The organism is Psychrobacter sp. CX5, assembly GCF_057621535.2.
Genome location: NZ_CM177735.1, coordinates 1,787,817 through 1,845,487, shown reverse-complemented (window position 1 = coordinate 1,845,487; position 57,671 = coordinate 1,787,817). Strand labels below are relative to the sequence as shown.

At 40.7% G+C, this 57,671-nt stretch carries 39 protein-coding genes and 8 tRNA genes (1 of these 47 only partly in view); 8 read left to right on the top strand and 39 right to left on the bottom strand.

The window, feature by feature from the left end; all coding sequences use genetic code 11:
- The first annotated feature begins 333 nt into the window (after positions 1 to 333).
- The gene (locus AC21OG_RS07195) at positions 334 to 1,182 is read left to right on the top strand and encodes a DUF2382 domain-containing protein (protein ID WP_487378334.1); all 849 of its coding nucleotides are present in this window, start codon (positions 334 to 336) and stop codon (positions 1,180 to 1,182) included.
- Between the two features lie 519 nt (positions 1,183 to 1,701).
- Entirely contained in the window at positions 1,702 to 2,364 is a 663-nt protein-coding gene (locus AC21OG_RS07190) for a YsnF/AvaK domain-containing protein (RefSeq protein WP_487378333.1), read from the top strand.
- A gap of 158 nt (positions 2,365 to 2,522) precedes the next feature.
- On the opposite strand, the gene AC21OG_RS07185 is transcribed toward AC21OG_RS07190, so the two are convergent.
- Positions 2,523 to 2,888, bottom strand: coding sequence for a hypothetical protein (locus AC21OG_RS07185; RefSeq protein ID WP_487378332.1), 366 nt, complete (start codon positions 2,886 to 2,888; stop codon positions 2,523 to 2,525).
- A gap of 334 nt (positions 2,889 to 3,222) precedes the next feature.
- Positions 3,223 to 6,027, bottom strand: coding sequence for a preprotein translocase subunit SecA (gene secA, locus AC21OG_RS07180; RefSeq protein WP_487378331.1), 2,805 nt, complete (start codon positions 6,025 to 6,027; stop codon positions 3,223 to 3,225).
- 454 nt (positions 6,028 to 6,481) lie between these two features.
- Here secA and mutS point away from each other — a divergent pair, with 454 nt between their 5' ends.
- Positions 6,482 to 9,667 (top strand): DNA mismatch repair protein MutS, encoded by a 3,186-nt coding sequence (mutS, locus tag AC21OG_RS07175; protein ID WP_487378330.1) that lies wholly within the window; start codon positions 6,482 to 6,484, stop codon positions 9,665 to 9,667.
- A 230-nt stretch (positions 9,668 to 9,897) separates the two neighbouring features.
- A complete protein-coding gene (gene fdxA / locus AC21OG_RS07170) occupies positions 9,898 to 10,221 on the top strand; it encodes a ferredoxin FdxA (RefSeq protein ID WP_486547039.1) in 324 nt (107 codons plus the stop codon).
- A gap of 243 nt (positions 10,222 to 10,464) precedes the next feature.
- On the opposite strand, the gene AC21OG_RS07165 is transcribed toward fdxA, so the two are convergent.
- The 16 genes from AC21OG_RS07165 to AC21OG_RS07090 form a co-directional block, all read right to left on the bottom strand.
- Positions 10,465 to 10,887, bottom strand: a complete 423-nt coding sequence (locus tag AC21OG_RS07165; RefSeq protein ID WP_487378329.1) for a pilin — start codon at positions 10,885 to 10,887, stop codon at positions 10,465 to 10,467.
- A 200-nt stretch (positions 10,888 to 11,087) separates the two neighbouring features.
- Positions 11,088 to 11,738 (bottom strand): type IV pilin protein, encoded by a 651-nt coding sequence (locus AC21OG_RS07160; RefSeq protein WP_487378328.1) that lies wholly within the window; start codon positions 11,736 to 11,738, stop codon positions 11,088 to 11,090.
- 3 nt (positions 11,739 to 11,741) lie between these two features.
- Complete coding sequence (locus AC21OG_RS07155) at positions 11,742 to 12,581, bottom strand: pilus assembly PilX family protein (protein ID WP_487378327.1); 840 nt, start codon at positions 12,579 to 12,581, stop codon at positions 11,742 to 11,744.
- A 137-nt stretch (positions 12,582 to 12,718) separates the two neighbouring features.
- Positions 12,719 to 13,762: a PilW family protein gene (locus tag AC21OG_RS07150; protein ID WP_487378326.1), complete on the bottom strand. Its 1,044-nt coding sequence runs from the start codon at positions 13,760 to 13,762 to the stop codon at positions 12,719 to 12,721.
- Positions 13,759 to 14,322: a type IV pilus modification PilV family protein gene (locus tag AC21OG_RS07145; RefSeq protein ID WP_487378325.1), complete on the bottom strand. Its 564-nt coding sequence runs from the start codon at positions 14,320 to 14,322 to the stop codon at positions 13,759 to 13,761. Before AC21OG_RS07145 ends, AC21OG_RS07150 begins: the two co-directional genes overlap by 4 nt.
- Before the next feature lie 81 nt (positions 14,323 to 14,403).
- On the bottom strand, positions 14,404 to 14,937 hold the full coding sequence (locus tag AC21OG_RS07140; protein ID WP_487378324.1) for a type IV pilin protein: 534 nt from the start codon (positions 14,935 to 14,937) through the stop codon (positions 14,404 to 14,406).
- A gap of 129 nt (positions 14,938 to 15,066) precedes the next feature.
- Entirely contained in the window at positions 15,067 to 16,074 is a 1,008-nt protein-coding gene (locus tag AC21OG_RS07135; protein ID WP_487378323.1) for a ComF family protein, read from the bottom strand.
- Between the two features lie 144 nt (positions 16,075 to 16,218).
- Positions 16,219 to 17,544, bottom strand: a complete 1,326-nt coding sequence (locus AC21OG_RS07130) for a phospholipase A (protein WP_487378322.1) — start codon at positions 17,542 to 17,544, stop codon at positions 16,219 to 16,221.
- A gap of 169 nt (positions 17,545 to 17,713) precedes the next feature.
- Complete coding sequence (locus AC21OG_RS07125) at positions 17,714 to 18,301, bottom strand: DUF3465 domain-containing protein (RefSeq protein WP_487378321.1); 588 nt, start codon at positions 18,299 to 18,301, stop codon at positions 17,714 to 17,716.
- Positions 18,302 to 18,524: 223 nt separating this feature from the next.
- Complete coding sequence (locus AC21OG_RS07120) at positions 18,525 to 20,888, bottom strand: protein-disulfide reductase DsbD family protein (RefSeq protein WP_487378320.1); 2,364 nt, start codon at positions 20,886 to 20,888, stop codon at positions 18,525 to 18,527.
- Between the two features lie 97 nt (positions 20,889 to 20,985).
- Positions 20,986 to 22,035, bottom strand: coding sequence for a hypothetical protein (locus AC21OG_RS07115; RefSeq protein ID WP_487378319.1), 1,050 nt, complete (start codon positions 22,033 to 22,035; stop codon positions 20,986 to 20,988).
- Positions 22,036 to 22,431: 396 nt separating this feature from the next.
- Positions 22,432 to 22,507 (bottom strand) — tRNA-His (locus tag AC21OG_RS07110).
- Positions 22,508 to 22,582: 75 nt separating this feature from the next.
- Positions 22,583 to 22,659: transfer RNA gene (locus tag AC21OG_RS07105), tRNA-Arg, on the bottom strand.
- 94 nt (positions 22,660 to 22,753) lie between these two features.
- Positions 22,754 to 22,830 (bottom strand) — tRNA-Pro (locus tag AC21OG_RS07100).
- Between the two features lie 229 nt (positions 22,831 to 23,059).
- Positions 23,060 to 24,796: a 5-methylcytosine restriction system specificity protein McrC gene (locus AC21OG_RS07095; RefSeq protein ID WP_487378318.1), complete on the bottom strand. Its 1,737-nt coding sequence runs from the start codon at positions 24,794 to 24,796 to the stop codon at positions 23,060 to 23,062.
- 291 nt (positions 24,797 to 25,087) lie between these two features.
- Positions 25,088 to 26,539, bottom strand: coding sequence for an McrB family protein (locus tag AC21OG_RS07090; protein ID WP_487378317.1), 1,452 nt, complete (start codon positions 26,537 to 26,539; stop codon positions 25,088 to 25,090).
- 293 nt (positions 26,540 to 26,832) lie between these two features.
- On the opposite strand from AC21OG_RS07090, the gene AC21OG_RS07085 reads away from it, so the two are divergent.
- Positions 26,833 to 27,516, top strand: a complete 684-nt coding sequence (locus AC21OG_RS07085; protein WP_487378316.1) for a DUF4442 domain-containing protein — start codon at positions 26,833 to 26,835, stop codon at positions 27,514 to 27,516.
- A 54-nt stretch (positions 27,517 to 27,570) separates the two neighbouring features.
- On the opposite strand, the gene AC21OG_RS07080 is transcribed toward AC21OG_RS07085, so the two are convergent.
- The 19 genes from AC21OG_RS07080 to AC21OG_RS06990 form a co-directional block, all read right to left on the bottom strand.
- Positions 27,571 to 28,080 carry a DUF6586 family protein gene (locus AC21OG_RS07080; protein ID WP_487378315.1) on the bottom strand — a complete coding sequence of 170 codons (510 nt, stop codon included), beginning with the start codon at positions 28,078 to 28,080 and terminating at the stop codon, positions 27,571 to 27,573.
- 77 nt (positions 28,081 to 28,157) lie between these two features.
- Complete coding sequence (locus AC21OG_RS07075) at positions 28,158 to 29,024, bottom strand: hypothetical protein (protein ID WP_487378314.1); 867 nt, start codon at positions 29,022 to 29,024, stop codon at positions 28,158 to 28,160.
- Positions 29,025 to 29,489: 465 nt separating this feature from the next.
- Entirely contained in the window at positions 29,490 to 33,719 is a 4,230-nt protein-coding gene (rpoC, locus tag AC21OG_RS07070; RefSeq protein WP_486547528.1) for a DNA-directed RNA polymerase subunit beta', read from the bottom strand.
- 225 nt (positions 33,720 to 33,944) lie between these two features.
- Positions 33,945 to 38,063 (bottom strand): DNA-directed RNA polymerase subunit beta, encoded by a 4,119-nt coding sequence (rpoB, locus tag AC21OG_RS07065; protein WP_487378313.1) that lies wholly within the window; start codon positions 38,061 to 38,063, stop codon positions 33,945 to 33,947.
- A gap of 655 nt (positions 38,064 to 38,718) precedes the next feature.
- Positions 38,719 to 39,096, bottom strand: a complete 378-nt coding sequence (gene rplL / locus AC21OG_RS07060; RefSeq protein ID WP_486547530.1) for a 50S ribosomal protein L7/L12 — start codon at positions 39,094 to 39,096, stop codon at positions 38,719 to 38,721.
- A gap of 113 nt (positions 39,097 to 39,209) precedes the next feature.
- Positions 39,210 to 39,737: a 50S ribosomal protein L10 gene (gene rplJ, locus AC21OG_RS07055; protein ID WP_486547531.1), complete on the bottom strand. Its 528-nt coding sequence runs from the start codon at positions 39,735 to 39,737 to the stop codon at positions 39,210 to 39,212.
- 494 nt (positions 39,738 to 40,231) lie between these two features.
- Entirely contained in the window at positions 40,232 to 40,933 is a 702-nt protein-coding gene (rplA, locus tag AC21OG_RS07050; protein WP_486547532.1) for a 50S ribosomal protein L1, read from the bottom strand.
- The gene (rplK, locus tag AC21OG_RS07045) at positions 40,934 to 41,365 is read right to left on the bottom strand and encodes a 50S ribosomal protein L11 (protein ID WP_486547533.1); all 432 of its coding nucleotides are present in this window, start codon (positions 41,363 to 41,365) and stop codon (positions 40,934 to 40,936) included.
- A 133-nt stretch (positions 41,366 to 41,498) separates the two neighbouring features.
- Positions 41,499 to 42,029, bottom strand: a complete 531-nt coding sequence (nusG, locus tag AC21OG_RS07040; RefSeq protein ID WP_486547534.1) for a transcription termination/antitermination protein NusG — start codon at positions 42,027 to 42,029, stop codon at positions 41,499 to 41,501.
- 121 nt (positions 42,030 to 42,150) lie between these two features.
- Complete coding sequence (gene secE, locus AC21OG_RS07035) at positions 42,151 to 42,630, bottom strand: preprotein translocase subunit SecE (protein ID WP_487378312.1); 480 nt, start codon at positions 42,628 to 42,630, stop codon at positions 42,151 to 42,153.
- 97 nt (positions 42,631 to 42,727) lie between these two features.
- Positions 42,728 to 42,803 (bottom strand) — tRNA-Trp (locus AC21OG_RS07030).
- 296 nt (positions 42,804 to 43,099) lie between these two features.
- A complete protein-coding gene (gene tuf / locus AC21OG_RS07025; RefSeq protein ID WP_486546896.1) occupies positions 43,100 to 44,290 on the bottom strand; it encodes an elongation factor Tu in 1,191 nt (396 codons plus the stop codon).
- A gap of 435 nt (positions 44,291 to 44,725) precedes the next feature.
- A tRNA-Thr gene (locus AC21OG_RS07020) sits at positions 44,726 to 44,800 on the bottom strand.
- Positions 44,801 to 44,832: 32 nt separating this feature from the next.
- Positions 44,833 to 44,906 (bottom strand) — tRNA-Gly (locus AC21OG_RS07015).
- A gap of 117 nt (positions 44,907 to 45,023) precedes the next feature.
- Positions 45,024 to 45,107: transfer RNA gene (locus AC21OG_RS07010), tRNA-Tyr, on the bottom strand.
- A gap of 96 nt (positions 45,108 to 45,203) precedes the next feature.
- Positions 45,204 to 45,279, bottom strand: a tRNA-Thr gene (locus AC21OG_RS07005).
- A 102-nt stretch (positions 45,280 to 45,381) separates the two neighbouring features.
- Positions 45,382 to 46,329, bottom strand: coding sequence for an FHA domain-containing protein (locus tag AC21OG_RS07000; protein WP_487377945.1), 948 nt, complete (start codon positions 46,327 to 46,329; stop codon positions 45,382 to 45,384).
- A 465-nt stretch (positions 46,330 to 46,794) separates the two neighbouring features.
- Positions 46,795 to 48,390 (bottom strand): peptide chain release factor 3, encoded by a 1,596-nt coding sequence (locus AC21OG_RS06995; protein WP_487377946.1) that lies wholly within the window; start codon positions 48,388 to 48,390, stop codon positions 46,795 to 46,797.
- 432 nt (positions 48,391 to 48,822) lie between these two features.
- Positions 48,823 to 49,008 carry a hypothetical protein gene (locus AC21OG_RS06990; RefSeq protein ID WP_487377947.1) on the bottom strand — a complete coding sequence of 62 codons (186 nt, stop codon included), beginning with the start codon at positions 49,006 to 49,008 and terminating at the stop codon, positions 48,823 to 48,825.
- Positions 49,009 to 50,388: 1,380 nt separating this feature from the next.
- Between AC21OG_RS06990 and AC21OG_RS06985 the strand changes: the two genes are divergently transcribed.
- The 3 genes from AC21OG_RS06985 (at position 50,389) to polA (ending at position 55,403) form a co-directional block, all read left to right on the top strand.
- On the top strand, positions 50,389 to 51,189 hold the full coding sequence (locus AC21OG_RS06985) for a hypothetical protein (RefSeq protein WP_487377948.1): 801 nt from the start codon (positions 50,389 to 50,391) through the stop codon (positions 51,187 to 51,189).
- 243 nt (positions 51,190 to 51,432) lie between these two features.
- Positions 51,433 to 51,843 (top strand): Ohr family peroxiredoxin, encoded by a 411-nt coding sequence (locus AC21OG_RS06980; RefSeq protein WP_486547539.1) that lies wholly within the window; start codon positions 51,433 to 51,435, stop codon positions 51,841 to 51,843.
- Between the two features lie 386 nt (positions 51,844 to 52,229).
- Positions 52,230 to 55,403, top strand: a complete 3,174-nt coding sequence (gene polA / locus AC21OG_RS06975) for a DNA polymerase I (protein ID WP_487377949.1) — start codon at positions 52,230 to 52,232, stop codon at positions 55,401 to 55,403.
- Positions 55,404 to 55,761: 358 nt separating this feature from the next.
- On the opposite strand, the gene AC21OG_RS06970 is transcribed toward polA, so the two are convergent.
- Positions 55,762 to 56,823 carry an LPO_1073/Vpar_1526 family protein gene (locus tag AC21OG_RS06970; protein ID WP_487377950.1) on the bottom strand — a complete coding sequence of 354 codons (1,062 nt, stop codon included), beginning with the start codon at positions 56,821 to 56,823 and terminating at the stop codon, positions 55,762 to 55,764.
- 745 nt (positions 56,824 to 57,568) lie between these two features.
- Positions 57,569 to 57,671: the end of a peroxiredoxin gene (locus AC21OG_RS06965; RefSeq protein ID WP_486547543.1), read on the bottom strand. The gene runs 428 nt beyond the window's last position; only the last 103 of its 531 coding nucleotides appear in the window; its start codon lies off the right edge, out of view — the gene reads right to left on this strand; the stop codon is at positions 57,569 to 57,571.

Sequence of the window (57,671 nt, the reverse complement as noted above, 5' to 3'; positions counted from 1 at the left end):
TTGCTAATCATTATTTACCATCAATGATGTCCTCGATTTACTTACTAAGGAGTTTATAGCTAAATTCTATTAGGTATTAAAGTTTATGCTTAATATTTTCTAGTTTAAATGACAATTGGTTTAACCTAAAATTTTACTAATTCTCATATATTTAATACTTGAGATTTAGATAATGATATTTAGTGAATCATTAGGTTAGTTTAGAAATTTTAGCTTAATTTTTTCTACTATAAATAAATTTTTGGGTTAGACAATTTATTAATAAGATAGCTAGATTTTATTTTTTTTAATTTTTTCATAATTTAAATTCACACTAAAAGAAGGAAAATTATAATGAGTCAGTTAATTCGTTTAAAAGATATTCAAGAAACTCACCGTGATCTAATTGGTGACGACTATTATGACCCAACTGGTAAAACTGCTTACGGTGCCGGTGAAGAAAAAATTGGTAAAATTGAAGGCGCTTTGGTAGAAGATGTATCTGGTCGTATTCGTTATCTAATCGTTGATGCTGGCGGTTGGTTTAGCTCAAAAGAAGTATTAGTTCCAGCTGGTTTAGCACGTATCGTTGGTGATGATGTGTTCTTTGATAGCTTGACTAAGTCTCAAGTTGAAGCTATGGAAGAGTATGACAATGACTATCAGTACACTTATGAAGAGCAAACTAAGAAAGACCGTGCTGCTTTCGTAGCTGATACCGTTCCAACTGAAGAACGAGTAGAGCTTAAAGAAGATTATTACAATGCACCAAACACTCTTGAGCTACTAGAAGAGCGTTTAACCGTAAACAAAGATCGTATTGTTGCTGGTTTAGTAAAAGTAGGTAAGCACGTTGTCACTGAAGATCGCCAAGTCGATGTTAATCTTGAAGAAGAACATGCTCATATTGAACGTACTGAAGTGAACCGTCCAGCTAACCGTCGTATCGGTGATGATGCGGGCCAAGATTCTGTACAAGTTGAGCTTGAAGCTGAGCGTGCTAATGTCAATAAAGAGACCTATGTTACTGAAGAAGTAAACGTCGGTAAGACTACTCAAACACGTAAAGAAACCATCCATGACACTATCCAACGTGAAGAATTAGACGTTGACCGTGATGGTAATATTGTAGACCGTGAAGGCAAAATCGTAAATCGCGATGATATTACAGCGGATGATGTACGCGCCGTACGTGGCAAGTAAATCTACGCTTTTATTAAGCAGATTAATCGCTCTAAAAATGGATTATATATATTGAATTAAGGATTGATATAGATTAATTCGTCATTCCAAATTCAAAAGTTATTTATAATTCATATGAAAAGCCAGGGTTTATACTCTGGCTTTTTTAACGCTAGACAATACATAATGATACATAAAATATTGATACATATTAAAACTATTTATTTAAGGTTATTGGCTATTCTAAGAATTATTAAAGTACTACAATTAATCTACTACTAAAATCGGTTCAATATTGTGGTCAACACAGCGTTAAATAATAGCTTATTTTGTAATTATGAAAATAGGGTTACCGTTTAAGTAATTTTTTAATTGACAACTCTAGTTCGCCATTTGCTCTTTAATTTTGTGTGACTACGCTTATTATCGTAATAGATAATATACTTTAGCAGTCAAGCTACTAAATAGTTAACATTACTTATTACATTGATATCAACACATAGTTATTAACACATAGATATTTGCTTTAAAGGGACTCATATGAATCACTCAGATAATACAAATAATGAAAAACTGGACTTAACACAATCTAATACCGCTACCCCAAACTCTGCAGGTAAACAAAACTTAGATTCGAATAATAATGAACTGCCTAGTAAATCAGCGGTCATTGATAACTCTCTTAACAATTCTCTTGATGCCCCTAATGACTCTACCCTAGGTAATCGCAATCTCGTCGGTAAGTTAGAGCTTCTTGAAGAGCGTGCGGTCGTCAATAAAGAGCGTTTAGATATTGGTAAAATCAATGTTACTAAAAAAGTCCGCACCAAAACAGTTAACGTTCCCATTGAATTAGCGGAAGAGGTTTTGGTCATTGAAACTGAATATTTTGATCCAGATTCAAAAGAATTTTTAAACAGAGATGTTGGCACTAATGATATCGTTCGCCTCATTGAACCTACGCTTAATAACAAAGCCAGTATTAAAGTCAATGGCTCTGATATTTCATTAGAAGACGGACCCATCGAGCTAGTTATTTCACGTCAAGTCGCAGTCATTCAAAAAGAAACCTATACGGTACAAGATATTGCAATTGAAAAATCAACTCATATTCACAAAGATACTTTTAATGTTGAACTCCGTCATGAAGAGCTTGATGTGCAAGAAGAAGGGTTCTTAGATCATCAGAATTCAAAACGTTAGTTGTTTTAGGGTTAATACAGTACTTTCAAATCCACTACCTTCAGCGTCTTTAGAAGTGTAATAGTTGGAAAGCTTCTTATAGCATTGTTTTAATTAATCAAAACGTATTAAAGCCAGCATTTAGCTGGCTTTTTTGTTTGTATTTACTTTATTTAATACTAATTTGACTGAGTATTCGAATCTGAATTTAACTCAGCATCAGGGGGAGTCTCTAAGTTATCTGACTCTAAATTGTTATTTGGAGCTAAATCCACATTTGAGTCTAAGGAGCTATCCGAGTTTATATCACTATTGGTGGTAACAGCATCATCGGTCACGCTTTCTGATTGCGCATCGACAACATCAAGATCATCAGCCACAATAGCCGGATCATTGCCTTCAGCAGGTGCAGCAGACATCGCTACGTCAGCTTCTGGGTTTGTCTCGGGAGTGTCGTTGGTTTCTTTTTGACAAGCGTTAAGTGCCATAAGCGCAACAAGTAAAGACGTCCACAGGGTAACTTTTGCTGACTTGGTATTTATCATAACAGGTATCCTTATTGGTTAACGCATTCATAATATAGTCAGCGAACTACTAAACGGTTACAGTGTTAACCTCATTAAGCCTACTACAGTAGTACTTGCACTCGGTTGCCTTGTAACCACTTTAGACTTCTTTGACTATAGTAATGCTTAAATACCATTTTTACGTCATTTAAAAATGATTGGTTTATTATTAACCCTTGTATCATTTAACTCAAGCTTTAAACCGTTATGAATGATACCTAATAATAGTATTTATCGACTATTATTACCATATTTAGTCGGCATACTCAAATAAAGTCTGAAAACTTACTTTGAATGCTTAGCTTTGGTGGACTTAAATTTTACCGTGGCACTGTTTATAACGTAAGCCGGATCCACAAGGGCATGGCGCATTTCGACTGATATTCATATCTGCATAAGGATTTTCACCGTCTGTCTCTGGCCTTCTAGATGTAGCCGCTTGATTATTTAAATTTAAAGCTTGAGGAGTAACTTGATCCTGATTCTGGTTACGTGCTTCTACCTTAGGATCATTATGACGTTCACCCGTTAGGCTATCAATCTCATCATGTTCAAACATCATACGCTGACGTTCCGCTTGGGCTAAGCGTTCAGCTTCCATTGCCTCGAGCTCTTCTTTAGTTGGAATATGAACACGCGATAAATCCTGTACCGTATCTGATTTAATGGCACCAAGCATCATCTGAAATAATTCAAAAGATTCGCGCTTATATTCTTGTTCGGGATTTTTTTGTGCATATCCTCGCAAATGAATACCTTTACGTAACTGATCCATTTGCGTTAAATGTTCTTTCCAATGACGATCTAAGCTTTGAAGCATAAAGTGGCGCTCAAGCTGTGCCGCATTTTCAGGACTCATTTGCTCACGGCGATCGCGATAACGCGTAATGGCAGTCTGAATAATTTTCTCACGCAGACCTTCTTCGTCAAGACGACGGTCTTCATCCAGCCAGTCATTGATAGGCATAAAGTATTTAAATTCGCTTTCAAGCTCATCCTCTAAACCATCAATATTCCATTGATCATCGATAGATCCTGGCGGTACAAACTGACTAATCAGCGCATCATAAACATCATGATGCATCTCTTCAATCGCCTCTTTAAGATCAGCTTCTGCCAATAAATCATCACGCTGAGCGTAAATGACCTTACGTTGATCATTGGCAACATCATCATATTTTAGTAGGTTTTTACGGGCATCAAAGTCACGACTTTCAACTTTACCTTGGGCATTTTCAATAGAGCGAGACACCATTTTATGTTCGATGGCCTCATCTTCCTTAAGTCCCATGGCGCGCATCATATTGACCACTCGATCACCAGCAAAGATACGCATTAAGTCATCTTCAAGCGATAAGAAGAAACGAGATTGCCCTGGATCACCTTGACGGCCTGCACGACCTCGAAGCTGGTTATCGATACGGCGAGATTCATGACGCTCAGAGCCAATGATATGTAGACCACCCGCTGCAATCACCTCATCATGCTTTTTCTGCCATGAATCTCTTAAGCGCTGCATTTCTTCAGGATTAACATTCTCAGGATCGATAATCTGAGCTTGCCAGTTACCCCCTAAGATAATATCAGTACCACGACCTGCCATGTTAGTGGCGATAGTAACCGCTCTTGGGCTACCTGCCTGAGCGATAATTTCAGCTTCACGCTCGTGCTGCTTGGCATTTAACACATTGTGCTTAATACCTTCTTGATCTAACAAATAAGACAGCTCTTCACTGGCCTCAATGGTCGCCGTACCGACCAACACTGGGGCACCTTTTTCTTGAATGCCTTTAATCTCGCGAATAATACCTTTGTATTTACCTAACTTAGTTAAGAAAATTTGATCATCCAAGTCTATCCTTGCGATCGGTTTGTGCGTTGGGATCACCACCACATCAATATCATAGGTAGATTTAAATTCTGCCGCTTCGGTATCAGCAGTACCTGTCATACCAGATAGCTTGTCATACAGTCTGAAGTAGTTCTGGAAGGTGGTGGTTGCTAGCGTTTGGTTCTCCGCTTGAATCTCTACCCCTTCTTTTGCTTCCACTGCTTGATGCAAGCCATCTGACCAACGACGCCCTGGCATGGTACGGCCGGTATTTTCATCCACAATAATCACTTCACCATCATTGACGATGTAATGGACGTTTTTAACAAAAATATGATGGGCGCGGATGGCTGCCTGTACATGAGCCAATAAAGGCAACCTGGTTGGGCTATATAAACTTTCATTCTCACCAAGCTCGCCCACTTCAATTAAAAAGGACTCAATTTTTTCATAGCCTTTTTCGCTAATTTCGATTTGGCGGTTTTTTTCATCAATCCAAAAGTCGCCTTCTCTATTTTCTTTATTGGCCTCTTCATCTTTTGAACGTTGCAGGCGCGGAATAATATTATTAATTAAGGCATAAGTTCTTGATGAATCTTCAGCTTGTCCAGAGATAATTAAAGGCGTACGTGCCTCATCGATCAATATAGAGTCAATCTCATCAATAATACAAAAGTTTAATGCGCGCTGTTTTTTCTCAGCCAAGCTAAACACCATGTTGTCACGCAGATAATCAAATCCATACTCATTATTGGTACCATAAGTAATGTCTGCTTGATAAGCGGCAACTTTTTCTTGCGGCGGCTGTTGTGAGTAAATGACCCCAACCGTTAACCCTAAAAACTCAAATAATGGTCGGTTTAATTCTGCATCACGTGACGCCAAGTAATCATTGACCGTCACAATATGGACACCCTTGCCACTGATAGCATTGAGATAAATGGCCAAGGTTGCCATTAAGGTTTTACCCTCACCAGTGCGCATCTCAGCGATCTTACCTTCATGTAGCGTGATACCGCCGATAATCTGTACATCAAAATGTCGCATACCTAACACGCGCGTTGATGCTTCACGACATACCGCAAAGGCTTCGGGTAACAGAGAGTCAAGGTTTGCGCCTTCATCAAAACGGCGTTTAAACTCCGTCGTTTTATCCTTAAGCTGTTCATCTGTTAACGCAGAAACGGCTTCTTCATGAGCATTCACTTTAGCGACAATTTGACGCATTCGTTTTAGCTCGCGATCATTTTTTGTACCAATTACGCTTCCGATTATTTTTGACAACATAACTTTGTAGACCTATCTATCGACTTAGTCGTGCATATTCAGGTGCAGACTGAAAAAAAATTCTATTTATTATATATGGTAACAGTATTGATAGATACAAGGGCAATTGATTCTATATAGAGAAATTTTTATTCCTAACATCCAATAATTAGGGTCTGTTTTATTATTAATCACGTTAACCCACGTTAGTAGCCCAAGTTGGAGTATTCATGTAGTTCAAAAACCATCAAACGTTTCCGATATTGAGTCGCCATCCACATTTAAAGGGTTAAATTGACTTAACTGTCCTTATATATCAGCTTTTCTGTTCTTACCAAACTGTCATTTTAATCGGGCATTCCCATTGTCTAGTATGCTATCAATGAATAACAGAATAAATACCGTCGTCAATTAATGGTAAAATAGCCTTTCCATATCCTCTAGACCCTCGTTTTTATTGTGATTTACCCCTATTATGTCTGATATCGAAAGTAACGCTCAAATCCTGACTATTAATGGCACCCAGTATGATCTAAACAACCATACGCCCATGATGGTGCAATACCTGACCTTAAAAGCCCAATACCCGCATGCCCTACTACTATATCGTATGGGTGACTTCTATGAGCTTTTTTTTGAAGATGCTTACCGCGCTGCTGAAATTTTAGACATTACATTGACCCGTCGTGGTAATGATAAAGCGGGCAATAATATTGCGATGGCTGGTGTGCCCTTTCATGCTGCTGAAAGCTATATGGCAAGACTGATTGCCGCAGGCCAAACAGTGGTAATCTGTGAACAAGTAGAAGACACAGCCGAAGCAAGCTCAAATAATGATGCCTCTACCAACTCAGTGTCTGAAAAAACAGCCTCTGCAAAAGGTATCATGCGTCGCGAAGTGGTTAAGACACTGACTGCCGGCACCTTAACGGATGATGCGTTAATTGCCCCAAATCAAACGCCAAGCGTGGTCTCTATTGACTTGCATCTAGGCAAAAACATTCACAATCCTACCTTAAACCAAGCCAGTAAATGGCAAGTGGGTGTCAGTCAACTTGACTTAAATGCAGGCACCATTCGCACCCAAACTATCAATTTAGATACGGTTATTAAACAAGGCAATGTTGTTAAACAAGAAAATGAAGGCGATACTGTTCCGTCCCACTCTATCGATTACGAATCACTACTAAAACAACGTCTGATGACGGTACTTACCCGTTTTACGCCGAGTGAAGTCATTATCGCAGAAACAGTCTCAGACGACTGGAGGCATTGGCTACAAGATACCCTGTATTGCCCTGTTATTAGTGTTGCGGCCAGTGACTTTCATCCTCAACACGCTGCCACCACTTTGTGCCGACAGTTTAATGTCCAAACCTTAGAAGGTTTAGGTATTGCCGATAGCATTGTCTCTCAGACCAGTAGCGCCGCCTTGATTCATTATGCGCAGCAAACTCAGCAGCGTCATACGCCGCAATTGACAGAGTTAATTGTTGAGCGCGATGAAGACTACTTAATTATCGATGATATCAGTAGCCGTAACCTTGAGTTATTTAGCCCCGTTAGCGCTACCGGCACCAGCTTATTGAGCGTGGTCAATCAATGCCAAACCCCCATGGGCAAACGATTGCTGTCCAATCAACTAAAGCGGCCGCTGCGACTGATGTATGCCTGCGATACATTAAATGCACGATTAGATGCCACTCAATGGCTTATCGAGCAGCCTTTGCATTCTAATTTATCAGAACTCATGCAGGAGGCCTTGCAAGGCATCTCTGACATTGAGCGTATCAGTAGCCGCATCGGTCTCCACAGCGCTAAACCGCGTGATCTAAGACGGCTTGCAGACAGTATTCGCTGCAGTGAACAATTAGCGATTATTTTACAATCTCATGGACTTGACCCTGAAAGTTCGGGGCTTTTAGCACAGTTAACACGGCACTTGCCTGTGCATCTTGAACCGCTACTTGATATCGCCAAATTGATTGAGACCGCGATAGTGGCAGAGCCGCCCTCTCATATTCGCGAAGGCGGTATGATTGCCACCGGTTACGATGAAGCGTTCGATCGTCTCGTACACTTGCATGACAATATTCAAGAAACACTCGACAATATGGCAGAAGAGGCACGCCAAGAATATGGGTTGAACAGCCTTAAAGTCGGATTTAACAAAGTGAGTGGCTTTTATTTTGAGTTACCTAAAGGTCAGGCCAGCACAGCGCCCGATGTCTTTATCCGCAGGCAAACTTTAAAAAATAGCGAACGCTTTATTACTGAGCCTCTTAAAAACCTTGAAGTGGACTACTTACAAGCTCAAACCAACGCTCTGGCTCGTGAAAAGGCTTTGTATCAAGCGTTACTAGTGGCATTAAGCGAGAAGCTTAGCGATTTGCAACAGTTAAGCGCTGCCGTTGCCCAACTTGATGTCCTTTTAAACTGGGCGGTACTGGCGACAGAGAACCATTGGGTACGTCCTCATCTGGACCCTGATGCCAGCTATGTCGATATAAAAGACGGACGGCACTTGGTTGTTGAAGCGATGAGCCAGCCTAAAGCGAATAATAGCAAGCCTACTAATACGGTAACGTCTGTTCAACATTTCGTCGCCAATGATTGTCAATTAGGCACCCAAACACATCCTGAGCGTCTGCTGCTGATTACGGGTCCCAACATGGGCGGTAAATCGACCTATATGCGTCAAACTGCTTTAATTGTGTTGTTGGCCTGTTGCGGCAGCTTTGTACCTGCCAGCACAGCCCATATCGGTGATATAGACCGTATCTTTACCCGTATTGGGTCTGCAGATGATTTGGCGGGCGGTAAATCCACCTTTATGGTAGAGATGATTGAAACGGCTCAAATATTAAACTTAGCGACAAACCGCTCACTGGTATTGATGGATGAAGTCGGCCGCGGTACATCAACGACTGATGGTCTTGCTATTGCCCATGCTTGTGCGGTTCAACTTTGCAATATGGGCAGCTTAACGTTATTTGCAACCCACTACTTTGAGCTCACTGAGCTTAGCCGGCAAACACAGCTTTCCTCTAAACTTAGTAATGTCCACGTATCAGCGAGCAGAGTAGACGGTCAATTATTGCTACTTCACAAAATCAAACCGGGTGCGGCAAGCTCAAGCTTTGGACTACATGTGGCCAAAATGGCAGGTATTCCACAACCTGTATTACAAGCCGCGGAGCACTATTTAAGTCAACAAAAGCTGCTAAGCCAGTCTGCCCAGTCGCCACAAACGTCAGTCAATGACGGTCATGAATCATCCGAAACGGCTATTGATGACAGCAAATCTAATAGCGATAAGTTAAATAGCCATAAGTATAAAAATGATAAGTCTAATAAGGGTGAGACCGCTAAGTCCAATAATGCTAAATTAGATAAAGCTTATGCAAATGATGACCATAGTCAATATTTAACCCCTTCATCTGAGGTGCAGCAGTCCTCGCAGACCTACTTAAACGCCGAGCAATATTTGGATTTGATGGCAGATAATAGTAGCGATACACCCACTACCATTACGCCTAACCCACTCAATACTAAGGCTAAAGGGATTATTGATAGGCTCAATGAGGTACATCCAGATGAATTAACACCGAAACAAGCACTCGACTTAATCTATGAGCTCAAACAAAGTGTAAAAGACTGACTGAAGCGAATTTGTGAAATAAGTGTTAACAGGGTAAAATATCTCCCTCAAATAAATCTTATCCTTCATCTCAACTCTAACTTACTTATCTTGAATGAGCTTGCCATTTAGCCAATGCTAGTCGTTATACGGGTTTTGCTATAACGCCAACCAAAGGTTATGACAAATAAAACTAGCTCGCCAACATGGATAAACATGCCACAAGATAACTTTTATAAAGGTAGCTCGCTATGACATTTGTTGTCACTGAAAATTGCATCCGCTGCAAATACACCGATTGTGTTGAAGTCTGCCCTGTGGACTGCTTTTATGAAGGGCCTAACTTTTTGGTCATTCATCCTGATGAATGTATTGACTGTGCTTTGTGTGAGCCTGAGTGCCCAGCCAATGCAATTTTTTCTGAAGATGAGGTGCCGAAAGGGCAAGAGGAGTTTATCGAGCTAAATGCTGAGTTAGCAGAAGAATGGCCCAATATCACTGAAATGCACGATCAACTGCCTGATGCTGAGAAGTGGGATGGCGTTGAAGGTAAGATTCAATACTTAGAGCGTTAAGGTTATATTAGGCAACTTATTGCCAAATTCTATGATTGGATCTATCGTTTTCTTTGATAGTTTTATAATTTCGATAATATTAGTTATCTACAAGTTAGTTTCTAACAATCTGGTAAATAAAAAGCGACCTTTTGGTCGCTTTTTATGTGTTAACGCATCCTGACTGCGTAATTGTGTCTTACTTAAGCCACATTAGAACGGATAAAAGGTTCTAGAATTTTTTTCTAAAAAGTTTTAATACGATTAACTGATTGGCTTCGCCTCACAATTAAGAATATCGCCCATCGAACAAACAATACTTGCTCTACTGTCATTAACAGGTTTTTTAATAACCCCGATGATTGTTGACTCAATCGCCACTTCCGATGCTATATTGTCACTATTAGCTGCCACAGTCGTCGCGCCACTTGCATAGGACAACGTTTCACAAGCAGATGCAGCCCTATCTAATAAAGGCTGAACGGTTGTATCGTCAAATTGTAATGTCGTGTCATTGTTGTCCATAAACACTTTGTTACTAAATGCTTTAGTTTCAGCCATACAGGCCGCTTCTGAAGACTTTTTAGTATAGTCTTGATAAGCTGGTATCGCGATTAATGCCAATGTACCGATAATAGCAACCACAACCATCAACTCAATTAATGTAAAACCCTTTTGACTGTGCATAGCACATCCTTGTATGAAAATAAAAATAAAATAAAAAAATAACAATCCAAAAAAAGCCTATAGCTTAATAATTATAAGAATTGACTTTAGTTATAGTAAAAAAACATAAGGATAGTAACACTTTTTTAATTGTATAATGCAACAAAATAAAATTTACTGATTGAGTCCGTGTTTTTAGTGTTTATCTATACACACACCATTCACCATGTCAGATCTTTTAGGCAGTAAATATCACTATCTAAGTCTGGGACTGCACTACCACTGGGATATCGGCAACGCCGGCCCTGACTGTCTAAATAATAGCTATCTGCAAACTGTGTTAAGGTATTCTCAGAATTTGGTGTTATTAGCATCCGCCAACCATTGCCGTTGGCGTCTGAATGTATTAGCGAATAGTGACCGCTGGCATCTGATAAAGTTATGAGATAGCGATATTTTGATAAATTAGACGCATCGTTAAGCTTACTATTAGCACCTGTTTTAGCAATATTATTTGGTGTGTTAAATAAGATATCATTATTTACAGCACTTCCAATAGTCACCATTGGTTCTTGAGATAATAAATAATCATATCCTGCATATGTCAATCGTTTCGCCTTCCAACGTGACAGTTGACCACTAATCTGCAGCCCTTGCTGCTGCGCTTGGATTTGAATTTGGTTACGTGTATATTGCCGATAGCTGGGAATGGCAATCACTGTCAAAATGACCAATATTAGCGCTACTGTCATAAGTTCAATAAGGGTAAATCCTAATTGCAGAGAGGGTTGATACGCACAGTTATTTTGATCGATTACTCGGTAAGTTTTATGTTTATCATCATTAAGGAGTATTTGTGGTTGTTTACTCATCCTTTAACCACCTGATTGCATTAGCAAATCGTTACTCTTTGGCAATATAAACCAATAATCCTTTGCTTGCACATTGTATGGCGTATAACTGCTATCTAAGCACGCCAATTGACCCTGCGTTTCAATAGCGCCCTCCTTATTCATGCCTCCCAATTCATTCAATACTTGAGTCGTTGTTATGGCCTCTGAATTAGCATTATGTATGGGTAGCTGCATACAGGCATCAATTTCATTGACGGTGACATGGCTTAAGCTGGGAATAAATGAGGTAACGTATACTCGAATCAGAACAGGAAGCCTGTCATCAGTACTGGTTTGAAGCTCTAAACTTGCCAGTACTGAATTTGGTGGTGCTAAGCTTGACTGATCCAGTGTGAGTCGCACAAATGAGACTTGGGTGGCAACCACCTTACGATTACTAGTAAAGTGATTGATAGCGTTGTTTCTGATATTGCAATAGCCTTGACTATTTCTAACGCCCTTTGTTTGACTGATTATTCTGTGCACACCAGCACCGACATACAGACTCTTATGGACGGTTGGCTGGTAACAAATGACATATTCTGTTGTTGCTAATTCATCACCCTCTCTTACTAAATAACCTATTGGGCCATTTATGGATACCAGCCCTGCTAACTGGCTAGGGTCTTGTATCGCCTTCTCAAAGTGAGCCAGCGGCACATCAGAAGCTTGGAATAAAAGCTGATTCACTTGTAAGGCGGTAGTCATATCTCCTGAGACTTGGGCACTTTTGATCGTCATCATACTGACTATTGATAATAATAAAATCATAAACAGCACTATCACCATAACCGCTCCATTTTGCTGGGCAGGATATGTCATGAGTGGCACTACGCTACGCCGCGAGCTATGATCTAACGATTGGCTTTGTGGGTGTGATATTGTAGTGGCTAATAAGACCCGAGAGTTAGGGGTTTTTATACCCGTAGCGTTAACCTGTTTTCTGAAAGAAAGAGTTCTCAAAACACAGGTGCTCCATGTCTTAAATACACCACACTTTGTAAGGTACGCCGTACATAGCTGGGATGCTGCTGTTTTATAATGCGATCAGTACCATTCACTTTGAACACCGAGGAGTGATCTTGCTCAGACTTTATCGAGTGATGACCACGACCAATAATGCCTAATTGAATAGCTACAATAGGCCAGTCGCTGTCACTACCTGAGCTATTTGGACTGCCTGAACTGCTTGAGTTTTGCGAATACTTACTGGCAAGATAGCGTTCAATAGGTAAATAGGCCATACCATGATCACTGCGAACCCCTAATTTCACTTCAAAATAATCCACCCGATTTATAAGAATAACCCCATTATCCCCAAAGTTGCTAATCCGTATGTTCTCAGTTGTTACATTAGCGGTATCTGCCTCATCAGGCAGTACATATCGGCCGGCATCACAGGCCAACACGATAGCCAATGACTTAGTTTCGTTATCCGCTTTTTGTCGATCTGACCGCGTAAAAAAACGCTGTATCACCCTTTCACCCTGTTTGACCGTACGCCCTTCACAATCAAATCCATCGTCAGCAGCTTGGTACTGTATGGTGAGCTGATCACTTGTCATTGGAGTCAATACATTGCTTGGACCTGCTTGATTGCGAGTGAGAAGCTTTGCATCAATACCGCTGACACCTCTTAAATTACCTACCTTTACAAATTGTCCTGCTTCATTTATCTCTCCACTATTCTCAGATCCTGTCAACACAATGCCAGTCCATGCACTTTGTTGAGTCATAGCAAGTGATGACCCTTGATTGGCCAGTGCAATATCCTTATTAAGAGAAGCCAAATTGTATATGGCAGTTTCTTGTACCTCTAAGGTTGAAAGCTGAATACGCTGGATATCTATACTATGGGAAAATAACTTGAAGGCTGCCGCGCTAATAACCAAACCTAAGCTTAGCGAGAGCATCAATTCTGCTAAGGTGAAGCCTTGCTGTCTTGGTACTGGCTTACGATAATTCGTTGTAGCAATATTTGTTGTAGCAATTAAGGGGTTCAATAGGTTTCCCTATAGATACAATCTGCATCCTTTAGATAGGTGCCGTCCTGATAAAGGCACCCTAGATTTTCAGCTGTCGCGTCCGGCATCTCAGATGCAGTGGCATACCCTGCTAAGGTATTATTCCATGCAGCCACCAGACAACGGGTATTACCATAATTTGCAGTACCAGGACAGATGACCATACCCAACGTTATCCCTTGATTTTTAGCATATTGACGCAGCGCCACCACGTCATTTGTGACCGATTGAGCTGTGCTACACCCCCCTATTGCTTCACAATCAGTAATAGCCGGTAACGCTGATGCTGTCAAATGGGTTTGGTACTCACTCATATCTACCATATCATGATGCGCTCGCATCCGCTCTGCCGCTTCCTCTAGAATAAGTAAAGCGCTTATACGTAGGTTGGTATCATTCATTGCGTTGAGTGAGCGTGCTTGCAACGCTGAGTAGCCTAATGCTGCTGTGGAAAGTAACAATAAGGCTATTAACACTTCTACCAAGCTAACCCCATGTTGGTTAAAGGTTGGACCTGAGTTATTGACAACTTTTAACACTATTGAGGGTCCTTTATATGGGGGAGAGACTTGTGGGAAAGCTTGAACGATATTTATCCTGACGTGAAATCTTATACTAGCCTAATCACACTGGATACGATGACATTCTATACCGTTATAATCCAAACTTAACTCACCATCATGTTCCATAACCGTGTCTTTCAATGGGGTCGCAATGATCTTCCAATGCGCTGAACCAATATGTTTATGGTCTAAGCTTATGGGTAAAATAGACACCGTGTATAACGCGTGTTCGATATTTGGAAAGGGTATGTCTCGGTAAGTGCTCAGTGGGTTTATAAGGTCAGTATTCGGGTTTTCATGTGGTAATTTGTTTTGCGATTTAGGATGCGAACTAAGTCCAGTATCAGCATTAATGGCTATGGTATGTTTATCTTTGAAGATATCGCTTAACTTTATTGACTCATAAGTCCCATAAATTAAGCTTTTAGCATGAATTTGAGTGGCAAGGTTTTGCAACTCCACCCTCATTTCGACTCGCTTTGTTTTTATAGAATACGCTTGATAACTTGGATAAATAATCGAAGATAACACACCGATCAATATCAGAGTACACATCAGCTCTATCAAACCATAACCTTGAGAGTTTCGCATATTATACCTTTTCTATGAGAACCTATTCTTTTCAAGCTCGGTCAGGCTCACTAAACCTACTATTTATAGCATTTGTTTTTGTTGCGTTTGAACGTGCCTTTCTGTATAGGTTAATTTTAAGATTTGGTCTTATTTTCCATGCGTAATGCTAAAAGCAGAAACTTTAAGCTCAGGGTAGGCTTTAATTAACGTGCTGGCGAGTACATTTAAGGTGGCTCCGGTGGTCATGACATCATCGAATAACAGAATACGCTTTGATGGCGGTCGACAGCTAACAGTAAAGGCATTGACAATATTTTTTTGACGCTCATGACGATCTAGCCCTTGCTGACTTCTAGCAGCATCTACCCGACTGACTCCTTTCCATACCGGTATCTCCCAATGCAGTGATAAATAATGCGCCAGAATGGAGACGGGATCAAAGCCACGTGTAGAAAGCCGATGACTGGTGGTTGGCATAGGCGCTATGACACTGTTATTTGCATGGCATCCTTGGGGCCTAGGTAGCTGGCGTAGAGCATGCACTAACACCGGTAAAGCATTCAATTGTTCACGATACTTAAAGGCGATGATGGCATCCCGTAAGTAACTCGTGTGCGCTGCTATCGGTTGTATCGCCAAAATTGTGATGATACCCTTTCTAGTATTTAACCTATCTTTGTCAGGTTCATTGAGCCTACTAGTTGTAGCGTTTGCACTCATTTTACTTGATAGATTAATTTCTAGATTAGGGTTTATATTTGCCTGCGTTGTCGCAATCTTTGATGTATTACTAAGCGATGTTTTATTTAGTGATGTTTTATTTAGTGATGTTTTATTTAGTGATGGGTGCTCAAGTAAAGTTTGCTCAATTATTGAGGGTAACCATGTAATATCATCATGGCAGGCTTGGCACACGAAGGGCGAAAAAAAAGAGTACTCCGCATGAGAGTACTCTTTTTTAGGTATGGTTTTATTAATTAAGCCATTATCATATGATGTGCGATCAAGCAACGTATCGCTAGCCTTAATCGCACCCGTTCCAGTTGCATTAATCTGGCACACACAGCATCGTTTTTGTAAATACTGTACCCGCCACATGCCTAAATGATAAAAAGCGGGTACTAAATTTTGTACGCTCTGGCTAATAAGTTTCAATTAGATATCAAGTCCTTTTGTCTTTAGCGTCCTATTAACAGCCTATCAAGTCTCATTGACCGCCAAATTAAGTATTTTCCACAACAACCATCTGCGGTTTAAAGCTTAGTCTACTATGGCATTGATTATACGATAGAAAAAAGATTATAAACCTTTCCAGTCACTAAGAGACAAACCTACCCCCACTGCGGTCGTTTCATCATTATAGTCAATGATGGACTCTCCATAACCGTGGAAGATTTGAATAAAGGCTTCTAAGTCTCGGGTTAATGGATGTGTATAATCTAACTGAATAGCCCCTTTATCGGTGTCAAAATTATAACGACCCGTTGCTGATAAAGTCTCCCCTTTGCCAAAATTATACAAGGCGACTACCTCACCATGGCCATAATAGTCAGTGATATCTGGATTATCACTAGGGGTTGAATCCGATTCATTCTTAACATGAGTCCAAATTTTAGGAATAACTGATAATTTACCCCACTCAGCACCACCCATCAGGTAAATGCGGTTCCATGACCGCGACAAGGGATCTGATTGTCCATTTGAGTGGTGAACGGCACCCGCACCTAGCATACGCAAACGACCATTAAAGGGTAGTTTAGCGGTCACCGGCTGAGTAATAAATATCTCTGGCATGTAATCTGTCGCCCTAAAAGGACGAGAGTTGTCTTCGTTATAGACCTGCCAATGCATTTGTTGTGTATAACCAAACCAAACATCAGCATTGGTATCGAACAAGTCTTCAGCCACCTTGGTTTTTAAAGATATCTGAGCTTTCAGCTCTAATGGTTCATACTCTTCTTTGGTATAAGGGTATTCTTCTTGAGTCGGTGTATGAGGAGAACGATTTGGATCAAAATGAGCAAAGGCTGGCAGTAAATAGATAGGATTATGCGGCCTTACCGTCCATGTTCCCTGTTCGCTATTTTCATCAAGGTCATAAGCGAGGCTCAGGGTCGTATAAGGAGAAAAGTCCTCAACTGTGACACCAGCTTGAGCCAGTTTTTCGTTACCCGCTTCAGTAGGCGCACCAGGAGCCAATTGCTGCTGCTCAGTCAGATTTTCGGTATCATCAGCATATACTGCTGTAGGGCGTAGACCCGTGAATGATGCCTTGACAGATTTCGTAATATCTATCGGCGTTTTTTTGCGACCTACGGTCACCTCTTGACCAAGAGTGACTTTGTCATAACATGCCAAGCGTGCGGCACCGAGCTTCAGCTCAGTACATTTCATAAAATCATCAATAGCGGGAGCTGAAGGTAGTTGGTTATCCACTGCCGTCATTGAATCAACTGCTTCTGTAGTGTCCTCCGCATGAGCTGAGGTCGTCATCAGCACAGGTAGAGCACCTATTGAACTTACGGATAGAATTGAAGCTGCTAAAAAACTAATTTTAGAAGTCATCTTAGATGCGGTTTTATAAGGGACTTTAAGAAGATGTGTATGAGTCCGCAATATGGTCATGCCTATTCCTGATCTATTTTTAAAGACTTTATTATACTATTAAAAACGACTTAACGATAAGGATAATAGTTAAATAAAAACAAAAAAATGATTTCCCACGTTCATTGTAGTGTTTGGATAGTTCTAAGAGATAACGTAAACAGTCATGAATTGCCATTACCTGTCAGTTTTATCCAAATCGCTTACCCTTGTGCTCAAGCCAACCGTTTTGATGTCGAGCAGCTGGATCATGGTGCGTCCAATGTATGATACCGCCTTGGGGATTATATTCATACTCACCATAAAACAGCACCTGATCGCCTGTACGCAGGTCAAGAATTTTGGGAGCTAAGTCAATATTATGTGCAATAAGAACAGTATGCTCAGGTGTCGTACCGTCAAGTTGGACGATAAAGCGTTGATGGCGGCTGCCTTCATTATCATCTGCCAATACTACTTTTACTGTTCCACAGCCCTTCACCTGTACCGATGAGGACTGGGCTTGAAAGGCGTCAACTATCAGGCTATTACGACAGGAGATGGGTAGTGAGACTTTGCCTATGACGTCACTATCAGAATTCAGACTTGGGCTATCAGGTATATTTTGGCTATTAGGAATAATATCTTCAGAACTAATGACCGATGTTTTTGCCTCTATTTTTCCTAATACTGGGATTTCAGAGGACTGCTGTTCACAGCCTGTCATTATTAAGGCTAATGGCAAAGGAAGTAGTAAAGCAAGGGCTTTAACTTGATTACATATGCTTATAGAGCTCATGGCTATTTCTCAGTTTTATTAAATAGAAGCTGCCATACACCTCAGATTCGAATCAATAATATAGTGTAAAGCTATGTCATTATCAAGCAATATTCGACTTTTGTCACCTTTACTAGACTGCTGTCTCTATCAGCTATTATTCAAACTATACAGACAAATTAAAGAGTAAAGTAAAGCCCCTCCTTCTTTGAGGGCGAAAGATTAAACATACCCTACATTGATATTAAAGCCGTTCAAGAGTTTGCTCAAATTCACCACGCTCGATTGTCCCGACTTGCTGCAACACCAGTTTTCCATCCACAAAGTAAAGTAAAGCTGGAGGACCAAATAAATGTAACTCAGATAAGATACGTGCTGACGCTTCATTAGATTCTGTGACATCCAAACGTACGAATTGCCATTGTTGCATGTCTGCCGGACGGTTGCTAAATAACGTCTTATCCATGATACGACATTCAATACACCACTCTGCAGTAACATCCACCAATACTTTTTGATTATTTTCAATGATAGGTATCAAAGCATCCATCGTATTTATGTGGATATCTGAGGCTAAGGCACTCTCCTGATTGGTAGGATTAGAAGTAGCCGCTTGGTTAATATTTAAACCGTTTGGCTGATGGAAGACACGTAAAGGTTGCCAGGTATCTTCGCTTCCTGCAGCAGCACCGATCAAGGTAACCGTCGACCAAATCGCTAATACAACGGCGAATGGCTTTGTGAATAACTGACCCCGACCCAACCAATGCCAAGCCCATACTGCTACTACCATAAACCAAATTGACCACAGCATCAGCATCATAGGGCTGATGAGTACCCGTTCAACCAGTAATAAAGAGACGGCAAACAGCATTAACGCAAAGCCTTGTTTGACCCAGTTCATCCACTCGCCAGCTTTTGGCATTAAGTTGCCTTGACTAACACCTAGCAACATTAAAGGCGCGGATAATCCAAAGCCCAACATAAAGAGCGCTGCAAACCCCAATAAGGGGTTGCCAATGGTAGACACGGCTAATAACGCCCCGAATAAGGGAGCAGACACGCATGGTGACACCACTAACGCTGACAATAAGCCTGCAATAAAGCTACCTACTGTACTACCGAGATACCTATCCCCTGCCTGACTCATCTTACTGGTTCTTTGCTTGATTGCATTGGGCACCCCGACAGATATCACATCGAGCATATATAATGCTAATACCACAAATATGGCCGCAAAGCCCAGTAATATAATTGGGTTTTGTAACCAACCAATAATACCTAACTGCTGACCAAATACGGCAATAATGGCACCTAATATCCCGTAAGCAACTGCAACGCCTAGCGCATAACTGCCACTTAGCATCAACCCTTTTTTGGCCGTTGGGGTGTGTTGCCGCGCTACAATATTACTAACAATAGGTAGCATAGGCAGCACACAGGGGGTAAAAGCTAGCCCCAAGCCTGCCAAAAATAATAACGCTAAGGCAAGCCAAGGATGCTCTGCCAGACCAAAGGGATCTTGGTCGACAACCCCTTCAGAACTTAACGGCAAGCCAGCATTATTTTTAGCTGCTTGACTTGTACTCTGTGCTGAGCTTTGTTCAAAACGACCCTGATCAAAGCCTGACCCGTCATCAATACCTGTTAACCCTGAAGCATCAGCAGTTGTTGTTAATTCAGAATCACTGGTTGAATCAGTTGTCTCGGCAGTCGTTAGTGTCGTTTCATTGGCATTGTCGGTAGTATTGTTATTGGTATTTGTATTGTCATTAGTATTGGCTTTTGAATTGGAGTTATTCCCGCCTGCGATTGTACTGGCTGTACCCGTTTTTACCGTCTCTTCTGTTTTATTATTTTGAGATTGAGCGACGGTTTTTGGATTATTTTGGTTAATTTGTTGATTGCTTTGTTGATTACTGGATTGTTTGGTTTGTTGTTTGCTGGGCGTCGTTTCAGATTGGTTTTTCTTTTGGTCACCGGCTTTGGGGGTGTTAGCGGGAGCGAGTTGAATACTTAACACTTCTGTTTGTGGTGGATAACAGAGTCCTGCATCCGCACACCCTTGCCAAGAAACTGTGATATTTTGCTTTACGGGGACAGAAGTAGTATTGGTTAAAACCGCCGTTGCCGTCACATTCGGTTGTCTAAACACATTGACGGTACCAAAATTTGGATCATCAATTGTTTGAGCGGAATGAGAGAATTTTAAGGGGCTCGCTGTTACTCCATCGGGCAGCTTTAATTTTAATTTATCTTTATACAGATAATGCTTAGGCGTAATATTTAGCGAAATAGTCAGCTTATTTCCATTTTGAACAGGCTCAACTGAAAACGCTTGCTCTACTGGTAAGAATTTCTTTTGCCCAGACTGCTCGACACTGTCACCAAACAAATCACCGAGGCCTGCCGCATTAGCCTGATTGACACCGGCTATCTCTAATCCCACGCCTATACTTAAAGGGAGTGACAAAGAAAAAGACAATACTAGTGGCACTGCAAGTAGCTTTTGAGGGAGACGACGTTGACCGAAAGCTTTGAATTTTTGAACCACACGCGTGGTGGTTTTTTTATCCATCGGTTCTTGATTGTTATTTGCGTATTTCATCAAAACACTTCACAGAAAAATAACTAAGCCTTAGAAGGCAAAGTAAATTTAAAAACGTTTAAAGTTACCATATTCAACGGTAATATCAATCCAGATGCTAATCTTTTTTAGACCCGTCAGAGTTGCCAGCAACTTGGTTCAAATTTAGCATATCAGGCATTTCTGGCATTATACCGCGATTTAATAAGGCGTCTAGATGGGCTATCTGCTGCTTTTTATCAAACTCATTAACTTCAGCAATCAACATTTTTTCAATATATTTATCCAACTGATAACAGCTTAAACGCGCGCATAAGACGGCCAATTGGTATATACGACGTTTACAATGTACATCGACACTGTGTAGTAATCGCACCATTTTAGCCGTTTCTAAAGAGGCATAATTATAATTGGGAACTGTATTTTCTGGCAAAGGGGTGACCCCATACGAGATTGATAAATGCGCAAAGTAATAACAGCAAAATAGGTACCCCAACACATGACCAATAAAATAAGCCCGATCATAGGTATAGCTCATCACACCAAAGTGACCTAACACATAGCTGTTGAGACTGGCTTGATCAGCAATAGTATTTTTATCACGTAAGCGGCCGACCGTCGGTAATTTTAAGTGGTTTTTATTAACCGATGTCAATTGCCAACCCACAGGTTGCTGCGCTGGCATGTGACGCACTATATCTGAAATAAGATCATCAACGATATGAAGCTGTTGCCACATCCGCTCATTGTTATCCAAGTCAACAATGCCACGTTGATCTAATGCTCTTGCCATTTGAAACTGTTGATACTCAACAAACTGCGGCTTTAACGCTTGTACCATATACGTCGGTCGTAGCGCAGGCTTTACCGTATAAAATATCTCAGTTCTTGCTAACTGATCGTTATACAGCTCTAGCCTTTGCTGCGCCACTTTTTCAAGCTCTTTGCTATTCACTGAGTTGTTAATAGGCAACGGCTCGAACTGATATAACGCCATTAATTCCGCTTTCGTATGTGGCATTGGCGCAGGCGCCTTTAAAGTTTCTTCAGCGGCAGCAGTCGTTTCGTCATTATTTTGTTTGGAAACATCAGGCACATCAGTCGCTGCACTATCTGTATCAGGAGTTTGTCTTTTTTTGACTGTAATGCTTACCGAAGGGTTTGCCATAATAGAACTCTAACTGTTAGTAATTACTATTATCATAGCATTATTGCAACGCCTTAGCATTATTAGCAAATAACTATATAACGACCTTATAACGACAATGAAATAACAATAATGAAATGATAATTAATAATTAATGAAAACTAAATAACTTTACGCTATATCAGCAAGATCTTGAAAAAGAGGAGTCACTCATATCTATAGGAGCTATATTTAGAAGCTATATTCCTTGAAAAATATAATTTGTCATTCGGTATAGTTTTAGAAGATGAACAGAACAGAACAGAACAGAACAGAAGGTAGGATAAACAGAAGGTAGAAAGTAAAAAAACCAATCATGACAAACGTCAAAATTAGCAAAAAGATAAAGATTACAGATATTTTATAAAAAGGAGAAAATGGGGCGACTGATGGGACTTGAACCCACGACAACCGAGATCACAACCCGGGGCTCTACCAACTGAGCTACAGCCGCCATAATCAACATGAACATGTCAAAAGAGTACAGCGTCTTGACTTATGATGAGTCAAGTATTACGACAGGCGAAAGTGGTGCGCCTGGCAGGATTCGAACCTGCGACCACCTGCTTAGAAGGCAGATGCTCTATCCAACTGAGCTACAGGCGCTCATAGTGCTGACAATGACTTATTTAAACATAATAAGCAACAAATGTCTTATTTAAAGCATAAAAAAAAGCCTGTAAGGCTCCGATTTAAAAAATGGTCGGAGTGATAGGATTCGAACCTACGACCCTCTGGTCCCAAACCAGATGCGCTACCAAACTGCGCCACACTCCGATATTTTACTTCTTTACGGTTTTGATGATACTTGCTCGTTAAAAAAGCTAATTTAATAAACCAACCTTTTTAACAATTAAACTTTGATCAGTGCAATCAAACATTAATTACTTGAAGCGTCATCGCTATCGAGGTGCATATAATAGGATTAAAACCGAACCTTGTCAACACTTTTTTCATTTATTTAAAAAAGAATCGCGTTAAAATATTGAAACCTAATATATTTTCTTCAAATCAGTACATCTCCTGTCTCAATATCAAATGGAATAGCGCTTAGATACGTTGCACCCTGATACTGAGAACTTAGATTCTGAGAACTTAGATTCTGAGAAATTAAATGCTTGGAATTTAAATACTGAGCATCATACTGATTAGGCTGCCTATTTTCATCTAATTTAGGCAACACGTCAAGTCGTTGTTTGAAATTTGCTGTCTTCGGATAAATCAGCCAAGACTCCGAACAGTTCAAATGTTGTTGATATACAAATAACTGCTGCCAGTCAGCGCCACTGATATGATGCACACTCTCTATTGCCTTATATTTGATATCAATAACATGGGTAATAACTCCCTCGTTATCAAAGATACACGCGTCGGGAATAATCTTTTGAATGACATGTGTCGGTGTTACTTTATCTTTTAGAGGGTGATCATTGACGTTATTATTTGACATTGGGCTGTTAACCAACCAGTCCATGGTCGGCTGAATAATCAACTGACTATTGGGCAGTGTGTTAGACACCCACCGGATAAGCTTACCGAGCACCCAGCGCTCGAATGCATGGTTCATATTTATCATTAGTGCCGGTACCGGTGTTGTCATAGCACTATTTTGAGGGCTCTTATCGTTTTGAATGCTGGCTTGTTTTTGGTCCTTTGCATTGCCGTCTGTTTTGAAAGTCTCTTGGTTATCTAGGCTATGCGTCAGTAGCCACCAGCACCACTGTAGTGCCTCTATTAAGACGTCACGCTGAGAGACAGTATACTGAGCATACCAGTGCTTTTTGTTGTTAAGAATATCTCGATACGTTGTCTGCCAATCTCTTACTGGCAAAGGTTTAATAGATTGTAAGCCATGAGGCAGCCTCATACTATTGTCTTGCAATAGCTTTTGTAATTGCTGCAAACCCGTCACGATAAATCTTGCCAGCGCTTGGTCTATGCGAAATATTGACTGCTCACTATACAGATAATGTGGACGATGCCAGTTATTTTTTAACTGCGAACTTAGCTTGAGTTTACCCTGAGCCCTAGGTTGATTGTGCACTTGTGTTTGATAGTTATTTGGCAATAAGACAGTAGCTTGTTCTATCTTCTGTTTGGCAATCTTTAGTATCCCTTCGTACCAAGGTGAGCCAGTGCTGCTATCGTAGGTATTTTGTTGGGTCAGACTAGGGTGCGTGTTTTGCGTAGAGCCATACTGAATAGGGCGAGGTTTTATTCGAGGTAGAATGGATGGGTAATATTGAGGAAAGGTCGCCTCTTTTATCTGCTGCGATAGTAAAGGGCTTGTGGGTGCAGTCCCCATAGTTATAGCGGGTATGGGCTTGTGTAAGCCATCCTCTGCAATATCGGCGAGCATTTGTGCTACCCACTGCCGAGCTGTTTCAATCTGCTTAGCATGGGTTAATTGATGGTCTGCCAGAGCTATTTTGGGTAGTATTTCCAACGTAACACCACTTGGCAACACAATACTGGCTAAATAATGGCTAACATAGAGGTTTATCTGCCCTCGCTTAACCTCAATTTTAAAGCACGGTAATTCTTTGTTGATTAAGTAGTCAAAATCTTGTGGATCACCAAAGTCCTCTCGGTATAGTCTTTGATGTTCAAGACAACTCATGACCTGTCGATGTTGATTAAGTTGGCTTGGTATTGAGTTATGGACTGAATTATTGGAAGCGGGCATAGCAGCCTTGTAAAATAGTAGCCTTGTAAAATAGTAGCCTTGTAAAATAGTAGCCATCGAATCACTCTTTAATGTGTAGCAGCGTTCAGCTCACTAAGCCTAAGACTGCTCTACCGACACTCACGACTAACACTCGGTTGCCTTATAACACGTTGGAGACTGCTTAACGATATTGTCTAAAACAAGGCGTTCTTAAAGAGACGTTAATTCTCTAGATAATGTCAATCCTATCACTCTATAAGACTATCACTCTATAAGACTATCACTCTATAAGACTATCACTCTATAAGACTATCACTCTATAAGACTATCACTATTAAAAACAATCACTATTTATTCTTAATGATATTATTCAACTGAGGTTAATGCATACAGCTGCTGATAAGGCTTAGCAACAAGGTATTGAGCAGACCTTTGTTGTAGACCTTCCACTTCTGCCTCAGCTAAGATTTGAGTGTCCAATTGATCAAGCTGGCCATTAGCAACGGCTATAAACGCAGGAGTGTAATCAATACTAGTAGCTATACCCTGTTCAGTGTCAGGCTCCCTAGCTGAGTGAAGCACTTGAAACAGACATGCCTCTACTCTGCCCAATATCTTATCAGTAGAATGCCCATACAGCACTTGTATGAGTATATCTGTTACCTGAGCTGGCATCGCTGATAGCTTAATGTACTCTATTATCTGCGGAATAATTTGTCGATGAAGACGCTTTGCTAGATCTGCTACATCCTTTATTTGCATAAAATAGGCATGACCTAATTGTGCCTCTTCTCCTAGAAGTGACTGCAAACGATGATTGATAACCTGCATCAGTTGTCCCACATCAATCTTACTGCCTTCTATATCAGTGATGTGTGACACCAACGTACTATCTGGATAGCAGGTCACAAAATCAAATCGACGTCGAAAGGCCATATCAAGCGCAGCTAGAGAATGATCCTGAGTATTCATTGTCGCATAAATATCGACATTACTCGGCACCATAAACTGACGCCCCGAATAGGCTAGGCGTACACTCATAGGACTTGCCCCACCTGCCCGCTTAGTTGGCTCAATCACACTCATAAGCTCGCCAAATACTTGTGCGGTATTAGCACGGTTAATCTCATCGATCAACATCGCATAACGGTGCTCAGGATCATGACTGGCTTTAGCACACAGCTCTAAAAAAGCGCCTTGCTGGATCTCATACTGCATCTGACCAGTTTGTGGATTGATCCGAGGCCGAATTCCCTCCACAAACTCATCATACCCGTAAGATTGATGAAAGCTCACCAAACAGCTACGTCTCACGGTATGACTATTGGCGTACTGTTGTTCAGCGCGCTCATCATAAAAAGACAGCAAATCGGAGAGCGTTTGTGACAGAGTTAGCTTAACTTCATCTAATAAGAACCATTGGCTCGATTCGGTCTTATCAAAATAATAATTGGCCGAGCGTAGACTTGTATTGACAGTGGTCGATTCTGGATGCGCATGTTTATTTAACTGCACCCATAAGGTTTGACTGATATTTTCATTGCGCTTATTGGCAGCCGCTTTGTCTTTAATCAATTGGTGTTGCGTAATCTCTGGCACAGTCATCATTCTATCTTCTAACAACAATACGGCGCACACCACATCACACCACCCATAATGGCTTATTTGCTTAATTCGCCACGCCTGCCATGAGGTATCGATAGACTCATCATACCGCTTTTGAATGTCAAGCAGACGGTGGGTTTTGCCAGTCCCTGCCACTCCGGTAAAGATAATGTTGGTCGGTGTTGTCGGTAAATGTATTAAATCATTATCCAAAATATCTCTTCACTTATCTTAATATTCATTTATACCAAATCTACAAGTTAATCTATTGAGGAATGCGTGTGCTAACGCAACTAATCATACGCGACATCTAGTAAGGTCAGTGAGTCTGCCAAAGCAAGGTTATCTCATAAAAATGGTAATTGCATTGATATTCGACAAACAATCATTCAGTATAGGACAATCAGATCAATTGAATTCGGTCGACCTATTTTCCCTTTAAATTGGATTTACTTTGCTTTACTCTGCCTTTAGAATACTTTAGATTCTAACTCAAAGGATGCCCCATGACCCAACTACAAAGCTCAATGAAAACACCGCTTAAAAGAATAGTTAAAAAAGTAACCACTCAGACTAAAGCCGTCCTAAGTGATGCGTCTAAATTAAAAGCCTCTAGCAATAAAACCCTAAATCAAAAGGAAAAAGACAACACTTTAACGGTAAACAATGCCTTTACCAAAATCTTAAAAGCCGCTCAATTCCTACCCAAATCAACCCAATCCTTTGTGCTAACCAAAACCTTTAGTAAGATTGTGCCTTATGTGGGTACAACCGGCATAGTTTATGAACAGGTTACGCCCAATAAGCTGGTGGTAAGTCTCAATAATAAAAAAGGGGTTCAAAATCATATTGGTTCTATTCACGCGGTTGCCGTCACTTTATTAGCAGAAACCGCGACAGGGTTTATACTAGGTATCAATCTGCCATCAGATCGAATCTTATTGGTCAAATCATATCAAGTCAACTTCTATCGTCCACTTCAAAAAGGTCAGATAGCCGCAGTCGCTACATTGAGCGATGAGCAACGTCAGTATATTTTAGATAATCCAAAAGGCGACATGGTCATCCCTTGTATTATAGAGGATCGCAATTCAAATAGTGACCGTGACCCCATTACAGTAGAGATGACTTGGGCGTGGATTCCAAAGTCTGAACTTAAAGGGCGCCGAGAAGGGAAAAGCACATCATAAGAGTTATTAGGGCCCTCATTTTTTATTCAACGTCTTTTTAAATAACGATAAGCCTTAGTATTCAACCATCCCACCCCGCATCTCATCTACCAAAGTCATAAACTCTTGGCGCCACTCTCGGATGGTTTGCTCATCTGGCAGCCATTGATTAGATAAGGTAACGACGTTGACAATTAAGTCATGATCGGAAGGGGTTATGGTTGCGCTGTCTGGTGCTGGCGCATACTGACAGCGCTGATAGGCCATTTGAATATGTGCCAATACACCAGACTCTAGGGAAATTTTTAATCGTTGCAACTCAGGTGATATTAAGGTCTTTTGGGCCAACTGACTCTCTATATACTCGATAGTTGGTTCGGTCGTGTCAAGATTATAAAAGTGAGCAAGCTCTTGTAACAGTGCCCAGAACGCACCTTGTAAATGAAAAATTGCCGTCTCACAGTGTGCTTGATAAAGTTGTTTATCCGCCGTTTCACCCGCTTGCTTACAAGCAATTCTACAAAAATAAAACTTTTGATTGGTACGATCTGCTTGATAGCGTGCCACTCTACCTTTGTCTGCCATAGATGCTTAACCTATTTTATCGTTAAATTCCTAATGTAGCACAAAAAGGCAACTTAGTGATAAGGTTAGGCTCTATATTAAGAGGATTGTTGGGGAAAGTCATAATTTTTATAGATTTCTAATATTCCATTTTTTTTATCAATGAATATTCTTTCTATTCCAAACCCTCTGCTACCCATGTCCGGATTTTTATGAAAAATATCAATTTTATTAGCTGCTTTAAAGTCGGCACTATAATTACTAATCGTTTTTTGACGTAATAAGGGCTTCAGATCACTATCGTCAACTTTATAGCTAATGGTCGCAGCACTTGGTATAAAAGATTGTTTTAAACTCAGCTTTCTGCCTTCTGCCAATTTAGAATAGCCATCCGTTACCATTATTTTGCCTAAATCAATACTGTATTTGTCGACTTGGAATTCAGTTTTTACTTTCGGATTCTTATACCATCTATAGTTATATAGGTCTACGCCACGATTTAACTGCTTATGTAAATGATTCAAGATATCTTGATAACTGTCCGCCTTAATTTTCAAGGCGTTACCATCGTACTTCGCGGTAAAGTTGGGACAGGTTATCGCAAAGTCAGGGCTGCCACTTGAGGTCAAATCTCCCATACTTATTGTTTTTTTGGTGTTAGAGGTAGCATCATTGGATTGCCAGTTTGCATTGATCGCTAACTGATTTTTCAAGGACATCAGCATAATATTTAAGCTATCGCAATCTGGGCTAGTGGATTTACTCAGAACCGTTTTGTTTTGGGTCGCTTGTTCTGATTGAGCGCCGTTTGACTCAGCGCTTTTAGCTACCCCTTTACTAGACACCGTACTTTTATCGACACTGGTTGACGCGGCATAAGCACTCATACTAAATGGCATTATCACAAGCAAAGATGACAATACAATCTTCTGCATGATAGGTTTATTTTTGATTGAATTTTTCATAGTGGTTTATTTTAATAGTTTGTTTATGGAATAGGGTATAGCTTTATCTATAGTCAAAGAACTTTAAAGTAGTCACAAGGCAACCGAGTGCAAGTACTATTGGAGTAGGCTTAATGAGGTTAACGCCGTGGCTTTTTATAAGTTCGCCGACTATATAGAATAATCCATCTTGGTCAGCTACATTAAACCTCGTTATTATTTTGGGTTGGATTATTTGTGTTGGGTCTGTTGCGTCTAGACTTGCCTTACTTGATAGGCTAACTTCTTAATTTGATATTATTACGATGAATAGTATTTACTATGAACAGATTAAATTGAATTTATGATAGACATCAAACACTACAGACAAATTAATATAATCATTCTTTTTGTTACAAATTAAATTTTACAAAAACAAAAAGCCGGCAATTATGCCGGCTTTTTATCTTATCTCTTTACTAATGCTAATGGAGACTTAACGTCATCCTACTGACCCGGTTTATCTTGACTAAGCTCTTGAGCAAAGGCTTCATCAAAGCTTCTAAAGTCTTGAGCAGAACTATTAGCTTCCATATCGAAGGCTGCATCTAACGCGCTTTCAACATCATAGTTTTGAGTACCCTCTTTCGCTTTCTTACGCGCCGCATGATAAGCAAGACCAGTACCCGCTGGAATCAAACGTCCAACCACAACGTTTTCTTTAAGACCGCGTAGCTCATCGACTTTACCCTCAACTGCAGCCGCTGTTAAGACGCGAGTGGTTTCTTGGAAAGACGCCGCGGAGATAAAGCTTTCTGTGGCTAAGCTTGCTTTAGTAATACCCAATAATTGACGTTCAAACTTCACTGGGAACTTATCTTCAGCAATTAGCTTCTCATTGATTGCAATGACATCAGCATATTCAGCCTGATCGCCTTTGAAGTAATTTGAATCACCAGGCTCAGTAATTTCTACTTTACGTAGCATCTGACGAATAATGACCTCAATGTGTTTATCATTAATTTTCACACCTTGCAAACGGTAAACATCTTGTACTTCGTCAACAATATAGTTTGCCAACGCCGTTTCACCTTGCAGACGTAAAATATCATGAGGATTTAAAGGACCATCTGCAACCACTTCACCACGGGCAACTGTTTCGTTTTCAAAGACGTTAATTTGACGCCATTTTGGAATTAGCTCTTCATGCGTCTCACCCTCTTCATTGGTAATAATGAAGCGGTTCTTACCTTTCGTCGCGGTACCAAAGCTAACCACACCCGACATCTCTGCCATAATAGCGTGATCTTTTGGACGACGCGCTTCAAATAAGTCAGCAACACGTGGCAGACCACCGGTGATATCTTTCGTACCAGAAGTCGCTTGTGGTACACGGCCTAATACCGAACCTGCTGTGACGTCTTCACCGTCAGAAACACGAATGATAGTTTCTGCAGGTAAGAAGTAAACGACCTCTTTACCGCCAGTCGTATCAAGAATGATGGCCGGACGTAAATCTTTAGCATTAGATGGGCGATCTTTTGGACCTAGGATCTCAAACGAGCTCATACCAGTCGCGTCATCAATCTTCATAGTGGCAGTAGAGCCATCAATGATATCACTAAAGCGTGCTTTACCCGCAAATTCAGTGATGATAGGGTGAGTGTGTGGATCCCATTTTGCAACGGCTTGCCCACTTTCAACTTCGTCGCCATCTTTCACAAGTACACTAGAGCCATAAGGGACTTTATAACGCTCACGTTCACGGCCCACATCATCGGCAATACCGATCTCAGCAGAACGTGACACAATCACTAAATGACCATCGACATGTTCCACTGTTTTCATATTATGGAAACGGATGAAACCTTTATTACGCGCAGAGATACTATTGTCTACTGACGTCGAGCTTGCCGCACCACCAACGTGGAAGGTACGCATCGTTAACTGAGTACCAGGCTCACCAATGGATTGAGCTGCCATAACACCAACAGACTCACCAATATTTACTTTGTGACCACGGGCTAAGTCACGTCCATAACACTGAGCACACACCCCGTGTGGGACATCACAGGTAATAACCGAACGCACCCAAACTTCATCGATACCGTTGTCATCGATAACCGTAACACCATGCTCATCAATCAACGTACCGGCAGGTAATAACACTTCGTCATCACGGCTAATCACATCGCGAGCAACCACACGACCAAGGACACGATCACCGAGTTTCTCAATGATTTCACCACCTTGGATATGCGGTGTCATGTGCACACCTTTATCGGTACCACAATCATCTTCAGTGATGACTAAATCTTGAGCGACATCGACCAAACGACGCGTTAGATAACCCGAGTTCGCTGTTTTAAGAGCGGTATCTGCCAGACCTTTACGCGCACCGTGAGTTGAGATGAAGTACTGAAGTACTGACAAACCTTCGCGGAAGTTGGCTTTAATAGGGGTTTCAATGATTGAGCCATCTGGCTTAGCCATCAAACCACGCATACCTGCCAACTGTCGAATCTGAGCCGCACTACCACGAGCACCAGAGTCTGACATGATAAAGATTGAGTTAAACGACTTTTGCTCTTCTTTTTCACCTTTGGCATTGATAACGATATCTGTTGATAAGTTGTCCATCATCGCTTTTGCGACTTTATCGTTGGTACGCGACCAAATATCAACTACTTTGTTATAACGCTCACCAGCAGTAACGAAGCCTTGCTCAAACTGTTGTTCAATTTCACGAACTTCAGCGTCTGCTGCATCAAGTAATTCTTTTTTCACTGGTGGGATAACCATATCCTCAATACCAATTGAAACCCCTGATAGCGTCGCTTGAGCAAACCCTAAATACATTAATTGGTCCGCAAAAATAACACTGTCCTTCACACCACGGGTACGGTAGCAAGAGTTCATTAACTTAGAGATGTTCTTTTTGGTCATCTCTACGTTACACTCTTCAAACTTCATACCTTTTGGCATGATATTCCAGATAAGTAAACGACCCGCAACCGTCTCTTTTAAAGACGTGCTTTTGGTTTCGTTACCTTCTTCATCGATCTCAGTCTCTGTCACACGAACTTTAATCTTAGCGTTCACATGTAAGTCGTTAGAGCCAATTGCACGTAAGGCTTCGTTTACAGTGGCAAAGATCATGCCCTCGCCTTTGGCATTGATCGATGAGCGACTGATGTAATATAAACCCAATACAACGTCTTGTGACGGTACGATAATCGGATCACCGTTTGCAGGAGACAAGATATTATTGGTAGACATCATCAACGTACGTGCTTCAAGCTGAGCTTCCAACGTTAACGGTACGTGTACCGCCATTTGGTCACCATCGAAGTCGGCGTTAAAGGCAGTACATACCAAGGGATGCAGCTGAATTGCTTTACCTTCGATTAATACAGGCTCAAATGCTTGTAGTCCAAGTCTGTGAAGCGTCGGTGCACGGTTTAATAATACTGGATGCTCACGGATAACCATGGCCAGCATATCCCATACTTGTGGCTCTTCACGCTCTACCATCTTTTTAGCTTGCTTAATGGTCGTCGCCATGCCATGTGACAACAGTTTTGAATAGGTAAATGGCTTAAACAACTCAAGCGCCATTTTCTTCGGCAAACCACACTGATGTAGACGTAGGGTCGGACCAACTACGATGACTGAACGTCCTGAATAGTCAACACGTTTACCCAATAAGTTTTGACGGAAACGACCTTGCTTACCTTTAATCATATCGGCAAGTGACTTAAGCGGACGCTTGTTACTACCCGTGATGGCACGACCACGACGACCATTATCCAATAACGCATCAACGGACTCTTGAAGCATACGTTTTTCGTTACGTACGATAATATCGGGTGCATTTAATTCGAGTAGGCGTTTCAAACGGTTATTACGGTTAATCACACGGCGATATAGATCATTAAGATCTGACGTCGCAAAACGGCCACCTTCCAAAGGGACTAGCGGACGCAAATCTGGTGGTAAAACAGGTAATATAGTCATTACCATCCACTCAGGTTTGTTATTAGAATCACGGAAGGCTTCTAATAATTTTAGACGTTTAGACAGCTTTTTAAGCTTCGTTTCAGAGCCTGTGTTTGGAATCTCTTCACGTATCTCATCAATTTCTAAATCAATATCGATGTCTTTTAATAAGTCTTGAACCGCTTCAGCACCCATTTTAGCGATAAACTCATCACCAAACTCTTCTAGTGCTTTATAGTAGTCTTCATCATCTAATAGCTGATACTTCTCTAAAGACGTCATACCAGGATCAGTGACGACATAGCTTTCAAAATATAAGACACGCTCAATATCACGTAGCGTCATATCTAATAACAAACCAATGCGGCTTGGTAATGATTTTAAAAACCAAATATGAGCCACTGGACTGGCAAGGTCAATATGACCCATACGATCACGGCGAACTTTGGCGGTGGTGACTTCAACACCACATTTTTCACAAATGACACCTTGGAATTTGCGACGCTTGTACTTACCACATAGACACTCAAAGTCTTTTACTGGGCCAAAAATTTTGGCACAAAATAGACCATCACGCTCAGGCTTAAAAGTACGGTAGTTAATTGTTTCAGGTTTTTTTACTTCACCATGTGACCACGATTTGATGGTTTCAGGTGCCGCCAATGTAATTTGAATACTGTCAAATTCACGTTTGCCATTGTCGGCAGGGCTTTTCATAATATCGAGTAAATCTTTCAAGTTGCTTCTCCGTTATATGTGTTCACGGCATTTAGGTCGGTTTTACCAGTTTGACTGATAATGCTAAGCTACCGTTTGAAGGCAATGAATTAGGCTGAGTTAAAGGGAGGATAAAGGCTGTCAATATTAAACCTTTATCCAGACTAGCTTGGTAGAAATAGGGTTTAAACTAAGATCTTGTGCTTAAACCTACCCTGACACTACGTATCTTATCTACCATTTAGGCTAGTTACTCTCTTTTAGCTCAATATTAATACCCAGAGATTTAATCTCTTTGGTCAGTACATTAAATGACTCAGGCATACCTGGATCCATGTACTGTTCGCCGTCAACAATGTTTTTATACATACGCGTACGACCTTCAACATCATCTGACTTAACTGTCAGCATTTCTTGTAGCGTATACGTCGCACCATAAGCTTCCAGTGCCCATACTTCCATCTCACCGAAGCGCTGTCCACCGAACTGTGCTTTACCGCCTAAAGGCTGCTGGGTAACGAGTGAGTATGACCCTGTTGAGCGCGCATGCATTTTGTCATCAACCAAGTGGTTCAATTTCAGCATATACATATAGCCTACCGTCACAGGTCGATCAAATTTAACCCCAGTACGGCCATCATATAAGGTTTGCTGACCTGATTTTTGATAGCCTGCAAGCTCTAGTAACTCGTCGATTTGAACCTCACGTGCACCATCAAATACCGCAGTACCCATCGGTACACCATCACGTAAATTTTGTGCCAGTGCCATGATGTCATCATCGCTTAAGCTTTCAAGATCAACTTGCTCGCCGCCCACTTTGTTATAGATCTTATCTAAGAACTCACGTAGTTCAGTGACAGCCGCCTGTGCTTTTAGCATACCATTAATCTTATCACCCAAGCCTTTAGCCGCCATCCCTAGATGCGTCTCTAGAATCTGACCGATGTTCATACGTGAAGGAACACCTAATGGGTTCAATACGATATCAACTGGGTTACCGTTTTCATCATAAGGCATGTCTTCGACTGGCATAATACGTGACACGACCCCTTTGTTACCATGACGACCGGCCATCTTATCACCCGGTTGTATACGGCGTTTTACAGCTAAATAAACCTTAACAATTTTTTGTACGCCATGTTGCAGATCATCACCCGCCGTTAGCTTGCGTTTTTTATCAGCAAACTTAGTATCAATGTCTTTTTGCTTCTCAACCAAGTACTCTTGAATTTGCGTCATGCGCTCAGCGATGTCTTCTTCAACAGGCTGAATATCAAGCAAGGTTTCAAGTGACATTTCTAATAGTTCAGTCTCAGTTAAAACACTACCTGATTTAAGTCCTGCACCACCACTAATGGCTTGACCATCAAGTAAATGACTAATACGGCTACGAGCGGCTTCTTCAAAAATACGCAGCTCTTCTTTTAAATCTTTACGATAGTTATCAAGCTGTGACTTCTCAATTGCTTTCGCACGCTCATCTTTATCTACGCCATCACGGGTAAATACTTGTACATCGATGACCGTTCCTTTGGTAGAAGTAGGCACCCGTAAAGAAGTATCTTTAACGTCTGCCGCTTTCTCACCAAAGATGGCTCTGAGTAGTTTTTCTTCTGGCGTTAATTGTGTCTCACCTTTAGGTGTCACTTTACCGACTAGGATATCGCCTGCATCTACTTCAGCACCGATATAGACAATACCAGATTCATCAAGGCTTGATAGCGCTGCTTCACCAACGTTTGGAATATCTGCAGTGATCTCTTCAGTACCAAGTTTCGTATCACGCGCCACACAGGTTAATTCTTGAATATGAATGGTTGTGAAACGGTCTTCTTTTACAACACGCTCAGATAATAAAATTGAATCCTCAAAGTTATAACCGTTCCATGGCATGAATGCCACACGCATGTTCTGGCCTAGAGCCAATTCGCCCAAGTCAGTTGATGGGCCGTCCGCCAAGATATCTCCGCTAGCAATTTTATCGCCTTGGTTGACGATAATACGCTGGTTAATACAAGTGTTCTGGTTAGAACGGGTGTACTTAATCAAATTATAAATATCGATACCCGCTTCACCGGCACCCATTTCATCTTCATTGACTCGTACTACGATACGAGACGCGTCCACGTCTTCGATAACACCACCACGTTTGGCGATCACACACACCCCAGAATCACGAGCAACATGGCGCTCCATACCCGTACCGACTAATGGCTTATCCGCACGCAAGGTCGGAACCGCCTGACGTTGCATGTTAGAACCCATCAAGGCACGGTTAGCATCGTCATGCTCTAAGAATGGAATCAAACTTGCAGCGACAGACACAACCTGACTTGGCGAGACGTCCATATGCGTTACTTTTTCGCTTGGCATACGTACTGATTCACCGCCACTACGCACCATAACCATTTCTTCAGCTAGCGCACCGTTTTCATCTAACTCTGAGTCAGCCTGAGCGATAACGGTACCGGCCTCCTCAATAGCTGACAGATATTCGATATCATCGGTAACTTTACCATCAACAACTTTACGGTATGGGGTTTCAAGGAAGCCGAATTCATTAGTCTTAGCAAATGTCGCTAATGAGTTAATCAAACCAATGTTTGGACCTTCAGGTGTCTCAATAGGACAAACACGACCATAGTGAGTGTTATGAACGTCACGGACTTCAAAGCCTGCACGCTCACGAGTCAAACCGCCTGGACCTAAGGCTGAAATACGACGTTTATGAGTAATCTCAGACAATGGATTGTTCTGATCCATAAACTGTGACAACTGACTTGAGCCGAAGAATTCTTTAACCGCAGCGGCAACAGGCTTAGAGTTAATCAAATCTTGTGGCGATAGATTGTCTGATTCAGCAGAGCTCAAGCGTTCTTTAACCGCACGCTCAACACGAACCAGACCGACACGGAACTGGTTTTCCGCCATCTCGCCAACTGAACGAATACGACGGTTACCTAAGTGATCAATATCATCCACTTCACCAAGACCATTACGGATATTGATAAGCTCTTTTAGGACATCAATAATATCTTGTTTGGTTAATACACTTTGTTCACGTTTGATCTCAGGATCATCCGTATTTTCAAAGGTGCGACCAAGACGTCGGTTAAATTTCATACGACCGACATTCGATAAGTCATAACGATCTGGGTTAAAGAACATGCTCTCAAATAATTTTTCAGCCGTGTCAACCGTTGGTGGCTCACCTGGACGCATAACTTTATAAATTTCGATCAGGGCTTCTTCACGGCTACCTGTGCTATCGGCACGTAAGGTATCTGCAATGTAAGTACCATGATCAATATCATTGGTAAATAAAATCTTAAACTCTTTGATCGACTCACTCGCCTCAAACGCACTTAGCTTAACCAATAACTCATGATCAATAAGCGTATTTGCACGGGCAACCACTTCATCATTAACAACAATATCTTCAGCTAATATGCGCTCATAAAGATATTCATCAGGTACCGCAAGTTTCTTCATACCTGATTGTTCGATTTGACGAATTCGACGAGCATTGATGCGCTTACCTTGCTCAACCAATACCTCACCGTCTGGTGATACGATATCAAACTGAGCCATCTCGCCACGCAGGCGATCAGGGACTAGATCAATTTCGAATTGCTCTTCGCCTTTATATACCGTCACTTTTTCGAAGAAAGTCTCAAGTATTTCACTTGTTTCCATACCGAGTGCACGAAGAATGATCGTACCAAGCAGTTTACGACGACGGTCGATACGAGCAAAAACTAAATCTTTGGCATCAAATTCAAAGTCTAACCAAGAACCACGGTAAGGAATGATACGCGCGTTATAAAGGACCTTACCACTTGAGTGAGATTTACCTTTATCATGGTCAAAGAATACACCAGGCGATCGGTGTAACTGAGAAACAATAACACGCTCAGTACCATTAATAATAAAAGTACCGTTATTAGTCATTAATGGGATTTCACCCATGTAAACATTTTGCTCACGAATATCTTTAATAGCCGCTTTACTATTTTTATCTTTGCTATCTTTGTCTTTAATAACTAAGCGAATTTTTACGCGTAAGGGTGCTGCAAACGTTGAACCACGAGAAATACACTCGCGTTCATCGAACTCTGGTGCACCTAAATAGTACTCAACAAATTGAAGTTCAGCGTTGTTTGAATTACTTTCGATTGGGAAAATAGATGAAAATGCAGCTTGAAGGCCAGTATTCTCACGAGCTTTAGGCTTTTTATTTTCCTGCAAAAATTGCTCATAGGAATCCACTTGAATTGCCAACAGATAGGGAATATCCATTACATGTGGCAACTCGGCAAAACTTTTGCGAATACGTTTTTTTTCAGTATAGGAATATGCCATCGAGAGTCCTTACAGTAGACAGTAAAATAAAAATGATTCGTTCTAAAATTAAATAACAGTCATTGACTTTATGACTTCAATTTTAAAAAAGAATCATCAGATTGAAACAGTGAGAATGACCTTTGATAAATGCTTGTTAAACATACCTATCATACGTTCTTGACTCAATATTATTTTGACTGAATATTAGAGTCTCAACGCTGCCAAACCCATCATAAACGTTAATAGCTAATGGTTATAAAAGTGATATTAAATTAAATGTTATATTACAAAAAAAGCTGTTGAATTAGGTTAAAAAAGTACCAAATGACAGATGCAAAAAAACCCCAAGTACGGGCGTACCTAGGTTAAATAAAAAGGATAGAAGCTAACGATGTTTTAAACATGCAAATTGTCTGTCCCTTGGTCTGTATTAATCGCTAAACGTTCGTTGAGCTGATGTTGGTAAGATATTAACGTGACGCTTGCCAACCATTTAGGCTAATACAAAAGGTCAAGTGCGGAATTATACAATACGTTGGACCAAATATCAAGTCAAAAACGCTACCATTAAAAAAGCCAACAATGAACTTACCATTGTTGGCTTTTTAGCATTATAAGACAGCTATCAAAACAACTGCTTATAAAACCTATCAAGTATTAGATATAAAATCTATTACTTAAGTTCTACAGTAGCACCAGCTTCTTCAAGCTTTTTCTTAAGCTCTTCTGCTTCAGCTTTGTTAGCGCCTTCTTTAATTGGAGCTGGAGCGCCTTCAACGAGATCTTTAGCTTCTTTCAGACCAAGACCAGTCGCTTCACGAACGGCTTTAATAACAGCAACTTTCTTCTCGCCGAAGCTTGCTAAGATAACGTCAAACTCGTCTTTTTCTTCAGCAGCAGCAGCGCCACCAGCAGCGGCAGCAGGTGCAGCAGCAACAGCGGCAGCAGCAGTTACGCCGAATTTTTCTTCCATTTCGCTGATTAGTTCAACGATGTCCATTACTGACATTTCAGCGATTGCGTTTAACACATCTTCTCTAGATAGTGCCATGGGATTTCTCCATTTTCTGATAAATTTAAAATGATTAGTTAAGGTCAATACTGTCAAACTTTAAGCAACTAAGCGCATATTCAACCGTATCAACCGAAAACAGCTTAGTGTGATTAAGCAGCTTCTTTCGCGTCTTTTACTGCTGCAACTACCCGTACAAATTTGCTTGGAACTTCGTTTAAAGTTTGAGCAAGCTTTGTTACAGGTGCTTTCATTGTTGCCATCAAGATAGATAGTGCTTCGTCTCGTGTTGGAAGCTTAGCTACGCGCTCTAGTTCCTCAGGACCAAACAACTCACCACCAACTGAAACAAGCTTTGGTTCTAAAGCTTTATGTTCTTTACTGAACTCAAAAATAACTCGAGCAGCTGAACCTAAATCTTCAGTAGAAAAAGCAAGTAACAATGGACCGACCATCTTATCTGACATGCACTCAAAGTTAGTACCTTCAAAAGCACGCTTAGCTAGCGTGTTTTTAACGACTTTAAGTACAACACCTTTCTCACGGGCTTGGTTACGTAACGCAGTTAACTGTGCTACTTCAAGACCATGATAATCAGCAGCAACTGCTGAATAAGCATTTGCAGCAACTTCAGACACTTCAGCCACAACTTTTTGTTTCTGTTCTAGCGTTAATGCCATGAGTTGACTCCTTGATCTCATCAGCATTACCTAAGTAATGCTGAATTGACGTTTCTATTACTAAAGAGACAAATAAGATTTAAAATAATCGAATCAAACTGTCTACTTTAATAACGCTGAATACGGCACCTTTATCAGAATGAAGAGAAATTAAAAAGTACATAATTTCTAATATCAAACTTTATTGGTCACCGTCTGCGTAGGCCAACATCGAGGTTAAAACACATCTATTAAAAGGGATGATTAACATCGACATCAATTAACAGTACTGAGGGTCTAACACTACCCACAAGGCGTAGTATATAGACTTAGCACCTACCTACGGTCTTAGACAGCATAGCTTTGGCTAAGCTGACCTAATTTTTTAAAATTTTAAACCGAATAATATCTACAAAATAATTTGTGACGCTAGCGGCTGCTTTAACTAATTATTAAATGAGTCGCTTAGCATAATTATTTATCATAAATTACTTAGCTTAATTACTTATAAAAAGCTACTTAGCAACACGGTAAGGTATTGGATCTAATGTGATACCAGGACCCATAGTGGTTGATAGCGTAATTTTTTTGATATAAATACCTTTAGAGGTAGCAGGCTTTGCGCGTTTGATATCGCCTAGTAACGCATTTACGTTTTGTTCGAGCTGATCCACTGTGAAACCAACCTGTCCAATCGTTGTATGAATAATACCCGCTTTATCAACACGGTAAGTCGCCTGACCCGCTTTAGCATTTGCAACAGCTTCAGCGACATTGGGGGTAACCGTACCTACTTTAGGGTTAGGCATTAAACCACGTGGACCTAGAATAGTACCTAACTGACCCACGACACGCATCGCATCAGGTGCAGCGATAACGACATCAAAGTCTAGGTTGCCAGCTTTTACTTGTTCAGCTAGATCATCCATACCGACGACATCAGCACCCGCTTCTTTAGCAGCATCAGCAGCAGCGCCTTGGGCGAATACAGCGACACGCTTAGTTTTACCAGTACCCGCAGGTAAGTTAGTCGCACCGCGAACTACTTGATCAGATTTACGGGGATCGACACCAAGATTGATAGCGATATCAACAGACTCTTTAAACTTTAGAGGAGGAAGATCGTTAATAATATTGACAGCTTCTTCTAGAGTGTATAGTTTTTCATTTTCTACACGCTCAGCAATCAACTTTTGACGTTTAGTAAGTTTACTCATTTACACACCCTCCACTTCGATACCCATTGAACGCGCAGTACCAGCGATGGTACGTACAGCAGCATCCATATCGGCAGCAGTTAAATCAGCTTGTTTGGTTTGAACGATTTCTTCAAGCTGTGCACGAGTAACTTTACCTACTTTAGTCACATTAGGTACACCAGAACCTTTTGCAATACCAGCTGCTTTACGCAGTAAGAATGCAGCAGGCGGTGACTTCATGATAAATGTAAATGATTTATCAGCATATACTGTGATTTCAGTAGGAATAGGCAGACCTGGTTCCATGCTAGCAGTCGCTGCATTGAACTCTTTACAGAATGCCATAATGTTCACACCTTTTTGACCCAATGCAGGACCAATTGGTGGTGAAGGGTTTGCTTTGCCAGCAGGCACTTGCAGTTTGATGTAGCCATCAATCTTTTTAGCCATGAGTTTTCTCCTTTACGGGTAATAGCGCTTGTTGCTAGTTGTTTATAACCTTCTTAGCGTTGCCAATCTAACGGCATGCCTTGAACAGTTACTGAAAACAACCCGCCGTCTGCTCCCCGGGGGTAGTCAATATTTAGCTTAGTTTTTCAACTTTGCTAAACTCTAGTTCGACCTGAGTCGGTCTGTTAAACACATTAACGGTTAACTGTAATTTTGATTTTTCGTAATCAACTTTTTCAACCAGTCCTTTAAAGTCGGTAAAGGGTCCATCAATAACCAGAACTTCTTCACCGGGCTCAAATAATGTTTTAGGACGTGGTGCTTCTTCAGTTTGTTTTAAACGGTTTAATATACGGTCTGCTTCGACTTGGGTAATGGGTGCTGGATTTTCAGGAGTACCACCAATAAATCCAGTAATACGTGGACAATCATTCACGATATGCCAAGTATCATCATTCATTTCCATTTCAATTAATACATATCCTGGAAAGAACTTACGCTCACTCTTGCGTTTTTTGCCGTCTTTCATTTCAACGACTTCTTCGGTAGGGACTAATACTTCACCGAATTTATCTGCGAAGTCGCTGCGATTGATACGATCCGTCAAGTAGCGTTGGACTTGCTTTTCATATCCTGAAAATGCTTGCACGATATACCAGCGCATATATTTCTCCATGACGTCAATCAAACGATTACTAAAAAAAATACTGATTAAAAAAACAGGCTGTTATGCTTATCTATTAATATAAGCACAGCCCGAATAATTTAAACTTATACTGATAGACTTAACCGATAAATATACCGACTAGTCTATTAAATAAATTATCTAATAGCCATACAATAACGGCCACAATACCGATGACTAATAATGTTTGCCATGTATACTGAATGGTTTCGTTTTTGCTTGGCCAGGTTACTCTTCGTAGCTCAATACTGGCATCTTTTAGCAATATCTTAAAGCTACGACCTTGATTGGTTAATGCCAAACAAATTATAGCGAAAACCACCAATGAAGCAATTATTCCAATGCGTACCCAGATATCATTAGCAGGCTGCCAAATACCCGGTAATTTATAATTTACTAAAGTGGCACTTATTAAAGCAACAAAAGCTAAAAACCATAACACAATATCTTTTGGTGATCGAGTTTTAGCAACTTCCACAGCACTTTTACTTTTACTAGGAATAACTTTACCCAGCGTTTTATGAGCGCTCTGCTTCGCGTCAGATAACGTGTTATCTTGGTTATCTTGTTGATTGCTCATAATTGAATTGCCTTACGACTTAGACGATAGTATTAAAACCGCCTATCTGTATGGTAAAAGAAGAGTGCTTTCTAGTAAGCTTAGACAGTTAATTAAGTGGCAGGCGATGAGGGACTCGAACCCCCAACCCTCGGTTTTGGAAACCGATGCTCTACCAATTGAGCCAATCGCCTTTAGTTAAGGTTGACTATTATACAATCTTTTTTTGGGAATGCAAGCGTTGTTATTGATGTAAATAGGGATTATTAAAGACATACCCTGTATCTCGCTTTCAAACACTTGTTATCCAAATAGAAGTGGTTGTATAAGACGTTACAGGAAACTTTTTTATCCTAAATACATAATGAAAAGCTTTTCTATATAAAACTCAAACTAAAAGCCCCTCTCAAATGAGAGGGGCTTTCTTAGTATTGATTAGCAAGGTATTGCTTAGCGAGTTATTAACAAATAACTCGTTTTATAACAACAATTAGTCTTTAACTGTTGCAACAACACCAGCGCCTACCGTACGGCCACCTTCACGAATCGCAAAACGTAAGCCTTTGTCCATAGCGATTGGGTGGATTAGCTCTACGCTCATCTCAACGTTATCACCTGGCATAACCATTTCTGTACCGTCTTGTAAGGTGATTGCACCTGTGACGTCAGTGGTACGGAAGTAGAACTGTGGACGATAGCCGTTTAGGAATGGCGTGTGACGACCACCTTCTTCTTTTGATAGTACGTATACTTCGGCGTCAAACTTGGTATGCGGTGTGATTGAACCAGGTGCAGCAAGTACTTGACCACGTTGTACGTCTTCACGTTTTGTACCACGTAATAGTACACCACAGTTCTCACCAGCACGACCTTCGTCTAGTAGCTTACGGAACATCTCAATACCGGTACAGGTGGTTTTTTGAGTGTCACGGATACCAACGATTTCAATCTCGTCACCTACTTTGATGATACCTGATTCTACACGACCAGTTACTACGGTACCACGACCTGAGATTGAGAATACGTCTTCGATAGGCATTAGGAATGGCTTATCAACGTCACGCTCAGGCTCTGGGATGTAGGTGTCTAGGGTTTCAAGGAGTTCAATTACTGCAGGCTCACCATATTTGCCATCGTTACCGTTTAGGGCTTCTAAAGCAGAACCTTTGATGATTGGGGTGTCATCGCCTGGGAAGTCGTAGTCTGATAGTAATTCACGTACTTCCATTTCGACTAGTTCTAGTAGCTCTTCGTCATCTACCATGTCACATTTGTTCATGAATACGATGATGTATGGTACGCCTACCTGACGTGATAACAAGATGTGCTCACGTGTTTGTGGCATTGGGCCGTCAGTTGCTGATACAACTAGGATAGCGCCGTCCATCTGTGCAGCACCGGTGATCATGTTTTTAACATAGTCAGCGTGACCTGGGCAGTCTACGTGTGCGTAGTGACGAGCTTCTGTGTCATATTCGATGTGTGAGGTGTTGATGGTGATACCACGTGCTTTTTCTTCTGGTGCTGAGTCAATAGACGCGTAGTCTTTGGCTTCGCCGCCTGACGTTTTTGCTGCTACGGTTGCGATAGCGGCAGTTAGGGTGGTTTTACCGTGGTCAACGTGACCGATTGTTCCGACGTTGACGTGTGGCTTGTTTCTTTCAAACTTGGCCTTTGCCATGAGTGTATCCTCTTAAGTTTTGTTAAGTTACAGGTTATTTTAGGGTTATCATTAAGTTTTATTCATACTTACAATAAGAACTTGCACAATAAAAAAGTACTCGATAAGTAGTGCTTGCAAGTTATAACAGGTGATAATGTCTTATTATAAAACTTTATTGAGATTATTATTTAGTCATTTACAACACTAAAAGGCAACACTAAGTGCTGCCTATCAAATAATTATCTAACTGCGTAATCTAATTGGTGCAAGGTCATTGGTTGCCCTTGTAAATACTTAAACCTATTTAAAAGCTTCTCTAGACCAAGCTTTAACAGTTACGATGCTATGCTTGCTTAGCTAATTATTGCTCTTAAATCTATAATGGGTATTCAGTGTGAACCTTGTTAGTCAAATTGACTATTCTTATGCTTATATTATTAGTTATATAAATAGTGGAGCTCATATCGAGAATTGAACTCGAGACCTCTCCCTTACCAAGGGAGTGCTCTACCGCTGAGCTATATGAGCATTACGAGCTATTTAATGATTAAATTATATATTGGAGCGGGTGGCGGGAATCGAACCCGCGCCATCAGCTTGGAAGGCTGAGGTTCTACCATTAAACCACACCCGCAATGTCACAGCTATTTTAGCTACACTATCAATAGGTACTGGCAGTGCATGCTGTTATTGGTAGATTGTTACTGAACAATGTGTTGCTTGAACAAGTTTTGAAAATACAACTAGAAAATGGTGGTGGGGGAAGGATTCGAACCTTCGAAGCTTTCGCGACAGATTTACAGTCTGTTGGGTTTGACCGCTCCCCAACCCCACCTAAGGCGTAAAACTAATATAGACAATAGTTTTACTGATTTGCGACTAAGCAAATCTGTTTAAAGCATGATAGCTTAAAACATAATACTCTGAAGAATGGTGCCGACTGCCGGGATCGAACTGGCGACCTACTGATTACAAGTCAGTTGCTCTACCAACTGAGCTAAGTCGGCTTGTTCCTTCAAAGTGGGGAGTATTCTAGCAAATATTTTATAAAACACAACCCCTAAAACTACTTTTTTTTAAAATAATTCAATATTTTTGAATATTAGTGCTTACATACCTCCGTTATAAAGCCATAATGCGATGGCTAAAGCCACTAAAATCAAGATTAACCACAAAAATCCCTTTCCTTTTCCAGCATTTACATTTTTTGCAGGCTGTTGCGTATTTGTTATGTGAGCAACTTTATGATCTTTTTGCTCCCCGACTGTATTAAAAGACTGGGTTGGTTTTTCAGTCGCTTGACGCTCTTTAACAGGTTTGGAGTTAACAGGTTTTGAGGAATCCGTTGATACTTCCTGCACATCTTCGCGAATATTTGTGGTGGCAGATAATTGAGATGCTGCGGCTTGCTTGGCTTTATGAACTTCTGGATCAGCCTCAGCAGCAAGCTCTTCAAAGTGCTCAGTGCTATCGGTATGTAGATGATTTTTCTTCGGGTTGCCGTATGCTATCGGCTCTTCTAATTCCGCTTCAAGCTTCTCTTCAAGCTCAGCGTTACTCATGTCCTCTAGCCCAACTTTATCGACTGCTTCTTGGTTTTCTTTTGCGTGCTTCCGCGCATCAGCAGTTTCTAATGAGTCAGGCTTATCAGCGAAGTTAGATTTAGGATCGGTATCGACAGGTTGTGATGACCCTAACCCAGACTGTACTACTTCGGTTTGACCCACTTGAAAGCTAAATGCAGCAAAAGTGACTACGTCATTTAATTTTAATGTCGTTGCTTGATTCGGTACAAGCTTCACATCATTGACCAAGGTTCCATTAGATGAGCCTAGATCTTGAATGAGAAGATCGTTATCACGCACACTTAATTGAGCATGTTGACGAGACACCTGTTTGCTACCTAGCACCACGTCATTGTCTTTACCACGCCCCACACTTAGTTTATCTTCAATGGTGAGCTTCAGATCACCTAAGGCCTCAGTTAAGGCGGTTAGCTGCCATTGTCTATTGTCACTGTGGTTGTGATTGTCACTGTTATTTTCTGGTATAGTCATTAAAGACCTCCCTATCAATGTGTTCATTTAATATGTAAATTAATACTAGATGTTACCTGTTTTTTTATATCTTACAACATTCTGATAGACTTCACTTACTGTCTTTTCAAGATTTGTACTTAAAATCATCGGCTAAGTCGTGATTATGTCGTGGTCATATTGTTTTCAAGTGATGGAAAAAGAGGATGGTCTTAGAGTTTCAATAAATAGACCCTATTTAGATAGGGCGTGTTGATAATCACCTTTATCACCATAATCTCTCGTTTAATGACGTCTTTAATTAAACGTGGCACGCTTATCTGGAGCTAGACCCAATTTCTAACCTCTCTAATATACAAGCGCGCATGATTGACAAGACACTGCTTAAAAAAACGCCCTTACTTTCAACAGGTAAAGGCGTTTAATAGTAATGCTAAAGGCGATTAGATACACCCAGTGTAATGATAACTAAGACTTAATACACGATTAATGCTCGCGAGTACTGCTAAAGGTAATCTCTGGATAGCGGTCTTGCATCAATTGTAAATTAACGCGACTGGGCGCAAGATAGGTCAGATGACCACCACCATCTAGCGACAATTGATCGTGTGCTTTTTTCTTAAACTTCGCCAGTACGGCTTCATCATCACAGTGGATCCAGCGGACGGTAGCAATCGACACAGGCTCAAAGGTACACTGAACTTTGTACTCTTCTTTTAAGCGATGTGCGACTACTTCAAACTGAAGAACACCGACTGCTCCTAGTATCAAATCGTTATTAATCTGTGGCATAAATACTTGAGTGGCGCCCTCTTCTGAGAGCTGTTGCAGACCTTTTTGTAAGGCTTTAGATTTTAACGGATCTTTTAGGACCACACGGCGAAATAACTCAGGCGCAAAGTGAGGAATACCGGTGAAATTCAATTCTTCACCTTCTGTAAAGCTGTCACCAATACTGATCGTGCCATGATTATGCAGACCAATAATATCACCTGGATAAGCCTCTTCTAGAGCCTCGCGATCGCCTGCTAAGAAGGTCAGTGCGTCTGAGATGCGTACCTCTTTACCCAAGCGGACATGATTCATCTTCATACCCTTCTCATACTTACCTGAGCACACCCGCAAGAAGGCTATACGGTCACGATGACGTGGGTCCATATTGGCCTGAATTTTAAACACAAATCCACTAAAGATCGGCTCGTCAGCATCAACCACACGCTCATTGGCCGGATGACTTTTGGGTGGCGGTGCGTACTCAATAAGCGTATCCAGTACCATATTCACCCCAAAGTTACCCAAAGCCGTACCAAATAATACAGGGGTCATATCGCCCTTTAAAAACGCCTCAACATCGAAGTCTTCAAGTGCCATTTGCACCAGCTCTAATGACTCTTCAAAGGCAGCAAACGCAAGATCCCCTAGTCGCTCACGAATATCGGGGTAATCATAGCCATCACGAGTCTCAATCTCGGTAATTTCACCACCATGACCCTTTTTATAGAGATAAGTCTTATCTTCAGTTAAGTGATATACGCCAACGAAGTCTTGCCCCATACCGATGGGCCAAGTCACAGGCACACATTTGATTTTTAACACCGTTTCAATTTCATCTAACAACTCAAGCGGGTCTCGTACCTGACGATCTAGTTTATTCACAAATGAGATGATCGGTGTATCGCGCATTCGGCACACCTCCATCAGCTTGATAGTCCGTTCCTCGACACCTTTCGCCCCATCGACCATCATTAACGCGCTATCCACCGCTGTTAGCGTACGGTAAGTGTCCTCACTAAAGTCAGCGTGACCTGGGGTATCGAGCAGGTTTACGATATGATCTTTATAGGGAAACTGCATCACTGATGTGGTGATCGAAATCCCCCGCTCCTGCTCCATGCTCATCCAATCAGAGGTGGCATGACGGTCTGATTTTCGGCCTTTGATTTCGCCCGTCACCTGAATGGCTTTACCCCATAACAATAATTTTTCAGTCATGGTGGTTTTACCCGCATCGGGGTGAGAAATAATAGCAAAAGTACGACGCTGGGTAACTTCTTTGGCTAATGTCTTTGGATCTACGCTCATAATAGGGTTTCAGCTTACAATATTGTGATATTAATAGTGATGAGAAATTATTGAGCGTATTGTAGCGGATTTTAGGGAATGATGCAGATAGAATAGTCAAAAACGCTTTAGCAATTAACCAAGGCCTTAAACAATCGTTAATCCATAAGAATATCAATAGTATATGAAGCTATTCCTGCTATTCGCTTGTAGTTGGTTGCCTGTGGGGCACAGCACTTAAACACAAGCGTGTTCCATTATTCAAGCGACCACTCTTGTGTAAAGTGCTGTATGCCCCACAACCCACCAAGCTACCGCTTCTATCAGGGCTAGCGGTCACATCGTATTCTTACAAATATTTGTTGTGGTTAAGAACCGTGAGTTACGGATAGGTTATAGGTAGGACTACCTCCCCCAAGAAACATCAATAAGCAATGAAGTTATTTTAAAAAACTATTTCAATCTATCCAGATTTTTATTTATATCTTGTAATATTGCTTGTTTTCGTTTTTCTTCTGCTTGTTTTCGTTTTTCTTCTGCTTGTTTTCGTTTTTCTTCTGCTTGTTTTAGTTTTTCTTCTGCTTGTTTTAATTTTTCTTCTGCTATTTCATTATCTAGCTTCTCAATTTCATTTTGCATATGAGTATCAAGTCATGCAGAAAGCTTAGCCAATCCATCTTGTCCATCTTTATTAATGGCATCAAGAGTGTTAACTTTCAAAAACTTATCCATAAAAGCTTTTCATACCCTATTAGTCCTACCCTCTAGTTCACCCGTGATAGCTCAAGCTAACATATTGACTACTTTTTTGTAGGTAGTTAACTCAGGGTATCCAGCAAACATATTAGTATATGATTCTTTTATCATAGCTTCAGCTAGTTCAGGATAGTTTTCATAAAAATACATAAATCCTAACTCATCTGTTCATACATCTATCAAATCTCTTAGCTCCTGTATTCTTTCTGGAGAGCCTGCAGCAAATTGACTTTGTAAAACAGTTCCCTCACTACCCTTAGTAGGGTTGTGACTAACATTTGTATTTTGGTTAGTATCAGTAGCTTGTGCTGTCATCATAAAGCCAGTTATGGCGACAATACTTACAACACCTACTAGCGTAGCTCAAGACGCTAAGTTAATAGTTTTGCGTATGCTACATTTCCTGTTTGAGTGTGTTTTTTTCATGTTATTTATACAGAGTTTAGTCTAACGGGTCGGCTTGATAGAGCCTATTTTATAGTTGGATCATGTGCCTTATGCTGCTTAAGTTTGTGGCTTAAGTGATTTGGGTTGGGATAAGGTTTACTCCAGCTCATCTTGCCAGCTTAGATGCCATCATGCGCCCGCTTATTTGCGGTAATGGGGTTCGTCTGACACTATGGGTGGCAATATTCCACCGCTTGCAATCCATGATTTACCAATTATGTTGATGAAGGTTCATTTATACTTTAGTTAAGTAATGAAGCTTCACAATAGGGTATCGGCTTAAGGGTTAGGTTATGGTCTGTAGTTCCATGGTTGTTGGTTTATCTCATTTTGCTGAAGTTAATAAACAATGTCAAAGATTATTTAACAGAAGTGTTATCATTTTTTTCCTCTATCACCTTATATCTCAACACGCTCTACGGTCTGTTATAAAAAATAATATTACTTGTTTTATTTTCTACACCTAGCTGATATTATCAAATTTATTAAAATTCTTTCACGCGGACGTAGTGTAAAGGTAGCACGCAGGTTTTCAATGCCTGAAATGAGGGTTGCCCCCCTCGGGTGAGGGTTCGAGTCCCTTCGTCCGCTCCATATTAGCTTACTAAAATAATATCAGTGCAGGTAAGATGTTATATCTAATTAAGCGACTGGTTAAAATTTTAAATCACCTTTGCTCTACCATCAGACGATGCAAAAATGATTACCAGTCATCAAGCTATTAGTTATGCGTTATTTTAGTTACTAAAATGATGTCGGTATTCTTTTGTATTTTATCTATCTGTTTTATTTTAACTAACTGGGCACTCAGCCAATATGGCAAAGCATCTGTATCAGCTAACCAATAATTTAAAAGGTTATTTAAGTCGTCATAGCACTCTATTTAAGTCCCATATCAAATCCCATGCTAACGCCAATGCACAATTACAGAGTGACTATAGTTTTCCTGATGCGTTGCAGCTTGCCATGCTAAGAGGCGAGGCTGTTTTACGCCTACAAGTTTTTGACTGGCTACATCAAAAGGGCTATGACGATGCAACGAGCTATCAGCTATATAGCAAACTGTTTGCAGGCAGTGCTGCATTAACCGACTTTTGCCAACATATCGGACTAGTAGAATCGGCTGAAAACTATATCCGTCAAGGAGTGGGAAAACAAAATACAGAATTTAATAGTGTTTGCTGGCAGTTGTACTGCATTTTGATTGACTGCTTACGGCAAGATAATAAAATACAGTTATTACACGATGCGACTATTGGCTTTACCCAGCATTATTTACCCCAGTATTTTTCTAAAGCTGAAAATATTAAGCTTAGCCTTGAGCAACTTAAAAAAGAATGTACTTTAGGATTACGTCAGCATTTTCATGCGCCTGTTGCGCTTAAAGAGTCTTTTACTTGTGGTAAAAAAGGTGAACCCAATAGTGTCAACTTTACTTTAGTCGCCCATTTGCCCAATTGCTATCCTTGCGAGGTGGTAAGAGTGACCGCTCATCGCACTCGTAGTGCTAGATATCAAGCGTATCATCAACTTTTAGCATTGATAAAAGACAACGATTTGACTGCTGAACCAATCACCAAACCTAGCAAAAAAAACAAACCGATGCGATCTCATTAGTTCTAGTATTAAGATAGTAACTGCACAACTCATCTTCAAAAATTTTACCCATACTGTATTTATGAATATTAGCTAATAATCAATAATGCACTGATACTTAGATTTAAATCAATTTACAAACTGCTAGCAAACACTTACAACCGACAACCATTCATAGCAGTCATTTTTGTTAATGTAGTTGTTAATCTAGTGCGGCTAGAAAAAACAAAAATCATTTTATATCACAAACCAAAAGGAATAATTATGAAAACTTTATATTCAACTAAATCTTCAGTCTCTGGCGGACGTATGGGTTCAGCCAAGGTTAGTGACAGTGACTTAGTAATTAATATGACACCGCCAGGCACAGGCGATGGCAACAACCCTGAACAGCTTTTTGCAATGGGTTATGGCGCTTGTTTTGACAGCGCATTGGGCGTGGTTAAAAGAATGCAAGGTGTTGAGTTTGATTCGACCACAGAAGTGGAAGTCGACTTACTCCAAAGCGAAAACCATCAATACAGCTTAGCTGCTAAAATTCATGTTATCGCCAGCAATACTGACCTTAGTGCTGATGATGTGCAAAAGGCAGTTGAAAAAGCGCATGAAGTTTGCCCTTATTCTAAAGCCACTCGTGGTAATATCGATGTCGAAGTGACGTCAGAAGTAAAATAAAAGTTTAAACTGTAAATTAAGTCATTCATTTATTGAGAGAATAAGCTTTTTAACGTGGCTTATTGATTTTAAAATATCGAAACCCAAGTCTCCTTAGTGTGATTTGGGTTTTTTGTTTGTAAAACCATTCTGCAATCTCCCCTATCGAGATAGTCATAGGAAACTAAATAAGATACAGTCAATGAAGTCTAAAATGGTTACAAGGCAACCGAGTGCAAGTAGCAATATGATACGGGAGTAGGCTTAGTGAGGTTAACGCTGTCGCTCTTTAGTTTACCGACGACTATAGTTGTTTTTTTCGTTATAATGAAACATTATTAACCCCATAACCTCTTCTAAATGACCCCTCTCAACACGACATATAAAAACTAATTAAGTGACATTTTATGACCGATAATACTTCTGAAAATAACCCTACCAATACTGAAACGCCAGAGACAACCACTGACACCTCACATGATGCAATTGACCCCAACGTATTGCCAACATTTGATGATATGCCCAATGTGGCAATGATGGATACTCGTCATATCAATAAAGACGAACCACCGTTTATCTTAGTTGACGGCTCGTATTACTTGTTCCGTACCTATCATGCACTCCCTAAAACCATGATGAACACCCAAGGTCTTATGACCAATGCCATCCGTGGTACGCTCAATGCGCTTTTGAAACTGATGCGTCGCTATCACCCTACTCATATGGCAGTGTGTTTTGATACCAAATCGCCGACGTTTCGTCATGCCATGTCAGAAGATTACAAGGCAAATCGTCCTAAGATGGATGCCGAATTGGCAGAACAGATTCCCTATATCCATCGGTTGGTACGGGCGTTGGGTATTCCTTTATTACGCATTGAAGGGGCGGAAGCGGATGACATCATTGGTACGCTGACGCATCGTGCGGTGCAAGAAGGGCACCACGTGGTGATATCTAGTGGTGATAAAGACATGATGCAGTTGATTAACGACTGTGTGTTATTAGAAGACAGCTTCTCAGGTAAGATTACCGATGTACAAGGTGTGGAAGATAAATACGGCATTAAGCCCAATCAAATGATTGATCTATTAACGCTGATGGGTGACACCTCAGACGGCATCAAGGGTATTCCAAGTGTTGGAGAGAAAACAGCCGTTAAATGGCTGCAAAAATACGACACGGTGGATAACATCCTCGCTCATGCCAGCGACATCAAAGGTAAAGTCGGGGAAAAACTGGTCGAGTTTGCCGATAATATCCCTCGGGATAGACAGCTTGCGACCATTATTACCAACTTAGACATCGGTCAAGACTGGGAAGACTTACGTATTAATACTGATCCAAGTGCATTTGTTGAGGAATTGCGCGACTTATATAGCGAGCTTGAATTCAAAAATGAATTAGCCTCGCTGGATCATCCCAATCACCCTGCTAATTCAAGCAGTGACAGTGTGTCTGATAGTAAGGCCAATGCGGAATCACAAGCGCAAGTGGCGAAAACCCTGCAAACTCAAAAGCAGGCGTCAATCATTGAGCATATCAAAAACAGTAAAGCCCATGACAAATCTTGGCACACTGTGCTCGATGAAAACATGTTAGATACTTTATTCCACAAGTTACAAAGCGCTCCCTACTTTGCGGTCGATACTGAAACTACCAGTATTGATTGGCGAGAAGCGGAGATTGTTGGACTATCCTTCTCATTGCAGGCACATGAGGCTTATTATTTGCCGCTAGCACATGTCGATTATAATGAGCCTATGAAAAAGGCTAAAAACAAGAAGGAAGAGGCGGAACAAGCTGCTCTAATAGCAGATGCCGAAGTTGATCCATTAATAGCCAAACAGCTAGATCGAGATACGGTGCTTGCCAAACTCAAACCTATTTTAGAAAACCCAGAAATCGGCAAAATTGGTCAACATTTAAAATATGATGCCCATGTACTCTCGAAATATGGCATAAATTTAAATCTCGACCTACCGTTTCCAGATAGTGTTCTATCGAGGCAGACGAGCGAAGATAGTACGCCTAGTACAGCAAGCGAGTCTAACAAAGAGAGGGCATTATCTGGGAATGGTATGAATTGGTTGATGGATACTATGCTGGCTAGCTACGTTCTAAACGCTGCTGCTACCCGACATAGTATGGACGACCTAGCCCGCCACTATCTACACACTCAAACCATTAGTTTTGAAGACGTTGCTGGTAAAGGCGCTAAGCAAGTGACCTTCGATAAAGTAGCGATTGACATTGCCAGTGATTACGCGTGTGAAGATGCCGATATCACCTATCAATTGTTTGAGCTGTTCTCTGATAAGCTTAAAGACGATGCCGTTAACCAGCGTCTATTACATGAGCTGGAAATCCCTGTGGCGCAGATATTGTGTCAAATGGAAGCGGCAGGCATTATGATTAAACGGTCATTCTTAAATGAGCTATCCGAGCGCTTCGATGAAGAGATTGTTGAGTTAGAGACTCAAGCTTACAATGAGGCGGGTGAAGAGTTTAATCTTGGCTCACCCAAGCAATTGGGCGAAGTGTTGTTCGATAAATTAGGCGTGATTGGTGGTAAAAAGACCAAATCAGGGCAATACTCAACGGGCGAAGCCGTATTGTCGAAGATTGACCATCCTCTTGCCGAGATTGCACTAGAGTATCGTAGCCTTGCTAAGCTTAAAAACACCTATACCGATGCGCTTGATGCAGTGGCTGACAAAGATACCGATCGTGTACACACCAGCTATCATCAAGCCTTGACCAGTACAGGGCGTTTGTCTTCGACTGATCCTAACTTGCAAAATATCCCGATTCGCACCAAAACGGGTCGCCTAATTCGTCAAGCCTTTATCGCGCCTAAAGGTCGTGTGCTATTAGCAGCGGATTACTCACAGATTGAGCTACGTCTAATGGCGCACTTCTCTGGCGATAAAAACCTCACTCGTGCTTTTAAAGAGGGGCTGGACATTCACACCGCCACTGCCGCTGAAGTATTGGGCAAAACGGTTGATGAGGTTACCCCGACTGAGCGTCGTAACGCTAAGGCGATCAACTTTGGACTGCTATATGGCATGAGTGCGTTTGGTTTGGCCAAGCAATTACAGATGAGCCGAGGTGAGGCGCAAGACTATATCAATCAATACTTTGAGCGTTACCCTGGTGTTAAACAGTATATGCAAGATACTCGAAACAGTGCGGTTGAAAAAGGCTATATCGAGACTATTCTAGGTCGTAAACTCTACACGCCCGATATCAATCATAGCAATCAAATGGTACGCCGTGGTGCTGAACGTGCCGCCATTAACGCCCCGCTTCAAGGCAGCGCCGCTGATATTATTAAGCTGGCGATGATAGCCGTGGACAAGGTATTACCCAAAGATAACGCCACAATGCTATTGCAAGTGCATGATGAATTGGTGTTTGAAGTGGATAGCGATAAAGCTTATGAGATTGGCGAATTGATTAAACATGCTATGCAAGATGTGCTTAGCGATACGGCTAAGCAATTGGGCTGGGATATTGATTTTGCCGTGCCGTTATTGGTTGAAACTGGGGTTGGTGAGAATTGGGATGAGGCGCATTAGTAGCTATTTCCTGCTTTACGTTTCTATCTTGCTTGCCCTGAGGAGGGATAAAGTGAAGCATTGCTTCACCCTGACGCAAGAGAAAATCTATGATTTTCTAGAGCAGTGACTACAAGCTAGAATCGTTCCTGCAAAGCGATAACGCTTCTGGCTAAGTCACCGCAATCTAGTGGTCAAATAAGGATATCCACTGCAATCGGGGCTAAACCGCTCCTCCGATGTAACGTTAGTGTAAAAATTAAATTTAAGCGTTTAGAATGTACTTAAAAGTAAGCAGTAGGTTGGCGACGAGGTAATGAGTCCCAACAAAAAGAAAATAATTCGTTGAATATCGCTACCTCCACTCAGTTTACGAACTCTATTTAATCCAAATCGATAAATTTCCTAAAGACCCTAAATTTCTCTTCAGATTTGCATGACCAATAGCAATACCTACACTCGTCAAATCAAATGCTTTTATATACGATTTATTCCATTTCTCGAAAATATCTTTCATATATGGTCGAACTTCAATAATTTTTAACTTTATGTCATCGTCACTCATTTTATGGTTTTCCAACATCTTATTTAATTTTTGCTCTATTTGGTTTTCAATTTCAATTTCCTCAAAAATTCTATTCAAAGAATCTTCATTCAATGCATTAATTTGAAGCTTACTGTTATCATTTAGACAATTAACAAATAGCTTTTGTGCTTGAACTTGACTCAAACCCAGCTCTTCTACTACTGTCGCATCAAATCCTTCTTGAAACAAACCTATATAATTTTTACCTAAAATCACTTCTAAATCATTATGAATAACACTTATTGAACCACAGCCTAAATACTGGAGATGCTTATAAGGAACATCATTATCTGTAAGAATTTCTTTAAAAGGCTTTACATAATTATCTAAGTATTCACCTAATTTAACGAATGAAATCAAGCCAAGGTTAACAGTATTTCTTATAATAAAAACGAGACTTAAAATTGATAGATGGTCATTTGTTAGTTTTGAAGCTACTTCGACGGATTCATTTAGTACAATTTGTAAAATATCACGCTCTTCTTTCTCACTTCGTTGAATCAATAGATCAACTAATAAATCTGCAAGTTCTTTGTCCCCACTCCTAGCATAGTGAGATTGTGCTGTAAATAAATTATATTGGAAGTCAGGGTCTTTTAAGACATTAATTCCATGAGGATTATCAGACTGCATTTTACTTATAAATTTTTCAATAATATATTCGGCACGTTCAGTAGCTACCTTTTTCGCCTCACCTGAAAGCACATAGAAGTTAGATTTAAATACATCTTCTGCTACCTGCCTTGCTTCTGTGTAAGTAAGACCTTGATTAAGATCTCCTTCTACTTGAACATTAGTAGAATGACTACCACTTTTCTGTACGTTTTTACTTGTCATGACTTTTGGACTCCACATTAATATCTCCTCCTACCTGTATGTTAGTAGAGTTATCGCCACTCTTCTGACTATGTTTAGAATCTTTTCTTGTAAATAACCATCCTGCAAAAGCTATAGGTAAGGATACTAATATTCCGCTGAATAACCATTCTTTATTTTCAACAACCCAGTTCATCATAGACCCCTAGTAGTCTTTAAAACCATAAGATATTTTATAAATATAACCACTCATATCATATATTAATATCATAGGTTCAGTTTATAGCAAGTCCCGTAGGGTGCGCACCGCGCACCATTTAAAAGGACGATTTTAAAATTATAAAACCACTGATAAAAAATTTCTTGCAAGCTGTCCTAACCAACGTTTGAATTATCTTCTAATAATCGAGTTGGTGCGCTGGGCGCACCCTACGACTACACATTATGCTTTAGACTATACTAATTTATCTATGAATAGAAACCAGATGCGCTAGGCTTAAACAACCGTTCACCTCTATATTATTCAATAACGCATAACTCATACCACGATAAAACTCTTCAAAAACATGGTGTTACCGCTATCCTCGATTTGAGAAGCGTTAAAAAATTGCACTGCAATTTTAGGTTCGAAAGAGAAAATACCTTAAAGGGGATTTTCTGATAAGGGTATCATTGCCAGTCAAAATAGCTACTCTCATCAAATAAAATAAAAGCCATTCAAACGTTAAGCTTGAATGGCTTTTTTATTTAGTTTGCTAAGTGTACGCTATTAATGCAAATGCGCTTAAACATTCTCTTTTAAATACTTAAGCATGGTATCGGCATCAGACACCTCAAACGGGTCGATGGGACAATTATCGCCATAATCAGGCTCAACAAACGCTTTT

What these genes read in the sequence shown, in the direction of transcription:
- secA (WP_487378331.1), bottom strand. Translation starts at nt 6,027, where the DNA reads ATGTTGTCAAAAATAATCGGAAGCGTAATTGGTACAAAAAATGATCGC.
- AC21OG_RS07075 (WP_487378314.1), bottom strand. Translation starts at nt 29,024, where the DNA reads ATGAAAAATTCAATCAAAAATAAACCTATCATGCAGAAGATTGTATTG.
- AC21OG_RS07185 (WP_487378332.1), bottom strand. Translation starts at nt 2,888, where the DNA reads ATGATAAATACCAAGTCAGCAAAAGTTACCCTGTGGACGTCTTTACTT.
- AC21OG_RS07120 (WP_487378320.1), bottom strand. Translation starts at nt 20,888, where the DNA reads ATGAAATACGCAAATAACAATCAAGAACCGATGGATAAAAAAACCACC.
- AC21OG_RS06985 (WP_487377948.1), top strand. Translation starts at nt 50,389, where the DNA reads ATGGCAAAGCATCTGTATCAGCTAACCAATAATTTAAAAGGTTATTTA.
- rplL (WP_486547530.1), bottom strand. Translation starts at nt 39,096, where the DNA reads ATGGCACTATCTAGAGAAGATGTGTTAAACGCAATCGCTGAAATGTCA.
- rpoB (WP_487378313.1), bottom strand. Translation starts at nt 38,063, where the DNA reads ATGGCATATTCCTATACTGAAAAAAAACGTATTCGCAAAAGTTTTGCC.
- AC21OG_RS06970 (WP_487377950.1), bottom strand. Translation starts at nt 56,823, where the DNA reads ATGTGGAGTCCAAAAGTCATGACAAGTAAAAACGTACAGAAAAGTGGT.
- fdxA (WP_486547039.1), top strand. Translation starts at nt 9,898, where the DNA reads ATGACATTTGTTGTCACTGAAAATTGCATCCGCTGCAAATACACCGAT.
- secE (WP_487378312.1), bottom strand. Translation starts at nt 42,630, where the DNA reads ATGAGCAATCAACAAGATAACCAAGATAACACGTTATCTGACGCGAAG.
- AC21OG_RS06995 (WP_487377946.1), bottom strand. Translation starts at nt 48,390, where the DNA reads ATGAGCGTAGATCCAAAGACATTAGCCAAAGAAGTTACCCAGCGTCGT.
- AC21OG_RS07140 (WP_487378324.1), bottom strand. Translation starts at nt 14,937, where the DNA reads ATGCGAAACTCTCAAGGTTATGGTTTGATAGAGCTGATGTGTACTCTG.
- AC21OG_RS07160 (WP_487378328.1), bottom strand. Translation starts at nt 11,738, where the DNA reads ATGAGTAAACAACCACAAATACTCCTTAATGATGATAAACATAAAACT.
- AC21OG_RS07115 (WP_487378319.1), bottom strand. Translation starts at nt 22,035, where the DNA reads ATGGCAAACCCTTCGGTAAGCATTACAGTCAAAAAAAGACAAACTCCT.
- AC21OG_RS07125 (WP_487378321.1), bottom strand. Translation starts at nt 18,301, where the DNA reads ATGAGCTCTATAAGCATATGTAATCAAGTTAAAGCCCTTGCTTTACTA.
- nusG (WP_486547534.1), bottom strand. Translation starts at nt 42,029, where the DNA reads ATGCGCTGGTATATCGTGCAAGCATTTTCAGGATATGAAAAGCAAGTC.
- AC21OG_RS07130 (WP_487378322.1), bottom strand. Translation starts at nt 17,544, where the DNA reads ATGACCATATTGCGGACTCATACACATCTTCTTAAAGTCCCTTATAAA.
- AC21OG_RS07080 (WP_487378315.1), bottom strand. Translation starts at nt 28,080, where the DNA reads ATGGCAGACAAAGGTAGAGTGGCACGCTATCAAGCAGATCGTACCAAT.
- AC21OG_RS07190 (WP_487378333.1), top strand. Translation starts at nt 1,702, where the DNA reads ATGAATCACTCAGATAATACAAATAATGAAAAACTGGACTTAACACAA.
- AC21OG_RS07165 (WP_487378329.1), bottom strand. Translation starts at nt 10,887, where the DNA reads ATGCACAGTCAAAAGGGTTTTACATTAATTGAGTTGATGGTTGTGGTT.
- AC21OG_RS06980 (WP_486547539.1), top strand. Translation starts at nt 51,433, where the DNA reads ATGAAAACTTTATATTCAACTAAATCTTCAGTCTCTGGCGGACGTATG.
- rplJ (WP_486547531.1), bottom strand. Translation starts at nt 39,737, where the DNA reads ATGGCATTAACGCTAGAACAGAAACAAAAAGTTGTGGCTGAAGTGTCT.
- mutS (WP_487378330.1), top strand. Translation starts at nt 6,482, where the DNA reads ATGTCTGATATCGAAAGTAACGCTCAAATCCTGACTATTAATGGCACC.
- AC21OG_RS06990 (WP_487377947.1), bottom strand. Translation starts at nt 49,008, where the DNA reads ATGCAAAATGAAATTGAGAAGCTAGATAATGAAATAGCAGAAGAAAAA.
- AC21OG_RS07000 (WP_487377945.1), bottom strand. Translation starts at nt 46,329, where the DNA reads ATGACTATACCAGAAAATAACAGTGACAATCACAACCACAGTGACAAT.
- AC21OG_RS07195 (WP_487378334.1), top strand. Translation starts at nt 334, where the DNA reads ATGAGTCAGTTAATTCGTTTAAAAGATATTCAAGAAACTCACCGTGAT.
- AC21OG_RS07095 (WP_487378318.1), bottom strand. Translation starts at nt 24,796, where the DNA reads ATGGCTACTATTTTACAAGGCTACTATTTTACAAGGCTACTATTTTAC.
- rplK (WP_486547533.1), bottom strand. Translation starts at nt 41,365, where the DNA reads ATGGCTAAAAAGATTGATGGCTACATCAAACTGCAAGTGCCTGCTGGC.
- rplA (WP_486547532.1), bottom strand. Translation starts at nt 40,933, where the DNA reads ATGAGTAAACTTACTAAACGTCAAAAGTTGATTGCTGAGCGTGTAGAA.
- AC21OG_RS07085 (WP_487378316.1), top strand. Translation starts at nt 26,833, where the DNA reads ATGACCCAACTACAAAGCTCAATGAAAACACCGCTTAAAAGAATAGTT.
- AC21OG_RS07155 (WP_487378327.1), bottom strand. Translation starts at nt 12,581, where the DNA reads ATGACATATCCTGCCCAGCAAAATGGAGCGGTTATGGTGATAGTGCTG.
- tuf (WP_486546896.1), bottom strand. Translation starts at nt 44,290, where the DNA reads ATGGCAAAGGCCAAGTTTGAAAGAAACAAGCCACACGTCAACGTCGGA.
- polA (WP_487377949.1), top strand. Translation starts at nt 52,230, where the DNA reads ATGACCGATAATACTTCTGAAAATAACCCTACCAATACTGAAACGCCA.